This is a genomic window from Afipia felis ATCC 53690 (assembly GCF_000314735.2).
Lineage (GTDB): Bacteria > Pseudomonadota > Alphaproteobacteria > Rhizobiales > Xanthobacteraceae > Afipia > Afipia felis.
Genome location: NZ_KB375270.1, coordinates 2,769,308 through 2,825,505 on the forward strand (window position 1 = coordinate 2,769,308; position 56,198 = coordinate 2,825,505).

Genomic DNA, 56,198 nt, shown 5'->3' on the forward strand with positions numbered 1-56,198 from the left:
ACGGGCTTTGAACCAGCCAGCCACTTCTTTTTAGGCTCGAAAGCCCTGAGCTTTGCGGCTAGTCGCTTTCGACTTCGAAAATCGCCTCGACCTCGACAGCGGCGCCGAGCGGCAGCGAACTGCAACCCACCGCGGCGCGGGCGTGACGGCCCTTTTCGCCGAGGGCATGAACGATCAGCTCGGACGCGCCGTTGATGACGGCCGCCTGATCCTTGAACCCGGCTTCGCTCTGCACGAAACCGCCAAGACGGATGCAGCGCACGCGATCGAGCGAAGGCACGGCGGCCTTGAGCTGGCCGAGAATGTTGAGCGCACACAGGATGGCGGCCTTCTTGGCGGTCTCGACATCGAGATCTTGTCCGACGATGCCCTCATAAGCCAGCTTGCCGTCCTGCACCGGCAATTGGCCGGACACGAAAACAATATTGCCCGCGCGGTTCACCGGCACGTAGTCGGCGAGGCTCTTCGCCGCGGCAGGGACAGTGAGGCCACGCTCACCAAGTTTACGTTCGACTTCAGTCATCGTGTTCTCCTTGAAATCAGATCGAGCCGCCGCGCCCGTCGCGGCGCAGTTTATGAAAATGCGGGGGCCTAGCCGTGCCCGTAGCGCGTGTACGACAATCCCTCGACCGGAATATCGGTCCGGTGCCCGGTGATCTGGTCGGCGACGATTTTTCCAGCGCCGCACGCCATGGTCCATCCAAGCGTACCGTGTCCGGTGTTGAGAACGAGATTGTCAAGATGCGTCGCGCCGATCACCGGCGGGCCGTCCGGCGTCATCGGCCGCAATCCGCTCCAGAACAGCGCGCGGGATACGTCGCCGCCTTCAGGGAACAGATCGCCGAGCGAACGGTCGAGCGGCAGGCGTCGCTCCGGCCGCAGCGTCACCTGATAGCTGCCGACCTCGGCGGTGCCGCCGACACGGATGCGATCGCCGAGTCGCGTGATCGCAACCTTGTAGGTTTCGTCCATCACGGTCGATTCCGGCGCGGCGGCGGCGTCCACGATCGGCACGGTGAGCGAATATCCCTTCACCGGATAGACCGGAATGTCGATGCCGAGCGGTCGCAGCAGCAGAGGCGAGAAGCTGCCGAGCGCGACGACGTATCGGTCTGCCGTGAACACGCCCTTGTCGGTCGTGACCTGCGCAACGGAGCCGCCGGCGACCTCGATGGACTTAATCGTAGTGTCGTAGACGGTCTTGACGCCGAGACCGGCGGCGATCTTCGCAAGACCGTCGGTGAACATATAGCAATCGCCGGTCTCGTCCTCCGGCAGACGCAAGCCGCCGACGAAAGGCTCGCGCGCACGCGCGAGCCCCGGCTCGACGTTCACGCACCCCGCGCGATCGAGAACCTCGTAAGGCACGCCATACTGCCGCAACACTTCGATGTCGCCACCGATGGCATCGAGCTGCGCCTGCTTGCGGAAGAGCTGCAACGTGCCCTGGCTGCGTTCGTCATAAGCGAGCCCCTCGTCGCGCCGCAGGATACGTAGGCAGTCGCGGCTGTATTCGGCGATGCCGACCATGCGCGACTTGTTCACGGCGTAGCGCGCCGACGTGCAGTTGCGCAGCATCTGCAGCATCCAGCGCCACATCGCAGGATCCCATTGCGGGCGAACGACGAGCGGACCGTATTTGTCCATCATCCAGCGCACCGCCTTGACCGGCACGCCCGGTCCGGCCCACGGCGAGGCATACCCCGGCGAGATCTCGCCGGCATTGCCGAAGCTCGTCTCCAATCCCGGACCGGACTGACGATCCAGCATCGTCACGTCGCAACCAAGCTTCGCCAAATAATAGGACGTCGTCACCCCGATGACGCCGGCGCCCAGAACCAGAACTCTCATTGTAGGCTGTCCTCAAGCAGGGCGGACGGCACGTTCTCCTCCGCTCCCAGATAAATCCGCTGATAACGCGAGCCGAGCCCGGTCAGCACTTCATAACCAATAGTCCCCGCAGCTGCGGCGAGATCATCGACCGGCTGATAATCGCCGATCACCTCGACTTCCGAGTCCGGACCGATACGTCCCGGGGCGACGGCGCTCGCATCGATCACGATGCTGTCCATCGAGACGCGTCCCACCACCGGCAGGCGCAGACCTTCGAAGAACACCGCGCCATTCTTGCCCCACGCGCGATGAAAACCGTCGGCATAGCCGATCGAGAGCGTGGCGAGACGCATCGCACTCTCAGCGCGATAGTCCCAGCCATAGCCGCTGCAATCACCCGGCTGCACGTCGCGAAGTTGAATCACCCTCGCCGCGAGTTTCACCACGCCCTGCATCGGGTTGGCTCCCGCGGAATTCGGATTAACGCCGTAGAGTGCTGCACCGGGACGGGCGAGACTGAAATGATATTCGGGCCCAAGGAAAATCCCGGATGAATTCGCGAACGACCGCGGCACCTCGGGAAACAAAGCTGCGAGCCGCTTGAAGGCTGCCAGTTGCATCGCGTTGGCTTCATGCTCCGGCATATCGGCGCAGGCCAGATGACTCATAACGTAGCGCAGATCAAACGCGCCCGTCCGCGCGTGCGTATCGGCGAGGATTGCGGCATCCTTCGCTGGCAGGCCCAGCCGGTTCATGCCGGAATCGACCTGGATCACGGCAGGCAGCGACCGCTTGAGCTGATGCGCGCATGCGGCCCACGCCTCGGCCTGCTCCAGCGAATTGAGTACCGGAACGAGACCGCTTGCGGCGCAATCCCGCGCAGCCCCGCGCGGCAACCCGTTGAGAATGTAGATTGCGGCCGTGCGCGGCAGGTAGGGCCGCAGCGCCACGCCCTCGTCGAGATGCGCGACAAAGAAATGGCGGCATCCTTCCGCGAACAGCGCCCGCGCGACATAGGAGGCCCCGAGCCCATAGGCATTGGCCTTCACCACGCCCGAACACAGCGCAGGAACGCGAAGCCGGGAGCGCAGAAAGCGGTAGTTCGCCCGGACGGCCCGCAGATCGACTGTTAGCGTCGCTCCTCCGAACTGGCCGTGATGGGTCACTTGCGCCTCGCCTGCACATTTTCTGACATGTTTAGGCAGGGTATCAGCGCATTTCTGGCGGAACCCGGCTAATATTACTCGAAAATTCGCAATCTACGCAGGATAAATGCTGATACTATGGGTTTAGCGGCATAATCGAGCAAAATTTAAACGAGGAACGGCAAAATGGCCTTTGAACCAACCGACATGGACCTGAAAATCATGCGCGAACTGGTCAAGGACGCCCGGATCAGCCATGTCCTGCTCTCCGAGCGGGTCGGCCTGTCCCCGACCGCCTGCGCGCGCCGCCTCCAGCAGCTCGAGCAGTCCGGCGTGATCCGCGGCTACTCCGCAGACATCGACGCCGCCGGCCTCGGTTTCATGATGACCGTCCTGGTTCACATCACGCTCGACCGCCAGAGCGAGGACGCGCTGACGCGGTTCGAAAAGGAGATCGAGAGGTGCCCGGACGTGGTGTCGTGCCATCTGATGTCGGGCAGCGACGACTATCTCGTTCAGGTCCAGGCCCGCGACATGGCCGACTATGAGCGCATCCACAAACAACATCTGTCGCGGATGCCCGGCGTCTCGCGTCTGCACTCCAGTTTCGCGATGCGTGCCGTGGTCCAGCGCAACGTGTCGCCTGCGGTGTTGAACGGCTGACCCTTACCCTGGCCAGCCGATCAGCGCGTGGCCGCTGTGATACAGCACATAGGCCGCGACGATCAGCACGATCGCGGAGAACACGTAGCGCAGCAGATTCTTGCCGCGCGACAGATGGTTCGCCAGCAGCATGCCGAACAGGCCGCCGACAATGCCACCCGCAATGAAGTAGCCGGCCACCGACCAGTCGACATATCCGGACCATGCATAATTCAGCGCCGTGGCAAGGCCGAAACAGCCGACCGCGAACAACGACGACCCGACGGCGTGAATCATCGGAATGCCCGTGGCCAGCACGAGCCCCGGCACGATCAGAAATCCGCCGCCGATACCGAAAAAGCCGGAGGCCGCGCCAACAACAAAGGCAACCGCGATCACACCCGAGCACGTTTTCAGATCGGTCTCGCGCTCGCATGTGCCATCGGGCTGCGTCGGACGCAGCATGGCCAGCCCCACCGCCACCATAGCGAGGCCAAAGAAGAACAGCAGACGCTGTCCGTCGATGACCTTGCCGATGCTGGAGCCTGCGAAGGCGCCGAGCGTCCCGGCTGCTGCGAACATGCCCGCATAGAGCCACCGCACATTGCCCGCGCGCGCATGACCCGCGAGCGCAACGAAGGCGTTGACTGCAACCGCGAGCGCGCCTGTGCCGATCGCAACATGCGGCTGCGCCACGCCGACGACATAGAGCAGCAGCGGCGTCGCGAGAATCGAGCCGCCGCCTCCGATCAGCCCGAGCGAAAAGCCGACCGCGCCGCCTGACGCCAGCGCCGGTGCAAATGCTATGGCCGTCATGGCTTGCTCGCTTTGCTCAAGATGGCGACGCCGCCGATCAGCCCCATGACACCTCTCCGAACGCATCGAGAGGAATTTTCACGTAACGCTTGCCGTTGTTTTCGGGATCGGGCAGCCGGCCGCCGCGGACGTTGACCTGCAGCGCATGCAGAATGAGCTTCGGCATCGGCAGTGTCCGATCCCGCGCTTCGCGCAGCGCGACGTAGTTTTCCTCGGTCATCCCGGCGACATGCGGATTGAGCGCCTTCTGTTGCGCGACCGTGCTTTCCCACAACGGTTCGCGACCTCCGGGCTGATAGTCATGTCCCGTGAAGATCCGGGTTTCGTCGGGAAGCGCCAGAATGTCCTGGATCGAAGACCACAGCTTCACGGCGCTGCCGCCCGGAAAATCCGCGCGCGCCGTTCCGCTGTCCGGCATGAACAGCGTGTCGTGCACGAAGGCCGCGTCGCCGATCACGTAGGTGATCGAGGCCAGCGTATGCCCCGGCGAGAACAGCACATGCCCCTCAATGTCACCGACATTGAAGCGATCGCCGTGAGCGAACAGGCGATCCCATTGCGAGCCGTCGGTCGCAAGATTGGGGAGATTGTAGATGCCCTTCCACAGTCGCTGCACGTCGACGACGCGTTCGCCGATCGCCGTCGGCGCGCCGGTCTTCTTCTTCAGATACTGGGCGGCGGAAAAATGATCGGCGTGCGGATGGGTGTCGAGAATCGACGTCAGCTTCAGCCCGTGCTCGGCGACATAGGCCAGCATCGCATCGGCGTTACGGGTCGCGACCGAGCCCGACTTCTCGTCGTAATCGAGCACCGGATCGATAATCACGCATTCCTTGCTGCGCGGATCCGACACCACATACTGAACGCTCCATGTGCGCGGATCGAAGAACGCCTTGACATCGGGCTTTCCCGAATTGAGAGCCGTCATCTCTTCTCCATTCTCTATTTGCACGCGCGCGACATCGCCCGGCCTCACGGCCGGTTGCGCCTTCGTGCAGCACCCTTGGCGGGCGAATGCCCGATTAACTTGCTTCTGAGAAAACCTGTGTTTCTGCGTTGCGCGGAAAGAAGATCGCCCGGCTGACATCGACCGAGTAGCGATCCACGAAGGCGGTCGCATCGCTGGCCAGCTGGGCAACCGATTCGATGATGAAATTCACCTTGTCGTCCGGCAGCAAGACGCTGAAGTTGAGGCGGGTAAAGCCCGGCTTGCGGATCTCGTCGCCCTCAGCGATGACCTGACGCAACGCGCGCGATTCCGCATCGTCGATGTGCAGCAGGCGATGGACATAAGGCCCCGCACAGGCGCAGCCGCCACGCGTCTGAATGCCGAAGCGGTCGCTCAGCATGCGTGTCACTAGTTGCTGGTGGATATATCCGCCGTTGCCGTCCTTGATGCGGAAGGAGAAGATCGGAAGGCTTTCGGCCTGCGTGTTGCCGAGAAGCTCAAGACGTTCGAGACCGCTCCACGCCGCGAGAGCACGCGCGCGAACTTCGGCGTTGCGCTTCGCCGCCGTATCATTGCCGATGGCTTCCTTGACGAGGAAGGCGAGCGCCGCACGGATATCGCCCACCACATTCGGCGTTCCGCTTTCCTCACGCACTTCGAGGCTGTCGCTGTAATCGTGTTCGGTCGGCGTGACGAACTTCACCGTGCCGCCGCCCGGCCATGTCGGCTTCTTCACGTCGACCGCATCGCGTCGCACGATCAGAATGCCCGACGCCGCAGGACCGCCGATGAACTTGTGCGGCGACACCACCACCGCGTCGATCAGCGCGCCGGGAGCAGGCTCCATCGCGATCGGCAGATAGGGGCCCGCACCCGCATAATCCCAAACCATCTTGGCGCCGGTCGCCTTCACCCGCTTCGTCAGACCACCGACGTCGGCGATGATGCCGGTGACGTTCGAGGCCGCGGACAGCGCGCAAATGACAAGACGTCCGCTGGCGCCCGCGAGCGCGGCATCGAGCTCATCGAGATTCGGGCCGCCCGATGCGGCTTCCGCGATCTCGACGATTTCCGCGCCGCTTTCGCGCCAGGGAAGAATATTCGAATGATGTTCATAGGGCCCGATCACGATGCGGGGGCGTTCGCCCGCAGCCATGGCGGCGTTGACCCCGAGCAGATTCACGAGGCGGTTGAGACCGGAGGTTGCACCGGAGCCCGTGAAGATCACGGCATGATCGGCGTTCGCGCCACAGCAGGCCGCGACGGTCTCTCGCGCGGCGCGGCGGAAGCCGGTCATCGCACCGCCACAGAAGGACGCCTCGGTGTGGCTGTTGGCGTAGTACGGCAGCACATTCGACAGGATGAACTGCTCGACGCTCATCAGCGCGCGCCCCGACGCAACATAGTCGGCATAGACAAGCCGCTTCAGACCGAACGGACCGACGATATTGACGTCCTTGCCGATCAGATCGGACGCCATGCGCTGAAGGTGATCCGGCGTGGCGAGCCCCGTTTTGAAATCGTCCAGCAGCTTGCGTGCGTGCAGATAATGGGGGCTGACCATGGCCATTCGATAACTCCGAGAATTAAAGCGTTTGACTTGTGCCCGCCTTGGTGGGGCACTTTCGATGAAGGGAAACGGAAGCGAATTCGGTGTCACATCGGCGGCTACTGCCGCTCAGCTTCCGAACCTCCGACGGCCCGCCAGGGCCTCACCCGTCCTGCGCCGGTTTCCACGTCGGAAGCGAACTTTCCGACATCCCGCTCCGGCATCTTTTTTGGCTTCATTTTTCTCAGGGACTTCATTCATCATTCCACCTTGCGAACGGGCCAGGGCGTCACGCGTGTAACGTCCCGGCCCGCACGTACTCACGTCATCCGTTACCCGTCGTGGAGCTGCTGGCCGGCGCGACGGCCGGAGCGGCTTCAGGGGTTCCCTTGAAAAGGTTGCTGAGGGTCATCACCACGAGCGGCACCGCCAGCGCGACATAGGCGTTGTCGATCCCAAAGGGGTTGCCCATCATGAACCAGGCGATGGTTGCGATCAGCGACATGATGATGCTCAGGAACGCACCGCCCTTGCTGCCGAACGCCGGCATGTAGAACACGAACAGCACCAGCACCGAGAGCGAGGCACGCAGCGCCTTGCCGAGGAAGGTCATCGACAGGACGTTTGGCGTGTAGATCGCGAGAATGATCGGCAACAGGCCCATCACGATGGTCGCGGCGCGGATGAACATCAGCGAATTCTTCTCACTCGGATTCTTGACGATCATGCCGGCATAGAAGTCCTTGTAGAGAAGCGTCGCGGTCGCCACCGAGAACGCGGCGAGCGATCCGAACAGCGATGCCGCAAGGCCCGCCGCCACCACGCCGGCCATCACACCGTCCATCTTCGAGATCAGGACCGAGAAGGCCTTGATCGACGGGATGTTCGGATACAGCGCGAGCGAGCACATGCCGACCATCGCGGTGATGATGCCGAACGGCACCAGGAACGCCGCCGTCGAGAAGCTCGCAATCTTCGCGCTGCGGGCATCGTCGGTCGTGTTGATCGCCTGGATGACGTACTGCGTGGAGAACGTCGCACCCATACCGGCGATGAACCAGGCCAGGATCTGGCTCCAGCCGACATGCGTCCAGTTGAACATCTCCGGCGGAAGCTTGGCGTGAAGCGCTGACAGGCCGCCGACCTGAGTGAGGCCGAAATACAGCGCAACGCCGATGCCTACATACTTGGCGATGGAGTGGACGATGTTGGTGTAGACCACCGACTTCATGCCGCCCATGAAGACGTAGAGCACGGACACCACGCCGCAGATGACGATGGCCATGGTGCGGTCGATTGCGAGCAGCGCGCTGAGGATCGTTCCACCACCCGCGTAAATCGCAACGGCGACGATCTCGAGCGCGAAGATCATCACGAGCGAGGTCGCAAGCTTGGTGTTACGTCCGTAGACGTCGTTGAGAATCGCCGAGATCGTGTTGTGGCCCGAGCTCTTGTATTTTCCGGCGAGGAAGAAGCCGTAGAAAATGAAGCCCGCCGCGAGTGCCGTGATGTTCCACGACGCGGAGATACCGTGCTTGAAGGCTTCCTGCGCAGTACCCACGCTGGCCGACGTGCCGATGAATTCGGACATCAGCATCATGCCGACCAGAATGGCCGGGACGCCGGTTCGGCCGGTCGTGCCCGAAGTAAAAGTGTTCGCTGTTTTGACGGAACGCTGGATGATCGATGTGACGATTCCCAGTCCGACGATATAGACCGCAACAATTGCTAGCGCGACGTAATTGGCATGCATCTCAGTCCCCTCACTGTCAGATTCGGATGGATGGCCCCTGTGTCGCTTACCGCGACATCTTAAACATGTTTAAATGGAGTTGTCATGCACTCTAACGCGTTCATCGACATTTTTAAGCCCTGCCATTTCCATTTACGGTGCTATGGTAGGGGTAAAACGGTGGCGCGGTAGCCTGCAGCAGAATGATAGCGATTAAACCGACGTCATCGTCTCTCTCCTTCACTTCGGCAGGCACTGATCCATTCAGCGCCTGATCATGTTTTCATCGCCCAGCCGCATAAGCCTGCATGCCACGCGGATTGGCCGCGGCGCGAAGCCAGCCATCGTCTCCGCGGGAAGCCGCCGTCAGGCGACCTTCCGACCAGTCGTCGCCCACCTCGACAATATGTCCGCGCGCGCGCAGATCCTTGACCACCTCGGGCGCGACGCGCCCCTCGAGAACAAGAACGCCGGGCCGCGCCAAACGGGGCCAGAACGACGCCGGGAAATGTTCAGTGTGCCAGGCCGGCGCATCGATCGCCTGCTGCAGATTATAGCCGGCGTGGATATGGCGAAGCAGAAGCTGCGTCGCCCACTGATCCTGCTGATCGCCACCCGGCGTGCCCCAAGCGAGATACGGCTTGCCGTCACGCATCGCGAAAGTCGGCGACAGAGTCGAGCGCGGACGCTTGCCTGGCTGCAGCGAGGCCGGATGTTCCTCGTCCAACCAGAACATCTGCGCACGTGTACCGAGGCACAGGCCGAGTTCCGGAATGATCGGCGATGACTGCAACCAGCCGCCCGACGGCGTCACCGAGATCATGTTGCCGTCGCGGTCGATGATGTCGAAATGCACGGTGTCGCCGCGCTCGGCGCTGATCTTTCCAACCGTCGGCTCGCCGGTTCCGAAAGCGGACACCGCCTCGCGTGAGTTGCCTTCACGCATGCCGATGGCCTTGCCGAACCCTGGAATGGTGCCAGGCAGAAGCTCCATCGACGCCTTGTCGGTAATCTGCTTGCGCCGTTCGGCGTTGTAGGAATCCGACAGAAGCTGCGCGACCGGGATCTCGCTGAATTTCGGATCGCCGTAGAACACGTCGCGGTCGGCAAACGCGAGCTTGGCGCACTCGACCTGCAAATGGATGAACTCCGCACCGCACGGATCGAGCTTGTCGAGATCGTAACCCTTCAACAGCGCAAGCTGCTGCAACAACACCAGTCCCTGGGTCCAGGGACCGGCCTTGTAAACCGTGTAGTTGCGGTAGTCGTAGCTGATCGGCGCTTCGACCGACGCGCTCCAGCCCGCCATGTCCTGTCCGGTGAGCAGGCCGCGATGCGGCGTGCCGGAGGAATCCATCACGTCGTTGTTGCGGCAGAATGCGTCGATCGCCTCGGCGATGAAGCCCTGCGACCAGACCTTGCGGGCACGCTCGATCTGCGCATCGCGATTTCCGCCGGCGGATTTCGTCTCGCTGAGAACACGTGCATAGGTGTCGGCGAGCTTCTCGTTGCGGAAAATCTCGCCCGCCTTCGGAATTGAACCATTCGGCAGATAAAGCGCTGCCGAGGTGTGCCAGTGCTCGCGGAACAGATTCTCGACCGTCGCGATGGTCTCGCAGATGCGCGACACCAGTGGATAGCCGTTCCTCGCGTAGCTGATCGCGGGCGCGAGCACGTCCTCGACCGACATGGTGCCGTAATCGCGCAGCAGCAGCATGTAGGCGTCGAATGAACCCGGGATACAGGCCGCGAGCAGGCCGGAACCCGGCACGAGATCGAGGCCCATATCCCGGAAACGGTCGATGGTCGCGGCGGCCGGCGCCGGACCCTGACCGCAGATCACCTGCGGCTGCTTTTTGCGCACGTCGTAAATCAAGATCGGCACGTCGCCGCCGGGGCCATTCAAATGAGGCTCGACCACCTGCAGCACGAAGGCCACCGCAATGCCCGCATCGAACGCGTTGCCGCCACGCTCGAGAATCCCCATGCCGACCGCGGTCGCGATCCAGTGCGTCGTCGCAACGACGCCGAACGAACCCGTAATCTCGGGCCGCGTCGAGAAGCTGGTATCAAACGAGGTCGTCATGCGGTTTAGGCTCCCATCTCTTCTTATTGTGACGATGCCCCGCCGTCACCGGCGGGGCATCACATTCAGTTCTTTTCGGTATTCGACAACTCTCTCGCACGGTTCGCAAGCAAAGCCCGATCGATCTTGTTCGTTGAGGCGAGTGGAAACTCATCGATGAACCAGATCGAGCGCGGATGCTGATACGCGGCACCATTCTCCAGCGCGAAGGCCTTGAGGCCGCCGACATCAACCTTGGCGCCCGGCGCCAGACGGACGAATGCAACCGGCTTCTTGCCCTTGAGCTGATCGTCGATCGGCACAACGCAAGCCTGCATCACGTCCGGATGGGCTTCGAGCATCCGCTCCACTTCGCCGGGGAAGATATTCTCGCCGCCGCTGACGAACATGTCGTCGGCCCGGCCGATGAAGTAATAGAACCCATCGGCATCACGATGGAACACGTCGCCGGTGTTGTAATAACCGTCCTTGGTGAACGGCACCGGAATGTCCGGCCGGTTGTGGTAGCCGTTCATCATCGCAGGCGAGCGAATCTGGAGAACGCCCTCGTCCGTCTCCGCGCCTTTGGCGTCGACGATCCGAAGATCCACGCCGCGATGCTTGTAGCCGAGCGAAAGCAGCGGCGTCGGCTTGCCATCCGGATGGGGACCAAACACCACCGGGCTGCCTTCGGTCGTGCCGTAAGCATTCAGCACACGCGCGTGCGGCATGACGCGATGGATTTCGTCGAGCAAAGCCTCGCTGGCGGGCGCCGAGCCCATGCGCAGACTTTGCACAGACGACAGGTCGGCCGTCGCCATCGCCTTCTTGTCGTCGAGCATCATGGCGATCATCGGCGGCACCGATGTCAGCCAGGTGCATTTGAAGCGGCTGATCGCATCGACATAGGCCTGCACCTTGAACTGCGGCATCAGCACCATGCTGGAGTGACCGGCCAGCACGAGATGCGACAGAGCCAGCGCGTTCATGTGGTAGAGCGGCGCAGCGACCAGAGCGCGGTCGTTCTCGACGGCACGATCCGCAAGCCGCGTTTCGACCACCCAGCGCTGCGAGTCGTGGGACAGGATCACGCCCTTCGGACGCCCGGTCGACCCGGACGTATAAAGGAAGGTCGCGGGCTCGTCCTTCTCGGGAATCACAGCCTCGAACGGACCGGGATCGACGAAAGCGGGGAAGTCCGGCTTGTCGAAATTCACCACCTCGACATTGTCGGGAACAACCGAGCGACGCTCCTCGTCACAGAAGACGAGAGGGGCGCCTGAGTCTTTGATGATGTAGTCGACGATGTTGCGCGGCAGGCGATGATTGATCGGCACCGACACGAAGCCGGCCCGCATGATGCCGAAATGCGCGGCAAGACAATCCGAACTGTTCGCGGACAGGATCGCAACCCGATCTCCGCGCTTGTAGCCGCGCTTCGTCAGAGCACGGGCAATGCCATCGGCAAGCGCATCGAGCGCTGCGTAGGTGACTTCCCGGCTGTTAGTACCATCGAAATCGATGATCGCGATCTTGTCCATCGAACGCGAGCGATCGATCAATGCTCCAAGATTAGGTGAAAGTGTCATACCAAGCTCACATTCGTTGCAAGAAATTCGATCGCCACCCCAAAGCACTCCGATGCGGGGAGCAACGAACAGGACTTGTCAATGTCGACCAGTTTTTGCGCGAGGCTCGGCTGCATCGCAGCCTTCAGCGCGGAAATGGACGCCACGCCAATGCCCATCACGGCGACCTTCGTCTTGCCCGATCCCGGGTCGGCATGACCGTGATAAAGATTGTCGAGGCGCTTGCGCGAAACAAAATCCACCCGCGTGCCCCGGCTCCACACCCGCGCATCGGGATCGGGCCGCAGCCCCAACACCCGCGTCAAGGATTGAGCCTGCGCATCGAAATCGTCAGCGACGATGGCGAGGCGCTTCAGGCTATGCGCGGAATTGTGATGCGACATGAACGCACGATGCCAGACCAGATGAGGGGTCTGGTGCTCGCAGAAGTAAAGCCGCGAAGCCGAGAAATAGCCGGGATCGAGATGCACCGTCCGGAAGCGCGCCTCATCGGCCACGCCTTCGATCACCACTTCACGACTGAACGACTTCGGCTCGAGCACGGGCAGCTTTGCCGCACGCAGCCGGGCCGCAGTCACGTCGATATCGTCGCTTCCATAGACGAGGCCGTTGAGACCGACCGGCCAGTCCAGCAATTCCTTGCGCGGATTCGGATTCGAAGGATCGAGGCCGATCAGCTCAAGATAATTGGTGCCGAACACGATGAGGTTATTCATCGAGCCGAGCGTATGGTAGCTCCGCGGCGTGACATTGAACCCGAGCGCCCTGAACAGCTGTTCGCCGGCGTCGAGATCGTAGTGGAGATTGAGGACGGCGTGATCGAACACGCCCTCGCGCTGCAATGATGCGGCGGCCGAAACCGCCGCATCAGTCGCTTGGCCTTCATTGACGGGGACCGTCACGATGGCCTCCCGATCAGCCCTTGGGAGGAGCAGGGGGAGCAGTCAGGTAAACGCCGCGGCCACTGGCCAGCAGCTTTCCGTCCTTGTCGTAGACGCTCGCCTCGGCGACCGAGAACTGACCGCCCATCTTGACGATGCGGCCCTTGGCCGTGAGATCGCCCGGCATCGCAGCGCGATGATAGTCGACCCGCATGTCGATGGTCGGTACGCCGCGCCCGGTGTGGGACACGAGCGCCCAGTCCGCCGTGAGGTCGACGAGTGCAGCAAGGATGCCGCCGTGCGTGTAGCGACGCTCGGGGTTCACCACCCACTCTTCGCGCCACGTCGCGGTCAGCTCGATACCTTCTTCATCGACCTTCTGGACCTTGATACCCAGCCACTGATGGAAGGGACCTTTGGTGAGCATCGCCTCGACGGCGGCCGGCGTCAGTTTTTCTGCCATTTTCTTATCCTTTGCGTTTCCTTTAAGTGACCGGGATCAAGGCGTGATAACGACCTTGCCCAACACTTCGCGGTTCTCGATGAGCCGAAGGCCCTCAACCGCCTTGTCGAGCGGCAGCACCTTGTCGACGACCGGGCGCAGCTTCTTCTCCGCGATCAGCTTCATCAGATCGGCGAGGTTGTCGTCGTAGAAGCTGTTCGAACCGATGATCTGCAGCTCGAAGCTCCAGACGTAGCGCAGATCCTCCTTCGGATCGTGACCGGCGGTCGCGCCGCAGACCAGCAGCTTGCCGCCGCGCTTGAGGCAACGCAAGGACGGAACCCAAGTGTCGCCGCCGGTGAAGTTGATGACGACGTCGACGCCGCCCTCATAGTTGCGGCGCTGCGGCTTGCCGTACTTCTCGATCGCCCACTTGGAGAAATCGACATCCTTGTAGTTGATGACTTCGTCGGCGCCGAGATCGCGCAGGCGCTGCATCTTGTCCGCGCCGCCGGCGCAGGCGATGACTTCAGCGCCGAGATGCTTGGCGAGCAGAACGCAGCCCGTGCCGACGCCACCCGAAGCGCCCAGCACCAGAACCCGGTCACCCTTCTTGATGGTGTTGTGGGTGATGATCATGCGGTGCGCGGTGCCGTAGGCCACCGGCAGCGAGGCCGCTTCCTCATAGGTCACGCCGTCCGGCATGTGGATGAGCTGTTCGGCGTCGACCAGGCAGTATTCCGCCATGCCGCCGTCCATCATCTCGCCGAGAAGACCCTTCTTCTTGTTGAGCGGATTGACGAGAACGCGATCACCCTTCTTCCAGCCGCTAACGCCTTCGCCGATTTCGGTGATTTCGCCGGCCATGTCGAGGCCGATGACAACCGGAAGCGGGACCTTGATGCCCGGCATGCCGCGCACGGTGAAGACGTCATGATAGTTGAACGATGATGCCTTGACGCGGATGACGACGTGGCCGGCTACGGCCTTCGGCACGGGCTTGTCGTTGACAATCTTCAGATTGTCCAAGGTGCCGTGGGCGTCGAGGACCAGGGCGCGCATAGTTGCAGACATCAAATAACCTCCCATTGATATGTTCAAAACCGATTTTATAGATGTCTAAGCAAGGGCTGTCTAGCTGACAATGGCCTTTTGGTGCGACAAACGGTATCTGCGGGCCTTTCAGGCATCCTGATTAAATCTTGGGCGGTCTCCTGATCCATTTCTTGACATTTTCAAACCTTCCGAATCTATCTAGATTCAACCAGGAGGAATACATGGGACATGTAGTTTCGCTTCCGGAGTCGCCTGAGACAAAAACCAAGACCGGCGTGCGGCAAAGCGATATCGCCTTCGACACTATTCATAAGGCCATCGTGCGCTGCGAACTGATGCCCGGTTCAATCGTCACTGAGGTCGACCTCGCCAATCAATTCAACTTCGGGAGGGCCGCGGCCAGGGCTGCGGTGGATCGCCTGTCGTTGATCGGCCTGCTCCAGCCGGTGCGCCGCCAGGGCTATCGGGTCAAGCCGATCACGCTGCGCGACTTGAACGACCTGTTTCAGCTTCGTGAGATCGTCGAGGTCGCGTGCGTCAGGCTCGCCGCCGGACGCGTGGATTCCGCGGACCTGCATCGCCTGGACCGGCTGTGCCGCGCCGACTACCAGCCCGGCAACAAGGAAAGCGAAGCCAACTTTCTGCAGCGAAACAGCGATTTCCATCTGAGCATTGCGGCCGCGACCGGTAACGACCGGCTCGTCTCCGTTCTGAAGCAGACGCTGATGGAGCTTGAGCGGATGTTTCACTTCGGTCTGTCGTTGCGCGACCGTGGCAGCGAGATGCATTCCGAACATAAATCGATCATCGATGCGTTGGCCGAAGGCGATGCCGAAACCGCCGAGCGGGTGACTGTCGATCAGGTCCGGTCCTCCCGCGCGATGGTTCTGGATGCCTTGCTGTCGAGCACGTCGCTGCTCGATGTGAAGATCGGCGTCCCCCACGAAAGCCAGCTGGCCTGAAAACTGCCGGGCAGCCGGAAAGCCATCGAGGCTTCCGGCTGCACGCTCGCGATGCTCTGGCTGCGTTGTCAGAATTTCACGTGCGCCTTTGGATCGAGCACGGCATCGAGATTGATCTCCTGCTCACCGGGCACCCGGATGCGCTTGTACTTCATCTCCGGCGAATTGACCGGGATGGTGGCATCGAGACCCATCTTGGCGCCGACACCCTCGTTGGTCGACGGATCGAGCTTCGACCCCTGACTGTCCGGGATGACAACGAGGTCGCGATCCGCCTGAAAGCGCGTCGCAACTGCCCATTCCACTTCGCGCGGATTGTGGATGTCGACATCCATGTCGACGACAACCGCATGCTTGATGTCGTAGTGCGCAGCGAATGCCGCGAGCAGCACGTTCTTGCCCTGACCTTCCTGCGTCTTGTCGAGCTTGACGTAGAGGTGATAGCGGCCGACGCCGCCGAGCGCGAGATGCACATCCTTGACGTCGGGAAAGCTCGCCCGCATCGCCGCCAGGATGGTGGCCTCACGCGGAATCGCGCCGAGCAGCAGATGCTCCAGCCCGCCACCGACGATGGTGTGAAACAGCGGATCGCGGCGATGCGTGATCGCATCAATCTCGATGACATGCCGCTCCGCGCGCTCGCCGTAATATTGCGGAAACTCGCCGAATGGCCCTTCCAGTTCGCGCGTCTTCGGCAGAATCCGCCCTTCCAGAACGATCTCGGCATCGGCCGGCACGCGAACGTTGTTGGTCACGCATTTGACGACATCAAGCGGCGCACCCTTCAGGGCACCGGCAATTTCCAGTTCGTCATGATCGATCGGCACGATCGCCTGGCTCGCGAGCAGGCAGGCCGGCTCGACGCCGACCACAATCGCGATCTCGAGCGGCTTTCCGGCCTTCTCCGCCTTGCGATAGTAATGATGGGTATGGCGCGGCAGCAGCAGCACGCCGATGCGATTGGGTCCGCTGATCTGGCAACGGTGAATCGTGACATTCTGCACGCCGCTTTCGGGATCGCGGCTGATCAGAATGCCGGCAGTGATATAGGCGCCGCTGTCGTGCTCGTTGTGAATCGGCACCGGCAACTGCTTCAGGATGTCGACGTCGCGATGGACGACCTCCTGACAGGGAGCCTTTTTCAGTTCCTTCCATGCGAGCGGCTCGGCCGACGCCTTGCCGAAGCGGGACACCAGTTCGCCCGGCGCGATCCCGAGTGCCTCGGCCATCCAGTTCCGGTCGGAAACGATGCCGGAAACGACGGTGCCGTCCTGGCCGCCGGCCTTGGGGAACAGCGTCGCCTTGCGGCCGTCCATCCGGTTGGCGACACCGGCGATCTCGTGGCGCAGCGATAGGCCGGGCTTCGCGACCGCAAGGCGGTCCGTCCGCTGCAGGTGATCGAGCCACTCGCGCAGCGAAAGCGCATGATTAGGATAGTCCATCGGTGGCTCTCCCCCGTTTTTGTTGAAGTATTTGGCGCACTCTACGCACGGGTGATATAAAAAGAAGTAAGAAATCATGATGCCCATTATCAGCAGTCATGATCGTATGGGTGTGCGTAAATGGATTTCCGCCAAATCAGCTACTTTGTCGCCTTGTACGAGGAAGGCAGCGTGACCCGGGCGGCGCAGCGCCTCAACGTGGTCCAGCCGGCGGTGTCGATGCAGATCGCCAAGCTGGAGCGCGATCTCAACCAGAAATTATTCGAACGTCTCTCCAAGGCGATGGTCCCGACGGTCGCGGGCCGCACTCTCTACCGGCTGGTCGTGCCGGTGCTGCGCGGGCTGACGCTGGCACGCGGACACATGGCGAAACTGTCGGGAGTGACATCAGGCCGCATCACGATCGGCATGCTGGCCTCGCTCGCCGTCAGCTTCGTGCCCGACATGCTGATCGCCTTCGCGAAAGATTATCCCGAGGTCGAAGTCGCCGTGGTCGACGGCTACAGTTCGACCTTCATCGATCTCGTCAACCAGGGCGCGCTCGACTTTGCGGTCATCAACAAGCCGCCGCGACGGCTGGGACTGAGCGTCGATCCGCTGGTCGAGGAGCGAATGGTTTACGTGACCGCAGCGGCCCGCAAGCAGACCGACGCCCCGATCGAGTTCGCCGAACTGCAACAGGCCCGGCTGATCCTGCCCTCGCAGCGCCACGGCCTGCGGACCGAACTCGACCGTCATTTCGGGGCGCGCGACGTGTCGCTCGACCTGCAACTGGAAATGGATTCGATCCAGGGCATCTGCGAAATCGTGGCGCGCAGCGACTGGTCGACGATCCTCCCGAGCCTCGGCGTCAGCCGGGGCATCGCCGACGGCCACCTCGCCGCCCGGGCCATCACCCCGCCGATGACCCGGCAACTCGCGATCATCCACCATCCGCGCCATCCGTTGACGCCCGCGGCCGACGCGTTCATCGAACGCCTCCGCGAGCACGTGGGGAAAGCGATCGACCGCGGTGATCACGGCGGATGATATGGCTGATAACGTGACCTTATTCGACGCCGCTGGGGAATGGCTCTAGCGTACAGACCAAAGGCAGGTCAGGAACGGCCCGCCAGGGACGAAACGGCAACCAGCAAGGGCATGGCATGACCGGACTTCCATTGATCGTCGGCATCTCCGGCGCCTCGGGCGTGATCTACGGCATCCGCATGCTGGAAGTGCTGCGCGATCTCGGCATCGAGACGCATCTCGTGATGTCACGCTCGGGCGAAGTGACCATCGCCCACGAGACCGACCGCAAGATCGCCGACATCAAGGCACTGGCGAGCCACGTGCATGCCCAGAGCGACATCGGCGCGGCGATCTCGTCGGGATCTTTCCGCACGCGCGGCATGATCGTGGCGCCATGCTCGATGAAATCGATGGCTGAAATCGCAACCGGGACCACCTCCGGCCTGCTGGCGCGCGCCGCCGACGTGGTGCTGAAGGAACGCCGCCGTCTGGTGCTGATGACGCGCGAGACGCCGCTGCACACCGGTCACCTGCGTTCGATGACGCAACTCTCCGAAATGGGCGCAATCATCGCCCCGCCGGTGCCCGCTTTCTATCCGCGCCCCGCGACCTTGGACGACATGATCGATCACACCGTCGGCCGCGTGCTCGACCTGTTCGACATCGACGCCAAACTGGTCCGCCGCTGGAAGGCGGACGAAGCTGCTGATATTACGCCGGGCGAACCGGCAGCTGAATCAGCGTCGAAAACCGCATCACCTCGCGGCCGTCCTGATTTGCGACGCTTGTCCTGACACGCACGGTGCCCCGGTCGGGCTTGCTGCGCGAACGCGTCAGTTCGACGATCTCGCGGCGCGCGCGCAGCACATCGCCGGGCCGCACCGGATGCAGCCAGCGCAGTTCGTCCACGCCGATGCCGAGCGCCGGTGTGCCGCCCCAGGGGTTCGTCTCGATATAGTCGCGCATCACCAAGGCGGCGACATACCAGCCGGTTGCGATCAGCCCACCGAACCGGCCCTGTGCCGCAGCGACGGGATCGATGTGCATCGGCTGCGGATCGTATTGCCGCGCGAAGGCGATGGCAGCGTCCTGCTCGATCGGAATCGGATGCCCCTCCCAATGGTCACCAACAGCAAGATCGTCGAGGTAGCGATCAGGATTCATCGCGATGTCCTGCTCAAGCCGATGCCGGCGCATCGGTTGCAACGGGCATGCGCTGCAACGTTTCAGGAATGATCGTCGCGCCGATCAGCAGCACAGCAGAGACCGTGCCGATGAAGACGGCCAGCGTTCCTGGCAATTCAGCCGGGCTGCCCGCGACCAGCGACACAACGGTCGGCATCATGCCGCCGATGGCGAAACCGATATTCCACGACAGCCCCGTGCCGCTGGCGCGAATGGCGGTGGGAAAGCGCTCATTCAAAAAGATCAGGATCGGGGCCAGCCCCATGCAGCCGAGCGCGCTCAACAGCACGGTATAGGTGCCGATGGCGAGCGGGGTACTGGCCGCGCCGAGTTGCATGTAAAGCCAGGGCGCGGCCACGATCTGCACCGCACCGACCAGCAGGAATGTGCGCTTGCGGCCGATCAGCGTGCTGAGATGTCCGGCTGTGGTGGATGCGATGATCACAGCCGTGCTGCCGAGCATCAGAATCGCGCCCGCCGTGCTGTTCGGCAATTGCGAGACGACCTTCAGGATGGTGGGAAGATAACCGGACGTGAGATAGTAGCTGCTGCCCCCGCCGATGGTGATCAGCAGATTGATGAGTAGCACGCGGCGATGCGGAGGCGAGAACAGCGTACGCAGAGGCGACGCCGCCGGCGCTTCCGAAACCACATGCCCCGCTTCGGCTGCACGCGCTTTCTGCGCGGCCAGTTGCTGCCACAACGGCGACTCCTCGAGCCGGGTGAAGATCACGAGACCGAGGATCGAGCTGACGATGCCGGTGAAGAACATGCAGCGCCAGCCCCATTCATTGAAGCTGTCGCCGGGAAACAACGTGGACATCGCGAAATAAGTAATAGACGCCAGCAGCGCGCCGATACCCGCGCCGCCGCCGCCGATCAGGCCGGACACCGCGCCCCGGTAGTAGGCTGGAACGGATTCGGTGCCGATGGTGTGCGTCGAGGCCACGACGCCGCCGACAAACACGCCCTGCACCAATCGCAGCAGCAGAAACAGGATCGGCGCAATCACTCCGGCCTGCGCGACGGTCGGCAGCAAGCCAAACGCGGCCGTCGCAATGCCGACGCCGGTCACCGCGATGACCATTGCGCCCTTGCGCCCGTTGCGATCCGCATACGAGCCAAACAACGCCGAGCCGAGCGGCCGCATCAGCAGCGTGACCGCAAAGGAGGCGTACACCGCAGCCAGCGAGAGCAAGGGATGATGGGATGGAAAGAACAGCTTACCCACGATCGGAGCGACATAGAGCAGCATGAACAGATCGAACAGATCCAGCGCCCAGCCGAAACAGGACGCGGTCACCGCGGTCAGAACCTGACGGTTGGAGGGCGCGGGCACCGTGGCAGAGACCTCTGTGACTCCCGACATGTTCAATTTCCCTTTGTCGTTCCGCTCATCGATGAAAGTGTCCGCGATCCTGCATGGATCGCGGACACTTTGAATCAGCGTCCCTTGAAGTCGGGCTCGCGCTTCTCGTGGAACGCCTTGACGCCCTCGGCGAAATCTTCCGACGAGCGAAGACGGCTGTAGCAATGACCCTCGAGTTCAATCGCGATGGCCAGCGTCGAGTCCTCGGTGTCGTTGAGCAGCTTCTTCGCGGTGCGCTGCGCGAGCGGCGAGAAGGTGACAAGCTCCTTCACCAGCGCGTCGGTCGCGGCTTCCAGTTCGCCGTCGGCGACGATCTCGGTCGCGATGCCCCAGTCGTAGGCCTGCTGGCCCTTGATGCGGCGCGAGCGCATGACGATGTCCTTGGTCCGCGTGATGCCGACGATCTTCTGCAGCCGCGCCGAACCACCCGAGCCCGGAATCTGGCCGAGCTTCTGCTCGGGCAATGCATATTGCGTGGTCTCGGTGACGAGGCGGAAATCGCAGGCCAGCGACAATTCAAATCCTACGCCGAAGCAATAACCGCGATTGGCGGCGATCACCGGCTTCGAGCAGCGCGCGGGCGCGGCAATATTCCAGGCGAGCTTGGAGACGTGCTCCGGCGAGGCTTCCAGGAAGCCCATGATGTATCCACCGGACGAGAAGTGCTTGCCGACCGCGCGTACCACGATCACGCGCACGCGGTCATCAGCATCGAGCGCCTCGAACACCGCCTTGAGCTGGTCGCGCTGCGCCATGCTGATGGTGTTGTACTCGCCGCGATCGAGAATGATGTCGCCGCGCTTCTGCTCAGCATCGATTTTGACGGTGAAGCCGTCGAGGTTGGAATAAGGATCGGTCATGCTTCGGTACCTTTGAACTCAGAGGGTGGCGGTTTCATATTCGCCGGACACAAGCTTGCGACGCAGCAGCTTGCCGACGGGCGATTTCGGGATTTCGCGAACGAAGATGAATTTCCTCGGCCGCTTGAAGTTGGCGAGCGACGATGTCGCGCAATAGGCATCGAGGTCTTCTGCAGTTACCGGCGTCTTCGCCGCGATGAAGGCGGTGACGATCTTGCCCCAGCGCTCGTCAGGAAGACCGACAACCGCGACCTCCGACACCGCCGGATGCAGCGACAGCATGCTTTCGATCTCCACCGGCGAGACGTTTTCGCCGCCGGAGATGATCATGTCGTCGAGCCGGCCGGTCACGAACAGGTCGCCGTCCTTGTCGAAATAGCCGGTGTCCGAGCTGAAGAACCAGCCGTCGCGCAGCGATTTCTCGTCGGCTTCTGGCCGTCGCCAGTAGCCCTCGAACGCCTCGTCGCCCGCGAGCAATGCGATGATCTGACCTTCCTGGCCGGGCGGTACGATATCGTTCGGCCCCTTGGCGTCGAGCGCGACGACGCGGATCATCTGGTTGATGCCCGACTTGCCGGCGCTGCCGGGCTTGCGCCGGGCGTTCTGATCGATGGTGCAGGTGTAGATTTCCGACGACCCGTAATGATTGACGAGAAGGTCGGGCTTGAACAACCGGTCGAGCTGCTGCAGCAGGTGGTCGGTCATCGGCGCGCCAGCGAAGCCGAGCTTGCGCGCAGTCTTCACGCGCTCCGGCGCGAAGTCCGGGTGGCGGACGATGTCGTGATACAGTGTCGGCACCAGATAGAGATTGTCGATTTTCTCACGCTCGATAATGGCAATCGCCTCGCCGGCATCGAACTTCGGCATGCACACGAACGTGCCATTGGTCAGCACAGACGCCAGCAGCGAGCGCACACCCATCGTATGATACAGCGGCATTACGCCGAGGGTCCGCTCGCCATAGCCGTAGAGATTCTGCGCGATATGCGCGATCGCCGCGGCGCGCTCGGCACGCTGGCGGCGCGGCACGCCTTTCGGCCGCGACGTGGTGCCGGACGTATAGAGCATGATCGACCATGCCTCGGCGTCGGCGCGCGGCTTCGCGCCGGGCGCGTCGCTGCTGACGAGATCGGCAAAGCTCATTTCGCCGTCACGGCATTCGTCGAGCGTGATGCGCGGCAGGCTCGCATCGAGTTCGGCGCCACGCACGCCTTCCGCCGAGACGTCTTCGAACACAATCGCGCGGGCTTCGGAATCCGTCACCGCGTAGTTCACTTCATCGGCCTTGGAGCGCCAGTTGACCGGCGTCAGGATCACGCCGGAAAACTGACAGGCCCAATGCAGCACGGCGGCCTGCCACCGGTTGCGCAACGCGCTGACCAGATGATCACCCGGCTTCAGTCCAAGGCGGTCGAACGATGCGACCAGACCCGAAATGCGCTTGTAATAATCGGCATAGGTCAGCCGCACGTCGCCATCGACAATCGCTTCGCGATTCGGCTCGCGTTCGACCGCCGCAAGGAACGTGGTGCCAAGATCAAGCATGCGCCTTCCCCCGTGTATTTTCTTGAACGTTTGATTTGGAATCGCCGAGCAGCCGCTGCTGAGCGGCAAGCGCGGCCTTCATGATCGGTGCGTAGCCGGTGCAGCGGCACAGATGACCCGACAGCACTTCGCGAATCTCGTCCGCGCTTGCCTCCGGCTGCTCGCGGAACAACGCGTCGAGCGTCATTAGAAAACCCGGCGTGCAGAAGCCGCATTGCAGCCCGTGATGGTTGCGGAATTCATCCTGCAAAATCGAAAGCGTCGTCCCGTTATCGGGCGACAGGCCCTCCACCGTGCGCACATCGCAGCCATCGGTCTGCACCGCGAGCGCGAGGCAGGACCGCGCCAGTCCGCCGTCGATCTGAACCGTGCAGGCGCCGCAGACACCATGTTCGCAGCCGACATGCGTGCCGGTCGCGCCGATCTCGTGACGCAGGAAATCACTGAGCGTCATGCGCGGCTCGGCCATGCCGGAGACGAGCTTGCCGTTCAGCGTGAACGAAACGCGATGCGGCTGGTCGGCCTTCAGGCGCGGCATCGGGCGGCCTCCTCGATCGTTCGGCGGCCCAGCTGGCGGATCAGATCGCGCCGATAGCGGCCGGTGGCGTGGAGATCATCGCGCGCGTCGAGATCCCAGGCATATTGATTGAGCGCATCGGTGAAATCGGGCGCATCCGGCAGCGGCAATGCGCGCACCGTCGGCACGTCGGCCACGCCGCCGATGCCGAGCGTGGCCTTGTCGCTATCGACCACCGCCGCGCAGGCGACGATGGCAAAGTCGCCATGACGGCGTCCCACCTCCGTGAAGGCATAGCCCGTTCCCGCAACGGCCGTCGGGAACGACACCGCCTCGATCATCTCGTCGTCGGCCTTCGCCGTCGCCATCATGCCGGTGAAGAATTCGCTTGCGGCAAGTGTCCGACGCTTCTTGCGCGTGCGCAGATGAACGCTGCCACCGAGCGTCATCAACGACAGCGGCAGTTCGGCCGAGGGATCGGCGTGCGCGATCGATCCGCAGATCGTGCCGCGCGCGCGGGTCTGTGCGTGACCAACCCAGGCGAGCGCACCGGCGAGCAGCGGCTGACGCCGCGCGAGTTCGGGATGCCGCTCCAGTTTCGCCTGTCGCACGGCAGCACCGATACGCAAGGTTTTGCCGTCATCGTCGATGCGGCGCAGCGCATCGACATGCATGATGTCGACGAGCAGGTTCGGACGCGCGAGCCGCATCGCCAGCATCGGCATCAGCGACTGGCCGCCCGCGATGATCCGCGCATCGCCGCCTTCCTCGCGCAACGCGTCCAGTGCTTCATCGATCTCGCCGACGCGCAGATAATCGAACGGCGCGGGCTTCATCGTCCCACTCCCATCAGCGCGAGCAGCCGCCGGATGGCGCTCATCAACGGCGAGCCCCGCTTGCCGCTCGCCTTATTGGCGAGCGCCTCGAAAAACTGGCCGATGACGACCTTGGCCGCGCCGTCGAGCAGACGTCCGCCGATCGAGGCGACCTTGCCGCCGACCGCCGCCTCGTAAGTGTACGCAACGGTTGTCTTGCCGTCGGCTTCGGTGAGCGTGATGAAGCCGGTGCCGCGACCCGAGCCGAGCGCACCTTCGGTGCCGCCCGACAGCGTCACCGATTCAGGCTCGTTCATGTCCGAGAGCTTGATCTTCGCCTTGTAGCGGCCCTTCACCGGGCCGATGCCAAGCGTGACGTCGGCGTGGAATTCGCTCTCACCGACTTTCTCGACATTGTGCGCGCCCGGAATGACCGACATCAACGTGGCGGGATCGAGCAGCATGTTCCAGATCTGCTGCCGTGACGCTGCGACCACAGCCTTGCCCGATCCGGTCAGCGCGCGCTCGCCAGCCTTGGCGGCGCTTGCCTTCTGAACAACTGGCGGGTTTTTCGGTTCGGGCTCCGCACCGTGAACATGAGGCGCAAGCTTCGCCGGGGTCACCGGCAAGGTGATATCCTCGACGCCCAACGCATCGGCGATCGCATTGGCGATGCAGACCGGCGTCGACATGCAATTGCCCTCACCCACGCCTTTGGCGCCGAGCGGCGTGAACGGCGACGGACTCTCATGATGAAGGATGCGCAGTTCGGGCACTTCCATCATGGTCGGGATCAGATAATCCGCCAGCGTGCCGGACGACAGGCCGCCATCCGGCGCGTAGCTCGATTCCTCGTAGAGCGCCGCGCCGAGCGCATGCGCGAAGCTGCCCGTCACCTGCCCCGCCACCATGCCCGGATGGAGAATGCGCCCACAGTCATGCATCGTGACGTAACGGTCGATCTTCACCTCGCAGGTCGCACGGTCGATCTCGACCGCGCAGATGTCGAAGATGAAGCCGTGGCACAGCGAGGAATTGACGCGGTCGTCCTCGGTCGGCGCGGTGAGTTGCGGCGGCGACCAGAACACCGTCTCGCGGATGGTCTGATCGATGCCCTGCGGCAGTTCGGCGGGTGCCCAATGGCTCGACGACGCAACACGTGCGAACGGCAGCGATTTGGCCGGATCGCCCGCATGGATGCGGCCATTCTCAAACACGATGGCGTCGAGATCGGCGTCGAGAAGCCGGGCGGCCACGGCGGCAAGCTTGCCGCGCAGTCGCGTCGCGGCGATCTGCGTTGCGCCAGCAACGGCGGCGGCAAAACGGCTGGAATAATTGCCGGATGCGATCGACCAGGAATCGCGCGCGGTATCGAGTTCGGTGATGACGCGGATGTCGCTCGGCTTCAGCCCGAATTCGTCGGCAACGACTTGAGAGAGTACGGTGCGATGGCCCTGCCCCTGCGGCGTGGACGCGACGTGAACCGCGACCGAGCCGACGGCATCGATGCCGATGGTGGAGGTCGCCTGCGCGCCGTTCTTGGGGCCTGCCTTGGCCCGCTGCTCCGGCGTCAGCACCGCCGTGATGTAACCCATGTTCGAGACGCTGGGCTCGACCACCGCCGCATAGCCGATACCGTAAAGCCGCCCCTCGCGGCGCGCGGTTTCCTGGCGCGCCTTGAGTTCGGCCAGCCCTCCCTCGTCGATCGCGGTCGCCACCGCGGTCGGGTAGTCGCCGCTGTCGTAGAGCGCGCCGGACGCGGTGCGGTAAGGAAAGGCCTTCGCGGGAATGAGATTGCGCCGAAGCACGTCAAGCGGATCGAGCTTCAGCGCCAGCGCGATCTTCTGCACCAGCCGTTCGAGCGCGAAATAAACCTGCGGCCCGCCGAACCCGCGGTTGAGGCCGGTCGGCATCTTGTTGGTCAGCACGATACGGTTGCGGATGCGCAGATGTTCGATCGCATACGCGCCCGTCATGTTGCCGTGCATGCGATAGAGCGTCGCCGGCTCGGGCGCACGCAGATGCGCGCCGGTGTCTTCAAGCTGATCCCAGTCGAGCGCGAGGATGCGGCCGTCCTGCGCGACCGCCGCCGTCAATGTCGTCTCGCGGTTGGTTGCGACCGCGGACGCCATCAGATGTTCGAGGCGATCCTCGATCCATTTAACCGGCCGTCCCGCAACGCGCGCGGCGATTGCGGTGAGCACCACATAGGGAAAGACCGCCTGCTTGACGCCGAAGCTGCCGCCGCTGTCGCCGGGCGTCCGCAGCCGTAGGCGGTTCCCGGGCACATTGAGCGCGCGTGCCATCACCGCATGAAGCGAGAATGGCCCCTGAAAATTCGCGATGACATCATAGCTGTCGGTGCCCGGTTCGTAGTCGGCGATCACGCCGTAGGTCTCGATCGGGGTGCAGGCGTTGCGCGGATAGGTAATGTCGATGCCGACGCGGTGCGCCGCCTTGGCGAAAGCGTCGTCGGGATCGCCATAAACGTAAGAGCGTTCGTTGGCGAGATTCGAACCAAGCTTCTCGTGCAGCACCGGCGCGTCAGCAGCGAGCGCCTCTTGCGGATCGATCACCGCCGGCAGGGGTTCGTAATTCACCTCGATCAGGTCGAGTGCGTCTTCGGCGATATAGCGGGTGTCAGCGACAACCATCGCGACCGGTTCGCCGTAATAGCGCACCTTGTCGACCGCGAGCGGCCAGCATTCGACCGGAATCTTCAATCCTGCGACGAGGGGCGAGCCGAAGCGCTGAAGCTCTTTCGCCGTCACGACGGCATGGACACCGGGCAGCGCCAGCGCCTTGCTGGTGTCGATGCCGAGCAGCCGGGCGTGTCCATGCGGCGAGCGGAGGATCGCGCCCTCGGCCGTGCGGGTGCTGACGCCGAGATCGTCGATATAGCAGCCCCGGCCGGTCAGCAGTTGCCGGTCTTCGTCACGCGGCAGCGACTGGCCCGTCCAGCGCGCAACTGGCCGTTGACCAACATTCACGTCAGCAACAGCGGTGGAATTGCCAGTCACGAACATCCTCTTAGCCGCGTCACCTTCAGGACCTCCGATGGCACGCGCGCGGGAAAATGCCCGGCACGCCCTATCAGAGCAAATAATCGATACTTATCCCTATAATCAGCAATTATGATGCAATGTTCCTCCGCATGCGGCGATTGATGGCTGCCGCCCCGCTGCTGCTCGCACCATTCAGGATGGACGATAGGACGATATCCGGGAAATTTCAGCCCGCGATCTGCACATGCGTCCGCGCGGCGCGTGCCTTGCCAGGCATCCCGCTTCAGCGAAGCACGTTGTGCGATCTGCGATTGAGCGGCGCTTTCCTCGCACAGGCTTAAGACTGTGCCCATGACCTCCAGGCCGGAGAGCTTGCGCCTTCTGATTTTGCGGGAGCGTCCGTGGACCAGACGTTCAGAAAGAATGGATGGTGCCCAGGAAAGGACTCGAACCTTCACGCCTTGCAGCACAGGTACCTGAAACCTGCGTGTCTACCAATTCCACCACCTGGGCGTGAGGCGGTTAGTAAGGACCGACCGCGCGCTTGTCAAATTCCCAAGAAAATTCCCCGACCGGTGGCACCATGGCCCCTGTACAGCCCAGAACCGATGGCGTATCGCAAAATCCGCAAATACCCGCTCGGGTTACCCTTATCGAGGCAGGAATTCGACCATGACAGCCCCCATCGACACCCTCGTCACCGTATTCGGCGGATCGGGTTTCCTCGGCCGTCATGTTGTCCGGGCGCTGGCGCAGCGGGATTACCGGTTGCGCGTCGGCGTGCGCCGGCCGGAATTGGCCGGCCACCTGCAGCCGCTCGGCAAGGTCGGGCAGATCAATCCGGTGCAGGCCAATGTCCGCTATCCGGCCTCGCTCGATGCGGCGATGCGCGGCTCGCGCGTCGTGGTCAATCTGGTCGGGATTCTCTCGGAAGGCGGCGCCCAGCGTTTCAACGCGGTACAGGCGGAAGGCGCTCGCGCCATCGCGGAAGCTGCTGCGCGAATCGGCGCCCGCGTGGTGCACGTCTCGGCGATCGGCGCGAATGCTAATTCGGCCTCCCGCTACGCCACCTCCAAGGCGCTCGGCGAGCAGGCCGTGCTGGAAGCCACGCCGGATGCGACCATCATCCGTCCTTCCATCGTGTTCGGGCCGGAAGACCATTTCACCAACCGCTTCGCCGCATTGGCACGCCTGTTCCCGGCGTTGCCGCTGATCGGGGCCGACACGAAACTGCAGCCGGTCTATGTCGGCGACGTCGCCTCGGCGATCGCCGATGCGGTCGACGGCAAGACCAAGGCGGGCGCCACCTATGAGCTCGGCGGACCGGAAGTCATGACGATGCGCGAGGCCATCGAACTGATCCTGCGGGTTGCCGAGCGCGATCCGATGCTGGTGCCGCTGCCGTTCGGGCTCGCGAAGCTCCAGGCGGCGTTCCTGCAATTCGCGCCGGGCGACCTCAAGCTGACGCCGGATCAGGTCGAGATGCTCAAGACCGACAATGTGGTGTCGGATGCGGCGAAGAGTGCGGGCCTGACGCTGGAAGGTCTCGGCATTGCGCCGGAATCGATGGCGGCGGTGCTGCCGTCCTATCTCTGGCGCTTCCGCAAGACCGGCCAGTTCGCCCACAAGAGCGCCTGAGTATTGCCGCCCCGCGCAGGCGGGGGCGACAATCTATTGTTCCGTGTTAGGCCCCCAGCGCGAGCGCGATCAGGCCGAGCGTGCCGACGATCACGCGCCACCACGCGAAGAACGTGAAGCCGTTGCGGGTGACGAAATCGAGGAACGACCTCACCACGATAATCGCGGTGATGAACGACACCACGAAGCCGACCACGATGATCAGGGAGTGATCCATCGTCATGTCGCCGCGGCCCTTGTAAAAATCATAGACGAACGCGCCGATCATGGTCGGAATCGCGAGGAAGAACGAAAACTCCGCCGCAGAGCGTTTGTCGGCGCCGAACAGCATCGCCGCCACGATCGAGGCGCCTGAGCGGGACACGCCCGGAATCATCGCCGCACACTGCGCGATGCCGATGCCGAGATACATCGGCAGCGGGAACGTCATGGCATTGTGATGACGTGGATTGAGGTCCTGCTGATCGACCCACAGCAGCACCGCGCCACCTGCGATCAGCGAGAAGCACACCACCCAAGGATTGAACAGCACGCTCTTGATGAAGTGGCCGAAGATCAGGCCGAGTATGACGGCAGGTAAAAACGCGACCAGCACGCCGATCACGAAACGCCGCGCGGCGGGATCGGTGAACATATGGGTCGCGACATGCCAGAGGCGCTGGAAGTAGATCACCAGAATGGCGAGAATCGCGCCGAGCTGAATCAGCACCGCGAATGTCTTCCAGAAATTATCCTGGTCGAGATTGAAGATTCGCTCTGCAAGCAGCAGATGGCCGGTGGAGGAAACCGGCAGGAACTCGGTGACGCCCTCCACGATACCGAGGAACAGCGCCTTCAGAAGATCAGCCAACATCAGGAGAATCCATGGTGCCGGGGTGGCCCGCGTTTGTGACTTATTCGCTGCCCCCCCGCAATGCGGAAAACATGCAAAGATACCTTGCCCCCGGCTCACGCTCGGTTAGGTTCGGCACCTTGCTCGCGGGCCGCCACCAAGCGAGAGCAGAAAGCCTTTTTTAAGGCTCTCTTTAAGAATCTTCCGGCTAACACGGTGCCTATGATTACCCTTTTCCATCACGCCTTCTGTCCCCATTCACGTTTCGTGCGTCTTGCGCTCGGCGAATACGGACTGGAATCCGAACTCGTTGAGGAGCGGATTTGGGATCGGGACGAAGCGTTTCTGGCGATGAATCCGGCCGGCACCACGCCCGTGATGATGCTCGACGGCGAGCCGCCGATTCCGGGCGCCGCGATCATCGCCGAATATCTGGACGAGACCTACGGCGCGCAGCTCCGCGATCGTCGCATGATGCCATCGAACTCGCCCGATCGCGTCGAGGTCCGGCGGCTGATGTCGTGGTTCAACGACAAATTTTACGATGAGGTCAGCGGCCCGCTCGTCACCGAGCGCGTCTACAAGCGCTTCATGAGCGCCGAACAGGGTGGTGGTGCACCTTCGACGGACGTGATGCGCGCAGCGCGGTCCAACCTGCGCTACCATCTCGCCTATATCGGCTGGCTCGCGCGCACGCGAAATTTTCTCGCCGGCGACCGCCCGACCTATGCCGATCTCGCGGCTGCCGCGCATCTGTCGGCAATCGACTATCTCGGCGACGTGCCGTGGAGCGAGGATGACGCCGCGAAGGCCTGGTATGTGCGGATCAAATCGCGCCCCTCATTCCGTCCGCTCCTGAACGAATGGCTCGCGGGCCTGCCCGCACCCGCGCACTACATCGATCTGGATTTCTGATCTCACGTTTGCGCATCGTCCGGAATGATGCAACCGGACGTCAGCCTTCCGCCAATTCCGTCACTGCCGCCAGAATGCGCGCGATGTCCTGCGGTCGCGACAGACGGTGATCGCCGTCCTGCACCAGTGTCAGCACCACATCGTCGCTTGGCAGGCAGTGCGTCAACTTGAAGGCGTGCTGCCAGGGCACGTCCTCATCCTGCACGCCCTGCAGAATGCGGACCGGACAACCGACATCGAGCATGCCGTTAAGCAGGAGATGGTTGCGACCCTCCTCGATGAATCGTTTGGTGATCGGATATGGCTCGCCGTAGTCGGACGGGCGATACCACACGCCGTTGCGCTCCATCTCTTCCCGGATCTCCGGCGTGAACCGCTCCCACATCAGATCTTCGGTGAAGTCAGGCGCGGGGGCGATCAGCACGAGGCCCTTGAGCGTCGCGCGCGATCTGGCTTTCTGCGCTGCCATCGCGCGCGCAACCAAAAGCGCCATCCAGCCGCCCATCGAAGAGCCGATCATGATCTGCCCGCCTTCGCAGCAGGCCTCGACGACAGCGAGGCTTTCCTCAAGCCACGCGCCAATGGTGCCATCCTTGAAGTCACCGCTGGATTCGCCGTGGCCTGAGTAATCGAAGCGGACGCAGGCGCGACCATGTTGTTGCGCGTAAGCGTCGAGCTCGCGCGCCTTGGTGCCCAGCATGTCCGACTTGAACCCGCCGAGCCAGACGAGACCGGGGCCGCCTCCTTCACGACGGCGCACCGCGATGCGGCGTTCGCCATGCGACGTTCTGACATCTATGAAATCAGGCGGAGCGTCAGCGGGAAGGGTCATCGGAGAGCCGTCATGATGATTTTGCGGATCGCTTGTATCGTGCGATGATGATCGACCGTGTTATTGATGGTGCGATCATGTTCGTCAACGCCCCGGTCACATTCCCTTTGCATTCCAGCAATCTGCTGTGCGCCCGCCTCGCGCCGATCGCATTCGCCTGAACGAGACACGCACCCGATGCCGGATCCTTCCGCGGCAACACACCGTCTATCCGAGACCGATCCGCAATCCGGGCACGGCGGCCATGGCGCAGATCGGAACGGCACGGCGCCGCACCCCTCACAGAACACGCAGACCCGCGCGCTCACCGTTCTGATCGCCGTGCCGACGCTGGAATCCGGCGCGTCCGATCTCAATGCGCTGGCGCTCACGCAATATCTCGCGGCGCACGGTCACCATCCTGTCGTGGTGTCGCAAGGCGGCCGCCTCGTGCCGGAGATCGTCGCGGCAGGTGGCGAATTCATCGAGATGAATGTCGCGAGCCGCAATCCTTATCGGATGCTACGTTGCATGCGGCAGTTGTCGCTGCTGATCGCGAACCGCCATTGTGATGTCGTCCACGCACTCGGCCGCGCACCGGGCTGGAGCGCCTATCTCGCGGCGCGCGCGCAGCGACGGCCGTTCGTCACCACATGGTTCAAGGGTTTTCGCGAGCAGAACCGGCTCAAGCGGTTCTATAACAGCGTGATGGTGCGCGGCGACCGCATCATCGCCGCGAGCGACGATCTCGCCGATCTGATCCGCGACCGCTACCCGGCCGTGCGCGAGCGGATCATGACGCTGCCGCTCGGCTTCGATGCAACCGCTTTCGATCCCGACCGCGTCACGCCGGAGCGCATCGCGCGCATTCGCCATGCGTTCGGTGCCGGGACGGACACCCGCATCATCCTCGCGCCGGGCCGCATGGTCCGCCGCAAGGGCCACCATCACATCGTGCAGGCAGCGGCGTGGATGAAAGCCGCTGGCGTCCGGGATTTCCTGATCGCCTTCACCGGCGAGGATCAGGGCCGCACCCATTTCACCGGGCAATTGTGGGATCTCGTGCTCTCGACCGGTACCACCGACGTGGTCCGCTTCGCCGGACTGAGCGACGATCTGCCGGCGGCGCTCGCGGTCTCGGCGGCGGCGGTGTTCGCCTCGACCCAGCCGGAAGGCGCGCTGCGCACCATCCTTGCGGCGCAGGCGATGGGCGTTCCGGTCATCGCCTCCGATCTCGCAGCCGGTTCCGGCATCATGCTGGCCCCGCCCGCCATCAGCGAGGACCGGATGACCGGCCTCCGTTTCCCGGCTGGCGATATCGAAGCGCTGGCGACGGCGCTGACACGCCTTCTGAATCTGTCCGATTCAGTACGGCGGGCTATCGGCGCGCGCGGCCAGGCGTGGGTTTCCGACCTGCAGGAGCCCGCGGCTGTTGCCGAACGGACTCTTCGTCTCTACATGGAACTGACAGCGGCACGGACACCGTGACCGGAATGCGGCTCTCCGGCTTTTTCGCACGGGCCGCGCTCGGTTGCCTTGCTCACGTCACCGAATTCCTTCAAAATCATCGCTTCTTTCAATAATCGTGGAGACCCTCCCATTCGCCGTCCTAACAGAGCCCCGCCCACAGTCGCCAAAGATGGGCCCCGCACCAATGATGAGATTCGGAATCTCGAAGTCCAACTGATCGATCAGCACGGCGTCAATGTCGGCGTGACCGAAACGTCGGTCGCCGTGAAGATGGCGATGGAAGCCGGCATGGATCTCGTGGAGATTTCGCCGAACAACTCCCCGCCGGTCTGCAAGATCATGGACTACGGGAAGTACAAGTTTCAGGCGCAGAAAAAGGCCGCCGAAGCGCGCAAGAAGCAGAAGATCGTCGAAATCAAGGAGATCAAGCTCCGCCCGATGATCGACGACCACGATTACGACGTGAAGATGCGCGCGATGCTCCGCTTCTTCGAGGAAGGCGACAAGGTCAAGATCACGCTGCGCTACCGCGGCCGCGAAATGGCTCACCAGGAGATCGGCACCAAGCTGCTCGACAAGGTGAAGGCCGCCGTCGCCGATATCGCCAAGGTGGAGCAGGACGCGAAGTTCGAAGGCCGCCAGGTGGTGATGGTGCTCGCACCGCGCTGAGCACCGTGGATCGGACCTTCAAGCGACCAAGACAACGAAAAGGCGCCCGTAGGGGCGCCTTTTTCAGTTTAGAAACCAGAAGCTCCAGCAGCCTAAAAACCGGCCTGCTTAAAATCCCCGCGCGATCAGGGCGCCGATCACCAGCGCGCCCGCACCGAGCCATACGGCCAGACGGCCGGCATCGGCTTGAATCGCGGCAACCTTGACCTTGGCACGGCTCTTCGTTTTCGGCATTTCAAATCCTTCCGTCTCGGTGATCCCAAGAATATGGGGGCTTTGGACGATTCTCCAATGCGACATAGCATGCGCAGGCCTCATGGCAGGATGGCGGCAGACGCCGTTTGGCGTTGCAAATTGGGCCTTGCTCTGCCATAAGCCCCATCTCATCGCCCGGCTGATCAAGGGCTGCCGTGGCGATGTTTTTTGCTGGCTTTGCCATACGGGCAAATTACCCAAGCAATTCAACGCTCTAGCGAGCATTCAGTCACTCCGGCGAGCCGTTTCGGCGCGCGGATGGTGGCGTTAAGGAGAGCCAAATGCCCAAGCTGAAGACCAAGTCGGGCGCCAAAAAGCGCTTCAAAGTGACCGGAACTGGCAAGGTGGTATCCGCCCATGCAGGCAAGCGCCACGGCATGATCAAGCGGACCAAGAAGCAGATCCGCCAGTTGCGCGGCACGCGCGTTCTGTTCAAGACCGACGGCGACAACATCAAGCAGTACTTCCTGCCAAACGCCTGATCCACTTACGCCGCGTCCGCGCGGCGGTCTGTCACCATTCACATTCAGATTTAGGAGATCAGTCATGGCACGCGTCAAACGCGGTGTGACGGCTCACGCCAAGCACAAGAAAGTCTACAAGGCCGCCGAAGGTTTTCGTGGCCGTCGCAAGAACACCATCCGCGCCGCCAAGGCCGCCGTCGACAAGGCCGGCCAGTACGCCTATGTCGGCCGCAAGCTGAAGAAGCGCAACTTCCGCGCGCTCTGGATTCAGCGCATCAACGCCGCCGTTCGTCCGTTCGGCATGACCTACAGCCGATTTATCAACGGCCTCGCCAAGTCGGGCGTCGTTGTCGATCGCAAGGTGCTGTCGGATCTCGCCATCCACGAGCCGGCCGCGTTCCAGGCGATTGCCGAGAAGGCCAAAGCCGCTCTCGCGGCGTAAGCCTGCCGATGGCCGCGCGCGGCCAGGCATGCCCCTCTTGCACGAGGCCGACATGACCGGGACGCCCTGAGGCGTCCCGCTTCGTTCGGCTGGGCCGATTGCACCCCGCCGGGCGGTTTCAAATGAACCGTTCTGCTGGGGCTGTATATGTCCGATCTCGTCAAACTCGAATCCGAAATCCTGAACCAGATCGCCGCCGCTTCCGATGAAGCTGCGCTCGAGGCCGTGCGCGTCGGCGCGCTCGGCAAAAAGGGATCGATCTCCGCGCTCTTGTCCACGCTCGGCAAGATGTCGCCGGAGCAGCGCAAGACCGAAGGCGCGGCGATCAACGCCGCCAAGGACAAGGTCACGGCCGCTCTCACAGCCCGCCGCGACGTGCTCAAGAACGCAGCCCTCGATGCGCGACTTGCGTCGGAAGTGATCGACGTCACGCTGCCGACGCGCGAGACGCCCGCCGAGCAGGGCCGCATCCACCCCATCTCGCAGGTGATGGACGAACTCACCGCGATCTTCGCCGACATGGGCTTCTCGATCGCCGAAGGGCCGGACATCGAGACCGACGATTACAACTTCACCAAGCTGAATTTCCCCGAAGGCCATCCGGCGCGGGAGATGCACGACACCTTCTTCTTCAATCGCAAGGAGGACGGGTCGCGCCCGCTGCTGCGCACCCATACCTCACCGGTGCAGGTGCGCACCATGCTGTCGCAGAAACCGCCGATCCGCGTGATCTGTCCGGGCCGCACCTATCGTTGCGACAGCGATCAGACCCACACGCCGATGTTCCATCAGGTCGAGGGCCTCGTCATCGACAAGGGCTCGCATCTTGGGCACCTGAAATGGATTCTCGCGGAATTCTGCAAGGCCTTCTTCGAGGTCGATAACGTCAACATGCGCTTCCGCCCGTCCTTCTTCCCCTTCACCGAGCCGTCGATGGAGGTCGACATCCAGTGCCGTCGCGGCAAGAACGAAATCCGTTTCGGCGAAGGCGAAGACTGGCTGGAGATTCTCGGCTGCGGCATGGTGCATCCGAACGTGCTGCGTAACTGCGGCATCGATCCGGATGAATATCAAGGCTTTGCCTGGGGCATGGGCATCGATCGCATCGCGATGCTGAAATACGGCATCAGCGACCTGCGCCAGATGTTCGAAGGCGACGTGCGCTGGCTCAATCATTACGGCTTCAAGCCGCTCGATGTGCCCACGCTCGCGGGAGGGCTGTCGTCATGAAATTCACCCTCTCCTGGCTGAAAGAACATCTCGACACCGACGAGCCGATCGAGAAGCTCGCCGAGACGCTGACCATGATCGGCCTCGAGGTCGAGCACCTTGAAGACAAGGCGAAGGCGCTGGCGCCTTACGTCATCGCCAAGATCATCACCGCCGAGCAGCACCCGAACGCGGATCGTCTGCGCGTGTGCATGGTCGACACCGGCGAAGGCGCGCCGATTCAGGTCGTCTGCGGTGCGCCGAACGCGCGCGGGGGACTCGTGAGCGTGTTCGCACCGCCCGGCACCTACATTCCGGGCAAGGACATCACGCTTGGCATCGGCAATATTCGCGGCGTCGAGAGCCGGGGCATGCTGTGCTCGGCCGCTGAACTCGAACTCTCCGAAGATCACGACGGCATCATCGAACTGCCGGCCGACGCACCTGTCGGCAAGCCGTATGCGGAATGGGCCGGCCTCGGCGACCCCGTGATCGAGATTAATCTCACGCCGAACCGCGCCGACGCCACCGGCGTGCACGGCATCGCGCGCGATCTCGGCGCGGCCGACATGGGCAAATTCAAGAACGATGCTCCGAAGCCGATCAAGGGCGCGTTCGCGGCGCCCGTTGCGGTGACGATTGAAGACCCGACCTTGTGCCCCGGTTTCGCGCTGCGTCTGGTGCGCGGTGTGAAGAACGGCCCGTCGCCGGAATGGCTGCAGCGGCGCCTCACCTCGATCGGACTGCGTCCGATCAACGCGCTGGTCGACATCACCAATTTCATGACCTTTGACCGCGGCCGTCCGCTGCACGTGTTCGACGCCGCGAAGGTGAAGGGCAACCTCGTCGTGCGCCGCGCGAAAGCGGGCGAAAGCCTTGTTGCGCTCGATGGCAAGACCTACACGCTCGATGACACCATGTGCGTGATCGCGGATGATAGCGGCGTCGAGTCGCTCGCGGGCATCATGGGCGGCGAATCGACCGGCTGCGACGAGACCACCACCGACGTGCTGATCGAATCGGCGCTGTGGAACGAGATCAACATCGCCCAGACCGGCCGCAAGCTCGGCATCAATTCCGACGCGCGCTATCGCTTCGAGCGCGGCGTCGATCCGGCCTTCATGGTGCCGGGCCTCGAGCTCGCCACCAAGCTCGTGCTCGACATCTGCGGCGGCTCGCCGTCGGAGATCGCGCTTTCGGGCAAGGCCTATGGCGACGACCGGATGATCGAATTCCCCATCGACGAGGTGAAGCGTCTCGCCGGCATCGACGTGCCGCTGGCCGACATCAAACGCCACCTCACCCATCTCGGCTTCATGGTCGCGGGTCAGGGGCCAGTGGTGAAGATCGCGGTGCCGTCATGGCGCGCCGACGTGCACGGCAAGGCCGACATCGTGGAAGAGATCGTGCGCATCGTCGGTGTCGACCGCGTGCCGCTGACGCCGTTTCCGCGTGGCGAGGACGCGCGCAAGCCTGTTCTGACAGCGCTGCAGTTGCGCACCCGCCGCGCCAAGCGCGCGCTTGCCACGCGCGGCATGGTGGAAGCTGTAACGTGGTCGTTCCTCTCCAAGACGCAAGCCGAATTGTTCGGCGGCGGCAAGCCGGAGCTCGCGCTCGCCAATCCGATCGCATCGGATCTCTCTGACATGCGGCCCTCGCTGGTGCCGGGCCTGATCGCAGCCGCGCAGGCCAATGCGGATCGAGGCTTCGGCGACGTCGCGCTGTTCGAGGTCGGACAGATTTTCCTGGGTGATCAGCCCGAGCAGCAGCTCACCGCCGCGACCGGCGTGCGCCGCGCGATGGCTTCATCGAAGGGCTTTAGCCGTGCGTGGTCCGGCTCATGGAGCGTCGATGCGTTCGACGCCAAGGCCGACGCGCTTGCCGTGCTCGCCGCGTGCGGCGCGCCGATGCAGGCGCTGCAGATCGTGCCCTGCCGTGAGGCGAAGAATGCGCCGGCGTGGCTGCATCCGGGCCGCTCTGCCACGATCCAGATCGGACCGCAGAATGTGCTTGGCACTTTCGGCGAACTGCATCCGCGCGTGCTGGATGCGCTGAAGGCCGACGGACCGCTGGTCGCGTTCGAAGTGCTGCTCGATCGCCTGCCGGGCCCGAAGGCGCGCGCAACGCGCGCCAAGCCGCCGCTCGAACTCGCGGCGTTCCAGCCGGTGTCGCGCGACTTCGCCTTCCTCGCCGACCGCGACGTGAAGGCCGCCGACATCATCCGCGCGGCACAGGGCGCGGACAAGAAGCTCATCACGGACGTGACGCTGTTCGACGTCTATGACGGCAAGGGCATTCCCGAGGGCAAGAAGTCTGTCGCCATTGCGGTGACGTTGCAGCCGCGCGAGAAGACACTCACCGATCAGGACATCGAGGCGGTAGCAACGAAGATCGTCGCGGACGTGAAGAAGAAAACCGGCAGCACGCTGCGGGAGTAATTCTCGTCTGTTCGACGTAGAATCCCCAATCATCAGTCGCAGATTGTGCTTCAAAAACGTAGATGGCCGGGTCAAGCCCGGCCATGACGCAAAGACGACTGGTCAACTCCAATCGCATCCTAACCGCTCAGCGGCGCTCCATGAGGGCTTCGGCCGCCGGCGGCGCCATGTCCTCGTCTTCATGTCCCGCGCCGGGGACCTCGCGAAGATGCCATCCAAATTTTGCGCCCATGCGCTTGGCGTCAGCAGCCGCACGGTTGAAATAGAAGTGGCCGCGCTCGAAGCGGGTCTTGCCCTGCGCACTGGTCTCCCTGTTGTTGCGCATGACGCCGCCGGTCTGCACGTCGGCCTGGCCGAGCAGCAGCACGAAATCCGTCGCGAAGGCACCGCGCAGCGTGGCCGGCGAGATCGGCGTACCCTTGATGCCATAGGGATAGCTGAATTCGTCATCCGGCAGCATGTACCAGCCGGGGTTCGCGGCCACCGCTCGCTCGATGTAACGGCCGCCGCTGTGGAGCACATAACGCTGCACCCACTGTGCGCCGCCGCCATGTCCGAAAATAGAGAAGCGCTGGCGATGGCTGCCGGTCATCGCGACCGCGCGCTTGAACGCCATCTCGACGACTGCAAAGCCTGAGTCTTCCCACGGCACCGGCTTCAGCGACTTCGTCATGACGTTGCCGAACTGAAACTGCCACGAGGTCGGCCATGACTGTTCGACGAATTCCGGTACCAAGAGCAGCGCGCCTGCTTTTTCGGCCAGCGGCGCCCAGACATCGTAATAGTCGAACGCGCTGTGCTCGGCGACATTGCGCTTCTGGCCGTGGATCACGACCCAGATCGGACTGTTCGCCGTGAAAGATTTCGGACGGTAGGTGAAGACGTTCACCGGCCCGCGCTTGACGACAAGCCGAAACTCACCTTCGCCGACCGGAATCGTTTTGTCCTGCTGCGCAAAGGCATCGTTCGTCTGCGCGGCTGCGCTGTGAACCTGTGCTGTCCCAGTGATGCATGCGGCGAACAATGCGACGCAAGCGGCGGAAACCAACTTCTTTGTCTCGATCATGTGCCTGCCCTGACTCAAACGGTGCCGCTGCTGGACATTGTCCGGTTAGAATTTGATCCGTATGCCCGAGAATACAAGGTTGATGTCCTTGATCGGCGCAGGCGATGCGATGGCGCCGCCCGGCTGGCTATTGCTGTCGCGCAGACCCGTGATGTCGAAGGAATAGTGGCGATAGCCGAGATAGATCTGCGTGTTGTAGGCATCGATATCCTGCATCACGCCAGCGCCGACCATGTTCAGCTCACTTGAGGTGACGACCTTCGGTCCGCCTTCGCGCAATCCGGTCAGGCCGTTCTTGGCGATGGCCGTTTCCGCATAGAACTTGGTATCACCAAGCGCATTGAACTGCCGGCGCAGACCGGTCTTCAGGTAGCCGTAACGCAGGTCCGGACGAACAGTACCAGGAATGACGTTGCCAAGAACATCGACCATGTTCTCGCCGAACACCGCCTGGTTCGATGAATCGTAGCCACCGAACTGGCGATTGACGAAAGCCGTGGTGAGGAACAGGCCGGTCGGGTTGTGAATGACGCTGGCGCTGCCCTTCCATTCGCGGCGGTCCTTGGTGAACCCAAGCGCCGCGCGATCGCCCGCATCGGTATCGCGCAGATAGCCAACTCCGGCACGGAAACGCCAGTTCGGCAGATCGACCCGATAGCTCAGCGACGCGTCCCAGAATCTCTCACGACCGGCGACGTCGAACTGGAAGCCCTTGATGACCGGCGTCTCGTAATGCACCACGTTGCGGCGAAGCGTGTCGATGGTCGCGCCGCCGACGAAATCGCTGATCGAGGTGCGGGTGATGAGGCTGCCCGAACCAGTATCAAGCGCATCAGCAGCACGTAGCATCAGATCGCCGCCGATCATGGCGATGTTTGCCGAAGCCGCCGCGTTGGTCTCGCTGAAGTCGTTCAGGACGACACCGTCAGTCGCGGTCGAGGTATGACCGACAGTGAGCGTACCGTAGCGGTTGCTGCGAATGAACCAGTCAAGGTAACGAAGATCGGGCTGCCAGCCGGTTTCGCCGCCGGGTAGATCCTGACTGACCGAGATGGAGCGGGCCTGAAGGAAGCCCATTTCGGCATGGAAGCCGGTGGTCCAGCCGCGCGCGATTTCGACAGCACCACGGGCACCGAAGATTGATGGCGCCGAATAGTTGTCGACGACGCGTGTGGCTCTCTGCACGCCATCGTCCCATGACAGGGCCATGCGGTTGATTTCACCGTAGACCATGAAGGGAAACGGCGTCGCGCCCTGATTTTCAAGAATTTTCGCTTCCAGATAGCGCTTGCTCATCGGCGGCGGCGAGTACTTCGCAAGCGTATCGAGATCGACGCTCACGCCGGCCTGCACGCCGTAATAGAAAACGCGATCCTTCGCGCGGACGTTGCGATCCTGCAGATCAGTCACCGTCGCGTATTGAGAGAACGGAGTGCTGACATTGTTTAGCCAGAGGAAGGTGCCGCCCGCGGTGAGCTTCACGCCGGGCATCACCGGCACTTCGATGCGCGGATTGAGCTCGTAACCCTGGGCGAACGCGGTATCGTTGAGATAATTCTGCTGCGCGCGCGCCTGGGTCTGGTTGCGCGACACGAAGGAGCGCTCGCGTTCGACGAGATTGGCGAAGAGGCCGGCCTTGGCGCTGCCGCCAATCTTGATACCGCCGCCGATATCGAACATGCCTTCGAAGCCGATCTGCGGACCGAGCAGGAAATTGCGGGTCTGCACGGTGACGGCGTCGACCGCCGTCGTCGAGTTCAGCTTCTGCGTGACGGTGTTGAGATCTTCGCCGAAATAGATCGACCGCACGCCGAGCATCAGGCCGGGAATGCCGAACACCGACTTCGCATTCGCCTCAGCGCCGAACAGCTGGCTGCTGTGGTTGACGTACATCTGATCGATGTTCTGCGAGTTGGTGTAGTTGGAAATATCGCCGCCCGGATCGTTGGCGTAGGTCGCGTTGGAACGGATCGACGACGTGGTCGTGCCTGTCGAAAGCCCGTTTCGCTGCAGCACGCTATTGGTCGGCGCAGTGTAGAATGCGGAGAATTCGAACGGCGTGTCGAACAGTTCGGCATCGACCGTCGCCCGGAACCCACTCGCCATCTTCGAGCCGATGTTGAGATCGGACGACGTCAGGGGCGTGAAGCGCGTGGTGCCGTTGGGCGCGGTGAACGCCGTCTCCTTCGGGCCGCTACGGTGAAGCATCAGATATTCAACGCGCAGACGGGTCGAGAGATCGTCGGACCAGAGAGACTTTGGCGCTTTATAGAGTCCCGCCTCGGCTCCCGGCGGGGGCGCGGCATTGAAATTCAGGACAGGAAGCGTGAACCAGGACGGCGGCAGGATGGTGCCGTCTGCCGCTTTCGCGGAGCCCGCCGTGTTCAGCAGGCCGAGCGCGGCCACCAGACTGCCGACCGCAACACCACACCGATAATTCGCACAAGTTCTGGCGAACTTTGCCTTGGTACGCATGCCCCTAATCCCCGCCTTGGATGCCTGTTAAAACGGCAGCCGCTTCCCCCGAAGCGTTCTTTTATGGGGATCATCTTCCGTGAGGGGTTTTCAAAAGAAAATTTGAAATAAGGCAAGACTTCCTGCAAAAAGCGGAATAGTTGGAATAATATTAAATAGAATCAAATACTTGTTCGCTGCAACAAATATTGCCGAAGTGTAAACGGGCTCTCGTTCGAGGGCGCGTCCGCCGTTTGTACCGGCACTGGGCCTTATCAATCGAGCGGCACGATGGATTCCGCATATTCGGGACCCCGCGTGCGCAGCTGCGCCACGATCCGCTTCAGGCAATCGAGAAAATGCAGCGCATGGGGCGACAGAGTCGCGCCGCGCTGGTGAATGCAACCGAACGAAATCCAGCGTGCGGGCTCGATCGGCCGGAGCGTCAGGCCCTTGAGATCGATCGCCTGCGCGCAGACACGGTCGAGCACCGCAATGCCCGCACCGTCACGCACCATCTGGCACGCCATCAGCGACGAGCGCGTCTCTACCGTGTAGCTCGGCACCGCGCCGCCGGAACGAAAGAAATCATCGACCTGCTGCCGCCAGATCTGGCTCGGCCACAGTCCGAGCATCGGATAGGGCGCGAGATCGGAGGCAGTGAGCTGCTCTTTCTCGGCCAGCGGGTGATCCTCCGGCAGCAACGCTTCCGCACGCACGCGCATCAAAGGCTTGTTGTCGATCTCGACCAGCGAATGCGAGACCGGAAGTGACACGATGCCGAGATCGTAGCGCCGCGTGCCAATACGGTTTTCAAGATCAAACCGCGACTGAATATCGACAATGCAGCGTACGCCCGGCGTTTCCTTCTGCATCAAGGCGAGCGCGGGCGACACGAGCCCCTGCCCGATGCGTGGCGCGGTGACGAGCCGGAAATTGCCGCCGGTCTTGGCCTTGATGTCCTCGATGATGCGCGGAATTTCATCGAAGCCCGCGAGCAGATGTTCGGCCTGCCGGTAGAACGCCTCGCCTTCCGGCGTCAGCGTCAGACGTCGCCGCGTGCGATAAAACAGTTGCAGCTTCGCTTCATGCTCAAGCAGCGAGATCAGGCGGCTGACCGCAGGCTGACTGAGATGCATGGATTGCGCGGCGGTCGCCAGCGAGCCATTGATCACGATCAGCCGGAAAGCCTTCAGCGCCTTGATGTTCATGCCGCCTCGCGCCAGTCAGTTAAGATGCTGATATCAATCGACAAGTTTCCGAATCATCATAAACACGAAAACGTTCATTCGTTATTTCACATTTTGTTTCTGGTCCGGCCCGCTAACATGAGCCAAGCCCGACAACAAGAGCGGTTATGATGCGGAGAGGCGAAACCAGGAGGCGCGTGCGCGCAGCGATTGTTGCCGCGTGCCTGACGATCATCGGCGTGCAACCCGCGTTTGCGGGCCGCGCGAACGATACGCTTGTCGTCGCCATCGAAGGTGAAATCCCGACCCTCGATCATCTCTACACGACCGCGCGCGACACCATCGTCGTCTCCGAACTCACCGACGACGGCCTGTTCTATGTCGATCCCGATACGCTGGCCTATGTGCCGCTCGTCGCCGAATCCTACGTGCAGGTCGACGACAAGACCATCGACGTGACCATCCGTCCCGGCGTGCGTTTTCACGACGGCTCGCCGCTCACCGCGGACGATGTGGTCTACACGTACAATTGGGTGATCGATCCCGCGACCAACACCAACCGCGGACGCCTGATCGCGAACTGGCTCGGCAGCGTCGAACGCACCGGCCCGATGACCGTGCGCTTCCGTCTGAAGCATCCGTATCCGCTGGCGATCCGCGACATGGCCTTCAGCGTCCAGTTGCGCAAGGCGGGCAGCTATCAGGGCGCCGACGGCAAGCCGAACCCGAATGCGGAGTCGCTGTCGCTCAACGGCGCCGGCCCTTACAAGGTGGTCGATTTCCAGCCCGGCAAGAGCGTCACGCTCGAGCGGTTCGATGATTACTACGCCGGAAGCCCGAAGGGCCGCCCCGCAATCAAGACCATGATCTTCCGCACCATCCCGGACCTCTCCACGCAGCAGGCGGAGCTCGTCAGCGGCACGGTGGACTGGATGTACAACGTGCCCGCGGATGTTGCGGCCAATATCGGCGCGACCGGCTATGCGGTTCATCTCACCGGACCAACGCTGCGCGTGAATTTCATTCCGCTCGATGCGGCGGGTCTGACGGGTGCCGACAATCCGCTGACCAAGCTCGACGTGCGCCGCGCCATGATCCACGCGATCAACCGGCAGGCCATCGTCAAATATCTGGTGCAGGGCGACGCGGAAGTGATCGATTCCGCCTGCCATCCGCTGCAGTTCGGCTGCGAGCAGGACGTGCATAAATATCCTTACGATCCGGCTGAAGCACGCCGCCTGCTCGCCAAGGCCGGCTATCCCGACGGTTTCGAGTTCGAGTTGTGGTCCTATCGCGAGCGGCAGGTGGCGGAAGCCATCGCCGCCGATCTCGCCAAGGTTGGCATTCGCGCGAAGCTGCGCTTCGTGACGCTGACAACGCTCAACCAGGCACGCAAGAAGCACCGCGTGCCGGCCTTCTTCGCAAGCTGGGAATCCGGCAGCACCGCCGACACCGCGACCATTGCCGAGACGCACTGGTCGCTGAAGTCGGACCGCAACCTGTCGAACGACGCCTTCGTCGCGCGCAACATGGAAGCGGCCGCCAAGACCATCGATCCCGAGGAGCGCAAGCGCCTCTACAGCGAGGCGCTGCGCCGCATCGCCGATCAGGCCTACTGGATTCCGCTCTACACCTATTCGCAGAACTATCTCGTCTCGAAAGATCTCGCTTACCCGGTGCCGAAGGACGGCCTGCCGCGGCTGTTCCGTGCGCACTGGCGCACGGCTCCAGCCAAGTCATCACCGGCCAAGGGCTCCTAAGGGACCGGAAGGAACATCGATGCTTCGCTACGCTTCCAAGCGCGTCGTTCTCGCCATTCTTGTGGCGCTCGCGGTCTCCTTCGCGGCGTTCCTGCTGCTCAGCGTCGCGACCGATCCGGCCTCGGCCATCGCGGGCGAAGGCGCGGAGCCGGAGGTGATCGAGCAGATCCGCGAACAGCTCGGGCTGAACCGTCCGCTGCTCGTGCAATATGGAAGCTGGCTTCTGCACGTCTTCCACGGCGATTTCGGCACCAGCTATTACTGGCACCAGCCGGTCGGCACGCTGATCCTGGAGCATCTGCCGGTGACGCTGACGCTGGCGCTGTCGGCGATCTTCGTGACGCTGATCGTCGCGATCCCGCTCGGCACCATTGCGGCGCTTTATCCCAATTCGCTGATCGATCGTCTCTCGCTCGCCATTGCCGTGTCGGCGCAGGCAATGCCGTCGTTCTGGCTGGCGCTGGTGCTCATCATCGTGTTCGGCGTGATGATTCCGATCTTCCCGATCTCCGGCGATGCCCATGCCTGGAATTACGTGTTGCCCGCAATCGTGCTCGGCGCACATTCCGTGCCCGCCGTGATGCGCCTGACCCGCGTCGGCGTGATGGACGTGATGGCATCGGACTACATCCGCACAGCGCGTGCAAAAGGCTTTTACGGCTACCGGCTTCTGTCGCGGCAGGTGATGCGTAACGCGCTGCTGCCGGTCGTCAGCGTTCTGTCGGTGCAACTCGGCTACAAGCTCGGCGGCTCGGTCGTAACCGAAACCGTGTTCGCGATGAACGGCCTCGGCCGCTTTGCGCTGCAATCCATCGTCGGCGGCGACATCCCGACCGTTCAGATGCTCGTCGTGCTGTTCGCGATGACCTTCATCGGGCTGACGCTGCTCGCGGACCTTCTCAATGCGTGGCTCGACCCACGCATCCGGCTGGCGTGAGGCTGCGATGACCGAGATGGACCTTCAGTTCAAGGCAGCAGTCGGCGCGGAGCCGGGCAACGAACTGCTCGACACCACGCCCGTCAAGAAAGCGCTCTGGCGAAACATTCTACATCATCCCAGCCTCGTGATCGGGCTGGCGATTCTCGTAGGCCTGATCGTGCTCGCTGTGTTTGCGCCGTGGGTGTCGCCCTACAGCCCCTACGACCAGAACCTGCCGCAACGCCTGATGCCGCCGTTCTGGGTCGAGGGCGGAAGCTATTCGCACCTTCTCGGCACCGACCATCTCGGCCGCGACTACTTGAGCCGCCTGCTCTATGGCGCGCGCATTTCGCTGCTGATCGGTTTCGGCGCGGCCAGCATCGGCTGCGTGATCGGCGTGACGCTCGGCATGTGCGCCGGTTTCTTCGGCGGCATCATCGACCGGATCGTATCCTTCATCCTGACCTGTCAGCTCGCGCTGCCCGGCCTGCTGCTGGCGATGGCGCTGGTGTTCCTGATCGGCCCGTCGGTCGGCGTGGTGATCTGCGTGATCGGCTTCCTGCACTGGAGCTACTATCTGGTGGTGACGCGCGCGGCGACACAGAAGATTCGCGATCTCGAATACATCACCGCCGCCCGCGCCATCGGCTCCAGCCGGTTGCAGATCATGGTCACGGAAATCCTGCCGAACCTGTTCAGCGAGATCATCGTGATCTTCTCGCTCGAGGTCGGCGTGGCGGTGCTGGCGGAAGCAGCACTCTCGTTTCTCGGTGTCGGCATCCAGCCGCCGACGTCCTCGTGGGGCCTGATGATCGCCGAAGGCAAGATCTCTGTGTTCCTGCGACCGTGGCTCGTCATCCTGCCCGGCATTTTCATTTTCCTGCTGGTGCTCGCCGCCAATCTCGTCGGCGACGGGCTGCGCGACCTGATGAGCGCCGAGAGCCGGAGATAGATGATGACCTCAGATCGACCGCTGCTCGAAGTCCGCAACCTCTCCGTCACGCTGCCGGTCGGCGAGCGCAAGCTCCACGTCGTACGCGATGTGAGTTTCACGCTGGAGCGCGGCGAGGCGTTGGGCGTCGTCGGCGAATCCGGCTCAGGCAAGTCGATGACCTCGCTCGCGCTGATGAATCTGCTGCCGCGCAACGCAATCCGCGAAGCGGCCACGCTGCGGCTCGGCGAACACGATCTGCTCGCGATGGACAGGCAGGACTTCTCCCGCTCGCTCGCCGGCAAGCGCATGGCGATGATCTTCCAGGAGCCGATGACCTCGCTCAATCCGGTTTACACGATCGGCCAGCAGATCATGGAAATGACGACGCCGAGTTCCGCGAAAAGCGCGAAGGACATTCGCGACCGCGCGGTTTACCTGCTTGAGCGGATCGGCATTCCCGATGCAGCGGGCCGCCTCAAGCAATATCCGCATGAATTGTCCGGCGGCCTGCGCCAGCGCGTGATGATCGCGATGATGCTGATGAACGAGCCGGATCTGCTGATCGCCGACGAGCCGACCACCGCGCTCGACGTCACAGTGCAGGCGAGCATCCTCAAGCTCTTGATGGAGCTGCGCAAGGAGCTCGGCATGGCGCTCATTCTGGTGAGCCACGACCTCGGCGTGGTGTCGCAGAGCATGGACAAGATCGCGGTGATGTATGCCGGCGAACTGGTCGAGACCGGAGCCGTCGCCGACGTGCTCGGCGCACCACAGCACCCCTACACGCAGGGGCTTCTCGCCTCGATCCCGGCGGCCCGCGACGGCGGCGAGCGGCTGCCGAGCATCCCCGGCACTGTGCCCGCGCTGTTCGCGCAGCCTAAAGGCTGCGTGTTCGCTCCGCGTTGCATTCACGTGCAGCCTGAATGCCGGGCGTCACACCCGCCCGAACAGTCGGCGGATGACGACCATCTCTATCGTTGCGTGATGACGCCGGACTCCGGCCGCGTCGCGCTCGACAGACCGCCTGCCGCACGGGCGACTGTATCGACAGCCGCGTCGAATGCCCTGCTCTCCGCGCGCAATGTCGGCTGCACCTTCACGATCAGGACAGGGTTGCTCGCCAAGAGCAAAACGCTCACCGCCGTCGACAATGTGTCGCTCGATCTCGCCGAAGGCGAGATCGTCGCGCTGGTCGGCGAGTCGGGCAGCGGCAAGAGCACGCTCGCGCGAATTCTGCTCGGCCTGCAGGCGCCCGACAAGGGAGAAGTATTGATCGCGGGCACGCCGGTGCAGTCGGTGCCGCCGTTCGAACGCGCGAAGCTCGTGCAGCCGGTGTTTCAGGATCCCTATTCGTCGCTCAATCCGCGCAAGACCATCGGCCAAAGCATCGGCCGCCCGCTCGAACTGCACGGGCAGCAGTCTGCGGCCGAGCGCAAAAAAATCGTCGAGCAGACCATGGAGCTTGTCGGCCTGCCGAAGCGGCTGCTCAACAATTATCCGTCGCAACTCTCCGGCGGCCAGCGCCAGCGCGTCGCCATTGCGCGCGCGATCATTCTCAAGCCGAAACTTCTGATCTGCGACGAGCCGACCTCGGCGCTCGACGTGTCGGTGCAGGCGCAGATTCTCAACCTGCTGCTCGACCTGCGCGACGAACTCGGGCTGTCATACCTGCTCATCACGCACGATCTCGCGGTGGTGGATTGCGTCGCGACGCGGATCGCGGTGATGCATCGCGGCCGGATCGTCGAACTCGGCAGCAAGGACGACGTGCTGTCGGCGCCGGGACACCCCTATACGCGGACGCTGCTCGGCTCCGTTCTGAAAATCGATATGCCTGCTTTGAAGGACCGCGCCGACCGGGCGCCTGGTCAACAGGACCACACAAGTTTGTTGCGTTAATTTCGAGGGAAGACATGAATCAGGTCACGATGAGCGGCGTTCGCGAGCAGCCGCTTCCGGAGCGGAAGGTAGTCCAGACGCCAGGCGGTATCATCAGCTATCGCGAAGCGGGACAAGGGCCCGCGTTGTTTCTGCTGCACGGGATGAACGGCAATTCGCGCAGCTGGGCACCGCAGCTCAACGCGTTCTCGAATAGCTACCGCGTCATCGCGTGGGATGCGCCGGGTTACGGTGAGTCCGATCCGGTCGCGCCCGACGCCGATGCCTACGCGGCGCAGGCGGCGCATCTTTTCGATCATCTCAAGGTCGGGCAGGCCCATGTCGTCGGCCATTCCATGGGCGGCGTGATCGCCGAGCGGTTCTGCGCGCGCCATCTCGATCGCGCGATGTCCCTCGTGCTGTCCGGCACGCACTGGGGCAACGCCGCACCCGAAGGCGCGCCGCTCGCCGCCAAATATGCGCGGCGACTGCAGGAACTCGAGGAGATGCCGGCGGAAGAATACGGCAAGGTGCGCGCCGAGAAGATGCTCCCGGCCGAGCCGCAAACCGACGTGTTCGATCTGGTGGCGGATGTCGCCTCCGAAATGCGCCGCGAAGGTCTCCTCAACGGCGGACAGATGGTCGAGAGAACCGACAATCGTCCGTTCCTTCCCACCCTCAAGCTGCCGGTGCTGATCGTCACCGGCGACAGCGATCCCGTGGTGAAGCCGCAGCGTTCCGAAGCGATGATGGAGTTTCTGCCATCCGCGCGCGCCGTCAGCCTGCCCGGCGTCGGCCATGCCGCCTATCTGGAGGCACCTGAAATCTTCAATCAGGCGGTTCGGGAGTTCCTCAACTCGCTCGCGCGCTAGCGACCAAAGCCCGGCCAGCGCAAACCATTGCCGCGCGCAGGAGGTTGCGCCGGCGCGGGATGGTGTGCCGGGCGCGAAGAGCGCTTCGCGGGCTTCTTCGCGGGCGCCGGCCGTTCCGCTTTGCCGCTCGCGACCTTTCGCAACGCGGCTTCCGCCGCGCGCTCGCCGGAAATCCAGGCGCCGCCGACCGTGCCGCCGAGTTGCTCGTGCAAGGCTTCGCCTGCGAAGAAGAGAGGCCCCAACGGCTCGGCCAGAATCTTTCGCGCCGGCAATCCGCCGGGTGACGCCACCGACATCGCGCCCAGCACATACGGCTCTGCGTTCCAGCGCGTCACGCTCGTGCGCGTCACCGCCTTCGGGATGTCGCCGCCGAACAGATCACGCAACCATGTTTGCGCGAAATCGACCATGGCCGCTTCGCCCTGCGCCGACAACTCGCGGCCAAACGAGCCGCCGACATCGACCTGGCACAGCGACGAACCACCGGCATTAGCAAGCAGAAGCCCGGTGCGTGGGCCGCTGCTCTGTTCGATGAACACTTCATCGCGACCAAGTCCGAGCGGATTGCCGGGCAGATCGAGCGTGATGCGGTCGCAACTGCCGAGCGTGAGATGCGACAGCGCGTCCGCCTGTCGCTTCGGCAGATCGGGGGTGAACTTGATCGTGCCAGCATTGAGCACATTCACCGACGCGGTGACGATCACCGCGCGCGCGCTCAAGATGCCGGCACGCGTCTCGAGTTCGACGTCGCGGCCGTTCCAGCGCACGTTCGTCACCGGCGTCTCAAGCGCGACCGGTAATTTTCCCGCAAGACGCTTGATGAACGTGCCGAGGCCCTCGCGACAGAACATCGACGGATCGCGCGGCGCGAAGTTCAACAGATCCGCGGTCGACACGCGGTCAAGGTCGCCGCCATTGGTCAGAGGACCGAGCTGGAATTCCACGGTACCGCGCCACTCGCGCAGATCCTGCGGCAGCGCCTGCGCGACGGCGAGATCCCCGCGACTGCGTACAGCCTCGCTCATCGCACGGTTGACGCGCACCATCAGCGCCAGAAAATCCTCCAGTTCGCCCGCGCGCGCATTACGCCGCCCGACACGAATGCGTTGTCCGCGCGCGGCCGGCGCCAATTCGACACGCTCAAGACGCGCAAGACCCGCGAGCGGATTGGAGGCGCTCGCATAAAGCCAGCGCGCACCGCGATCGAATGGCACGCCAAAAGTCGTCGCGTCGGTCACGCACCGCCCGCCGAGCCGCGCCGAGGCTTCCAACATCAAAACCGAGCGGCCCGCGGCCGCGACCTTGCGCGCGGCGGCGATTCCGGCTGCCCCCGCGCCGACGATTGCGACGTCGACCTCGCGCGGCAGGGTGGCGGCGAACGCATTCCGGCGCGGCGCAGCGGTTACCAGCAAGGCAGCGGCAGCGATCAGCTCGCGGCGCGTCAATTTCATTGTCATGGTTTCCGAAACTTCAATCGCGCGGGGGGGTTCGGCGTCAACTTGCCGCAATGACACGACTTTCGCAACGGTCATGGTGAATTGTCCGTGAACCTCATGCCGTCACTTATCAACGAAGTTGCAATCGCTTTCCGCAACACTTACGACCGGAAACTGGCTGGCATGAACGCATCATGCCCGGGAGACCAGAATGGGCTTCGTGCTCGACACCTTTGGCAAGCTGCTTGCGCGCTACCTGCAGAAGGAAGCGCCGGGCATCGAGCCATTTACATCGAGCGATCCGGAGCGCCTGCGCAATCTTCTGCAGGAAGGCGATGTGTTGCTGATCGAGGGCAACAACCGCATCGCCGGTATCATCAAGTACCTGACACAATCGACGTGGTCGCACTCGGCGCTGTATGTTGGACCGATCAAGGGTGCGACCGAGCCGAACGGCGAGCCGCACGTGCTGATCGAGGCCTATGTCGGCGAAGGCGTCATCAGCTCGCCACTGTCGAAATATGACACCTATCACACCCGCGTCTGCCGTCCGGTCGGGCTGTCCTTCGAGGATCGCAACACAGTGTGCCGCTATGCGATCAACCGCATCGGCTTCGGCTACGACACCAAGAACATCATCGATCTACTGCGCTATCTCTTTCCGTTGCCGGTGCCGCAGCGCTGGCGACGGCGGATGCTGGCACTTGGCTCCGGCGACCCGACAAAGATCATCTGTTCGGCACTGATCGCACAGGCGTTCGGCGCGGTCCGCTATCCGATCCTGCCGCGCATCACGCGTGCGGGCAGCCGTCAGGCGCGTCTGGAGATTCTCTACATCCGCGACTCTTCGCTCTACACCCCGCGCGATTTCGACATTTCGCCCTATTTTGAAATCGTCAAGCCGACCATCGAATACGGGTTCGACTACACCAAGCTGCACTGGGCCGATAAACCGAAACCGCCCCAGGAGGTGGCGGCTGAAGATGATCCCTTTCCAGAGGGAGTCTTCGAAGGCGCCGAAACCGCGCCGGCCCTACGGCTTGCCGTAGACGGCAGCCTCGCAACGCTGGTGCCCGCACCCGAAAACCGATCCACGCCTGTCTCCGAGGCGGCCGAGTAGCCGCTCGCCTCAGCAGAATCCATCGCGCACGACATCGCAGGCCCGTCTCAAGGCTTGCCGTTGCACGCGCGCATCTCCATCTTTCCCCATGAGGAGAGGGAGATCCGTCATGCTTGATGCCGCCGTCCGCGCGCTTGCCGAAATTTTCTCGAAGCCGATGCGCGCGATCCTGTGGAAGTCCGTCGGGCTTGCCCTGATCCTGATCGTCGTCGGCGCCATCGCCCTGCAGCGCGTGCTGAACTGGCTCGCCGGGGCAGGCGCTGCCTGGGCGGAACAAGCGCTGAATGGCGGATATCACTCGCTGCTGGAAACACTGGCATGGATCGTCTCGATCGCCGCAGGGTTTGGTGTGGTATTCGGCGCGATCTTCCTGATGCCCGCGGTGACATCACTCGTTGCAGGTATGTTCGTCGATGAGATCGGCGAGCATGTCGAGCGCAAGGACTATCCGGCCGAGCGCGTCGGCACCGCCGTGCCGCTCATGCGCGCGCTGATCGAAAGCATTAAGATCGCGGCTTTGACGATCGTCGTTTATCTCGCGGTGCTGCCGTTTGTATTCTTTGCCGGCGCAGGCTTCATCGCGTTTTTCCTTGCGACCGCCTGGCTGCTCGGGCGTCAATACTTTGAGTTCGCCGCCATGCGCTTCCGCACCCTCGAAGAGGCAAAGGCGATGCGGCGGCGGCATGCAATGGCAATCTTCATTGCAGGGCTTTTCATTGCGGCGTTCGTCTCGATCCCGATCGTGAACCTCGCAACGCCTGTATTCGGCATGGCCTTCATGGTGCACATCCACAAGCGACTGTCCGGACCGCGACCCGAACTGCTGGAGCCGGAACGCAAGGCCCGCCTGCAAACCTTCCCTGAATAGGGCCTAGGCGTTGTCCGCCGCTTCCATGAACGTGGTCTTTTCCGGCCAGCGGCACAGATCGTTGATGATGCACACCTCACAACGCGGTTTGCGTGCGATGCAGGTATAGCGGCCGTGCAGGATCAGCCAGTGATGGGCGTGACGCATGAACTCGTCCGGCACCACGCGCAGCAGTTCAAGCTCGACTTCCAGCGGCGTCGCGCCCGGCGCGAGATAAGTGCGGTTGCCGACACGAAACAGATGCGTGTCCACCGCGATGGTCTTCTCGCCGAAGGCGATGTTGAGCACGACATTGGCGGTCTTGCGGCCGACGCCGGGCAGCGCCTCCAACTCCTCGCGCGTGCGCGGCACTTCGCCGCCATGCTGCGCGATCAATTGCTCCGACAGCGCGATGACGTTCTTCGCCTTGGCGCGGTAAAGCCCGATGGTCTTGATATGCTCGCGAAGGCCCGCCTCGCCGAGTCCCAACATCTTTTCAGGCGTATCGGCGATCGGAAACAGGTTGCGCGTCGCCTTGTTGACGCCGGCGTCGGTCGCCTGTGCGGACAGCACCACCGCGACCAGCAGCGTGAAGTGATTGAGGTGCTCAAGCTCGCCCTTGGGGTCGGGATTGGCGGCACGGAATCTTTCAAAAGCGGTGTGAACCTCCGCTTCGCTCCAGCGTTTCAGCCTCGAAGAAGATTTTTTCGCAACCCCGGGTTTCGATCCGGCCTTCGACTTGGCCTTTGATCCGACCTTGGTTGCGGCCTTCGCCGTGGTCCCATGTTTACGCGGTTGTGAGGCTCGCGCCGCTTTTTTTGCCATGAACAGGGATATACTGAACAGCGATGAGCAGCGGCAACGATTTTCCCGACATTTTCGAACAGCCTATCTTCACGGCCGAGTTGACGCCCCACCGTTCGCTCAGCCGCAGGGGCTTTATTATCCTGATGACGTTTCTGTGTGTCGTGAGCTTCACGGCCGGCATCGTATTCCTGCGGATGGGCGCATGGCCGGTGTTCGGCTTCTTCGGCCTCGACGTGCTGCTGATCTATTGGGCGTTCCGCGTGAATTATGCCCGTGCCCGCGCGTCCGAACATCTGGTGCTGACGCCGCATGAGTTGCGGCTGCGCCGCGTCAGCCATCGCGGCCACGTCATGGAATGGACCTTCAATCCGCACTGGGTGCGGCTTGATCAGGAGGAACACGAGGAGTTCGGCATCGAGCGGCTGTACCTCACCTCGCACGGCCGCAGCGTCGCCGTCGGAAGCTTTCTCGGGCCCGACGAAAAAGCAAGCTTTGCCAAGGCTTTGCGCTTGGCGCTGCAGGACGCCAAACGCGGGCCAACCTATAATCCACTCTGATAGATCGAAGCACGTTTTCCAGAAAACGGGTGGATGGGGCGCTATGGCGCGCCTAGCTTTGCCCGATGATGATACAAAGCCCCATGACTTCATTCGAGCCGGCCTCGCCCAAATCGCTGCGCGCGCAGATCGCGCAGACGCCGGCAGCAGGCGATGCGCTGCGCGATTACGAGACCGTGCATCGCGCCATCGCCTTCATCTCCGAGCACTGGCGCGGCCAGCCGACCATCGAAGAGATGGCGGAAGCCGTGAGCGTGACGCCGGACGAGTTGCATCATCTGTTTCGCCGCTGGGCCGGCCTGACGCCGAAGGCGTTCATGCAGGCGGTGACGCTCGACAATGCCAAGCGACTGTTGCGCGAGTCGGGCAACATTCTCGATGTCGCCTACGATTCCGGACTATCAGGTCCGAGTCGGCTTCATGATCTGTTCGTGACGCATGAGGCGATGTCGCCGGGCGAATGGAAGAAAGGCGCGGCGGGCCTCACGTTGCGCTACGGCTTCCATCCCTCGCCGTTCGGCACCGCTGTGATCATCGCCACCGAGCGCGGACTCGCTGGACTTGCCTTCGCAGACCCCGGCGAGGAAATCGCGGCGTTGCACGACATGCAGGAGCGCTGGAAGCTTGCGACTTATATCGAGGATCAAGCAGGCACCGCCGCACTCGCCAGGCGCATTTTCGAATCGTCGGAGTGGCAGGCCGACAGGCCGCTGCGCGTGGTGCTGATCGGCACCGACTTTGAAATTCGCGTCTGGGAAACCCTGCTGCGCATTCCGATGGGCAAGGCCACCACATATTCCGACGTCGCTCGCACCATCAATGCGCCGAAAGCCTCACGCGCGGTCGGTGCCGCTGTCGGTAAAAATCCGATCTCGTTCGTGGTGCCGTGCCACCGCGTGCTCGGCAAGAGCGGCGCCATTACCGGCTATCACTGGGGCCTGACGCGCAAGCGCGCGATGCTCGGCTGGGAGACGGCGCGCACCAACGGCTGCGATTAATTCGCGAGGTCGGCCTTCGATTCCACCGTGGAATCGGCATTGAGCCGATAGATGATCGGCGCACCGGTCGCGAGCTCGCGCTTCAGAATCGCTTCCGGCGACAGTTTCTCCAGCACCATGATGAGCGCGCGCAGCGAATTGCCGTGCGCGGCCACCAGCGTGCGTTCGCCGCGCAGCACACCCGGCAGGATTTCCTGCACGTAATAAGGCAGCGTGCGCGCCAGCGTATCCTTCAGGCTTTCGCCGCCGGGCGGTGCGATGTCGTAGGAACGGCGCCAGACATGCACCTGTTCCTCGCCCCATTTCTTGCGCGCATCGTCCTTGTTGAGACCGGAGAGATCGCCGTAATCGCGCTCGTTGAGCGCGAGGTTCTTCGTCACCGGAATGTTTGTCTGACCAAGTTGCTCCAGCATCAGCGACAGCGTGCGCTGGGCGCGAGTCAGTTCGGACGTGAAGGCGATATCGAAAGTGAAGCCTTTCTCCTTCAGGAGCTTGCCCGCGCGTTTCGCCTCGTCGACGCCCTGCGCGGTGATGTCAGGATCTTTCCAGCCGGTGAAAAGATTCTTCAGATTCCATTCGCTCTGGCCGTGACGCACGAGCACGAGAAGACGGTCACTCATTCCTTACACTCTCATCTCGAAATTGAATCAGCCGCCGATGCCAAGCACGTCGGCCATCGAATAATGTCCCGGCTTGCGGCCACGCGCCCAGCACGCAGCCTTGATCGCGCCGCGCGCGAAAATCATTCGATCCTCCGCGCGATGGGTCAGCTCGATGCGCTCGTAAGGCCCCGAAAAGATCACGCTG

50 protein-coding genes, 1 tRNA gene and 1 pseudogene (1 of these 52 cut by a window edge) are annotated in these 56,198 nt (G+C 62.9%); 21 read left to right on the forward strand and 31 right to left on the reverse strand.

The genetic code is table 11. The features are described 5' to 3' along the window. Positions 1-58: 58 nt before the first annotated feature. From HMPREF9697_RS13110 to alr, 3 genes are all read right to left on the reverse strand, one after another. On the reverse strand, positions 59-523 hold the full coding sequence (locus HMPREF9697_RS13110) for a RidA family protein (protein WP_002717712.1): 465 nt from the start codon (positions 521-523) through the stop codon (positions 59-61). Between the two features lie 68 nt (positions 524-591). Continuing rightward, positions 592-1,851 (reverse strand): D-amino acid dehydrogenase, encoded by a 1,260-nt coding sequence (locus HMPREF9697_RS13115; RefSeq protein ID WP_002717713.1) that lies wholly within the window; start codon positions 1,849-1,851, stop codon positions 592-594. Next, complete coding sequence (gene alr, locus HMPREF9697_RS13120; protein WP_002717714.1) at positions 1,848-2,999, reverse strand: alanine racemase; 1,152 nt, start codon at positions 2,997-2,999, stop codon at positions 1,848-1,850. Before alr ends, HMPREF9697_RS13115 begins: the two co-directional genes overlap by 4 nt. Positions 3,000-3,164: 165 nt before the next feature. Between alr and HMPREF9697_RS13125 the strand changes: the two genes are divergently transcribed. Next, positions 3,165-3,641: an Lrp/AsnC family transcriptional regulator gene (locus HMPREF9697_RS13125; RefSeq protein WP_002717715.1), complete on the forward strand. Its 477-nt coding sequence runs from the start codon at positions 3,165-3,167 to the stop codon at positions 3,639-3,641. A gap of 3 nt (positions 3,642-3,644) precedes the next feature. Here HMPREF9697_RS13125 and HMPREF9697_RS13130 read toward each other — a convergent pair whose 3' ends face one another. The 9 genes and pseudogenes from HMPREF9697_RS13130 to HMPREF9697_RS13170 all read right to left on the reverse strand — a co-directional run bounded on the left by HMPREF9697_RS13130 (position 3,645) and on the right by HMPREF9697_RS13170 (position 14,705). Next, the gene (locus tag HMPREF9697_RS13130; protein WP_002717716.1) at positions 3,645-4,436 is read right to left on the reverse strand and encodes a sulfite exporter TauE/SafE family protein; all 792 of its coding nucleotides are present in this window, start codon (positions 4,434-4,436) and stop codon (positions 3,645-3,647) included. Between the two features lie 37 nt (positions 4,437-4,473). Next, a pseudogene (locus tag HMPREF9697_RS13135) lies at positions 4,474-5,343 on the reverse strand (MBL fold metallo-hydrolase); the annotation flags it as partial. 115 nt (positions 5,344-5,458) lie between these two features. After that, the gene (locus HMPREF9697_RS13140; protein WP_002717718.1) at positions 5,459-6,955 is read right to left on the reverse strand and encodes an aminotransferase class V-fold PLP-dependent enzyme; all 1,497 of its coding nucleotides are present in this window, start codon (positions 6,953-6,955) and stop codon (positions 5,459-5,461) included. A gap of 304 nt (positions 6,956-7,259) precedes the next feature. Next, positions 7,260-8,687 (reverse strand): sodium:solute symporter family protein, encoded by a 1,428-nt coding sequence (locus HMPREF9697_RS13145; protein ID WP_002717719.1) that lies wholly within the window; start codon positions 8,685-8,687, stop codon positions 7,260-7,262. A gap of 262 nt (positions 8,688-8,949) precedes the next feature. Further along, positions 8,950-10,752, reverse strand: coding sequence for a gamma-glutamyltransferase family protein (locus tag HMPREF9697_RS13150; RefSeq protein WP_002717720.1), 1,803 nt, complete (start codon positions 10,750-10,752; stop codon positions 8,950-8,952). Positions 10,753-10,817: 65 nt separating this feature from the next. Beyond that, positions 10,818-12,320: a class I adenylate-forming enzyme family protein gene (locus HMPREF9697_RS13155; protein WP_002717721.1), complete on the reverse strand. Its 1,503-nt coding sequence runs from the start codon at positions 12,318-12,320 to the stop codon at positions 10,818-10,820. Further along, a complete protein-coding gene (locus HMPREF9697_RS13160) occupies positions 12,317-13,222 on the reverse strand; it encodes a VOC family protein (RefSeq protein WP_002717722.1) in 906 nt (301 codons plus the stop codon). Before HMPREF9697_RS13160 ends, HMPREF9697_RS13155 begins: the two co-directional genes overlap by 4 nt. 13 nt (positions 13,223-13,235) lie before the next feature. Further along, positions 13,236-13,664 (reverse strand): PaaI family thioesterase, encoded by a 429-nt coding sequence (locus HMPREF9697_RS13165; protein ID WP_002717723.1) that lies wholly within the window; start codon positions 13,662-13,664, stop codon positions 13,236-13,238. A 36-nt stretch (positions 13,665-13,700) separates the two neighbouring features. Next, the gene (locus HMPREF9697_RS13170; RefSeq protein WP_488225859.1) at positions 13,701-14,705 is read right to left on the reverse strand and encodes a zinc-binding dehydrogenase; all 1,005 of its coding nucleotides are present in this window, start codon (positions 14,703-14,705) and stop codon (positions 13,701-13,703) included. Between the two features lie 215 nt (positions 14,706-14,920). On the opposite strand from HMPREF9697_RS13170, the gene HMPREF9697_RS13175 reads away from it, so the two are divergent. Beyond that, positions 14,921-15,661, forward strand: coding sequence for a GntR family transcriptional regulator (locus HMPREF9697_RS13175; protein WP_002717725.1), 741 nt, complete (start codon positions 14,921-14,923; stop codon positions 15,659-15,661). Positions 15,662-15,729: 68 nt separating this feature from the next. Here the strand turns inward: HMPREF9697_RS13175 and HMPREF9697_RS13180 are convergent, their stop codons facing one another. Continuing rightward, entirely contained in the window at positions 15,730-17,103 is a 1,374-nt protein-coding gene (locus HMPREF9697_RS13180) for a UbiD family decarboxylase (protein ID WP_002717726.1), read from the reverse strand. A 120-nt stretch (positions 17,104-17,223) separates the two neighbouring features. On the opposite strand from HMPREF9697_RS13180, the gene HMPREF9697_RS13185 reads away from it, so the two are divergent. Together HMPREF9697_RS13185 and HMPREF9697_RS13190 are read left to right on the forward strand one after the other, a co-directional pair. Continuing rightward, positions 17,224-18,132 carry a LysR family transcriptional regulator gene (locus HMPREF9697_RS13185; RefSeq protein ID WP_002717727.1) on the forward strand — a complete coding sequence of 303 codons (909 nt, stop codon included), beginning with the start codon at positions 17,224-17,226 and terminating at the stop codon, positions 18,130-18,132. A 116-nt stretch (positions 18,133-18,248) separates the two neighbouring features. Then, positions 18,249-18,908 carry a UbiX family flavin prenyltransferase gene (locus HMPREF9697_RS13190; RefSeq protein ID WP_002717728.1) on the forward strand — a complete coding sequence of 220 codons (660 nt, stop codon included), beginning with the start codon at positions 18,249-18,251 and terminating at the stop codon, positions 18,906-18,908. Here HMPREF9697_RS13190 and HMPREF9697_RS13195 read toward each other — a convergent pair. The 8 genes from HMPREF9697_RS13195 to HMPREF9697_RS13235 all read right to left on the reverse strand — a co-directional run bounded on the left by HMPREF9697_RS13195 (position 18,826) and on the right by HMPREF9697_RS13235 (position 27,923). Next, positions 18,826-19,278, reverse strand: coding sequence for a MaoC family dehydratase (locus HMPREF9697_RS13195; protein ID WP_002717729.1), 453 nt, complete (start codon positions 19,276-19,278; stop codon positions 18,826-18,828). The genes HMPREF9697_RS13190 and HMPREF9697_RS13195 overlap by 83 nt on opposite strands. A gap of 13 nt (positions 19,279-19,291) precedes the next feature. Further along, positions 19,292-20,668 (reverse strand): MFS transporter, encoded by a 1,377-nt coding sequence (locus HMPREF9697_RS13200; RefSeq protein ID WP_002717730.1) that lies wholly within the window; start codon positions 20,666-20,668, stop codon positions 19,292-19,294. A 74-nt stretch (positions 20,669-20,742) separates the two neighbouring features. Next, positions 20,743-21,528: an enoyl-CoA hydratase/isomerase family protein gene (locus HMPREF9697_RS13205; RefSeq protein ID WP_002717731.1), complete on the reverse strand. Its 786-nt coding sequence runs from the start codon at positions 21,526-21,528 to the stop codon at positions 20,743-20,745. An 18-nt stretch (positions 21,529-21,546) separates the two neighbouring features. After that, positions 21,547-23,073, reverse strand: a complete 1,527-nt coding sequence (locus tag HMPREF9697_RS13210) for an AMP-binding protein (protein WP_002717732.1) — start codon at positions 23,071-23,073, stop codon at positions 21,547-21,549. Beyond that, entirely contained in the window at positions 23,066-23,611 is a 546-nt protein-coding gene (locus HMPREF9697_RS13215; RefSeq protein ID WP_002717733.1) for a (2Fe-2S)-binding protein, read from the reverse strand. Before HMPREF9697_RS13215 ends, HMPREF9697_RS13210 begins: the two co-directional genes overlap by 8 nt. Beyond that, the gene (locus HMPREF9697_RS13220) at positions 23,599-24,426 is read right to left on the reverse strand and encodes an FAD binding domain-containing protein (RefSeq protein WP_002717734.1); all 828 of its coding nucleotides are present in this window, start codon (positions 24,424-24,426) and stop codon (positions 23,599-23,601) included. The genes HMPREF9697_RS13215 and HMPREF9697_RS13220 overlap by 13 nt, the downstream gene beginning before the upstream one ends. Then, complete coding sequence (locus HMPREF9697_RS13225; RefSeq protein WP_002717735.1) at positions 24,423-27,425, reverse strand: xanthine dehydrogenase family protein molybdopterin-binding subunit; 3,003 nt, start codon at positions 27,423-27,425, stop codon at positions 24,423-24,425. Before HMPREF9697_RS13225 ends, HMPREF9697_RS13220 begins: the two co-directional genes overlap by 4 nt. Positions 27,426-27,838: 413 nt before the next feature. Beyond that, positions 27,839-27,923, reverse strand: a tRNA-Leu gene (locus tag HMPREF9697_RS13235). A 159-nt stretch (positions 27,924-28,082) separates the two neighbouring features. On the opposite strand from HMPREF9697_RS13235, the gene HMPREF9697_RS13240 reads away from it, so the two are divergent. After that, positions 28,083-29,048: a complex I NDUFA9 subunit family protein gene (locus HMPREF9697_RS13240; protein WP_002717736.1), complete on the forward strand. Its 966-nt coding sequence runs from the start codon at positions 28,083-28,085 to the stop codon at positions 29,046-29,048. A gap of 46 nt (positions 29,049-29,094) precedes the next feature. Here HMPREF9697_RS13240 and HMPREF9697_RS13245 read toward each other — a convergent pair whose 3' ends face one another. After that, the gene (locus HMPREF9697_RS13245) at positions 29,095-29,901 is read right to left on the reverse strand and encodes an undecaprenyl-diphosphate phosphatase (RefSeq protein ID WP_002717737.1); all 807 of its coding nucleotides are present in this window, start codon (positions 29,899-29,901) and stop codon (positions 29,095-29,097) included. Between the two features lie 201 nt (positions 29,902-30,102). Between HMPREF9697_RS13245 and HMPREF9697_RS13250 the strand changes: the two genes are divergently transcribed. After that, entirely contained in the window at positions 30,103-30,795 is a 693-nt protein-coding gene (locus HMPREF9697_RS13250; RefSeq protein WP_002717739.1) for a glutathione S-transferase family protein, read from the forward strand. A 40-nt stretch (positions 30,796-30,835) separates the two neighbouring features. Here HMPREF9697_RS13250 and HMPREF9697_RS13255 read toward each other — a convergent pair whose 3' ends face one another. Continuing rightward, the gene (locus HMPREF9697_RS13255) at positions 30,836-31,627 is read right to left on the reverse strand and encodes an alpha/beta hydrolase (protein ID WP_002717740.1); all 792 of its coding nucleotides are present in this window, start codon (positions 31,625-31,627) and stop codon (positions 30,836-30,838) included. A gap of 177 nt (positions 31,628-31,804) precedes the next feature. Here HMPREF9697_RS13255 and HMPREF9697_RS13260 point away from each other — a divergent pair, with 177 nt between their 5' ends. Both HMPREF9697_RS13260 and infC read left to right on the forward strand, forming a co-directional pair. Then, the gene (locus HMPREF9697_RS13260; protein WP_002717741.1) at positions 31,805-33,094 is read left to right on the forward strand and encodes a glycosyltransferase; all 1,290 of its coding nucleotides are present in this window, start codon (positions 31,805-31,807) and stop codon (positions 33,092-33,094) included. Positions 33,095-33,205: 111 nt separating this feature from the next. Beyond that, positions 33,206-33,745, forward strand: coding sequence for a translation initiation factor IF-3 (gene infC, locus HMPREF9697_RS13265; RefSeq protein WP_085947216.1), 540 nt, complete (start codon positions 33,206-33,208; stop codon positions 33,743-33,745). Positions 33,746-33,853: 108 nt separating this feature from the next. Here the strand turns inward: infC and HMPREF9697_RS21655 are convergent, their stop codons facing one another. Next, a complete protein-coding gene (locus HMPREF9697_RS21655) occupies positions 33,854-33,979 on the reverse strand; it encodes a hypothetical protein (RefSeq protein WP_002717743.1) in 126 nt (41 codons plus the stop codon). 302 nt (positions 33,980-34,281) lie between these two features. Between HMPREF9697_RS21655 and rpmI the strand changes: the two genes are divergently transcribed. From rpmI to pheT, 4 genes are all read left to right on the forward strand, one after another. Continuing rightward, entirely contained in the window at positions 34,282-34,482 is a 201-nt protein-coding gene (rpmI, locus tag HMPREF9697_RS13270) for a 50S ribosomal protein L35 (RefSeq protein ID WP_002717744.1), read from the forward strand. A gap of 64 nt (positions 34,483-34,546) precedes the next feature. After that, positions 34,547-34,906, forward strand: a complete 360-nt coding sequence (gene rplT, locus HMPREF9697_RS13275; RefSeq protein ID WP_002717745.1) for a 50S ribosomal protein L20 — start codon at positions 34,547-34,549, stop codon at positions 34,904-34,906. Between the two features lie 147 nt (positions 34,907-35,053). After that, positions 35,054-36,136 (forward strand): phenylalanine--tRNA ligase subunit alpha, encoded by a 1,083-nt coding sequence (gene pheS / locus HMPREF9697_RS13280; protein ID WP_002717746.1) that lies wholly within the window; start codon positions 35,054-35,056, stop codon positions 36,134-36,136. Next, positions 36,133-38,553 carry a phenylalanine--tRNA ligase subunit beta gene (gene pheT / locus HMPREF9697_RS13285; RefSeq protein ID WP_002717747.1) on the forward strand — a complete coding sequence of 807 codons (2,421 nt, stop codon included), beginning with the start codon at positions 36,133-36,135 and terminating at the stop codon, positions 38,551-38,553. Before pheS ends, pheT begins: the two co-directional genes overlap by 4 nt. A gap of 127 nt (positions 38,554-38,680) precedes the next feature. On the opposite strand, the gene HMPREF9697_RS13290 is transcribed toward pheT, so the two are convergent. From HMPREF9697_RS13290 to HMPREF9697_RS13300, 3 genes are all read right to left on the reverse strand, one after another. Beyond that, positions 38,681-39,619 carry a hypothetical protein gene (locus tag HMPREF9697_RS13290; protein WP_002717748.1) on the reverse strand — a complete coding sequence of 313 codons (939 nt, stop codon included), beginning with the start codon at positions 39,617-39,619 and terminating at the stop codon, positions 38,681-38,683. Between the two features lie 45 nt (positions 39,620-39,664). Further along, positions 39,665-42,094 carry a porin gene (locus tag HMPREF9697_RS13295; RefSeq protein ID WP_002717749.1) on the reverse strand — a complete coding sequence of 810 codons (2,430 nt, stop codon included), beginning with the start codon at positions 42,092-42,094 and terminating at the stop codon, positions 39,665-39,667. 254 nt (positions 42,095-42,348) lie between these two features. Next, positions 42,349-43,284, reverse strand: a complete 936-nt coding sequence (locus tag HMPREF9697_RS13300) for a LysR family transcriptional regulator (protein ID WP_002717750.1) — start codon at positions 43,282-43,284, stop codon at positions 42,349-42,351. 176 nt (positions 43,285-43,460) lie between these two features. Between HMPREF9697_RS13300 and HMPREF9697_RS13305 the strand changes: the two genes are divergently transcribed. From HMPREF9697_RS13305 to HMPREF9697_RS13325, 5 genes are read left to right on the forward strand one after another with little or no spacing between them, the layout of a single operon-like run. Beyond that, positions 43,461-45,023 (forward strand): ABC transporter substrate-binding protein, encoded by a 1,563-nt coding sequence (locus HMPREF9697_RS13305; protein WP_244597740.1) that lies wholly within the window; start codon positions 43,461-43,463, stop codon positions 45,021-45,023. Between the two features lie 19 nt (positions 45,024-45,042). Next, positions 45,043-45,960, forward strand: a complete 918-nt coding sequence (locus tag HMPREF9697_RS13310; protein WP_002717752.1) for an ABC transporter permease — start codon at positions 45,043-45,045, stop codon at positions 45,958-45,960. Between the two features lie 7 nt (positions 45,961-45,967). After that, positions 45,968-46,894 carry an ABC transporter permease gene (locus HMPREF9697_RS13315; protein WP_002717753.1) on the forward strand — a complete coding sequence of 309 codons (927 nt, stop codon included), beginning with the start codon at positions 45,968-45,970 and terminating at the stop codon, positions 46,892-46,894. 3 nt (positions 46,895-46,897) lie between these two features. After that, positions 46,898-48,775: a dipeptide ABC transporter ATP-binding protein gene (locus HMPREF9697_RS13320; protein WP_002717754.1), complete on the forward strand. Its 1,878-nt coding sequence runs from the start codon at positions 46,898-46,900 to the stop codon at positions 48,773-48,775. A 14-nt stretch (positions 48,776-48,789) separates the two neighbouring features. Beyond that, positions 48,790-49,626: an alpha/beta fold hydrolase gene (locus tag HMPREF9697_RS13325; RefSeq protein ID WP_002717755.1), complete on the forward strand. Its 837-nt coding sequence runs from the start codon at positions 48,790-48,792 to the stop codon at positions 49,624-49,626. Here the strand turns inward: HMPREF9697_RS13325 and HMPREF9697_RS13330 are convergent. Next, positions 49,623-51,077: a flavin monoamine oxidase family protein gene (locus HMPREF9697_RS13330; protein ID WP_040308274.1), complete on the reverse strand. Its 1,455-nt coding sequence runs from the start codon at positions 51,075-51,077 to the stop codon at positions 49,623-49,625. The two genes, HMPREF9697_RS13325 and HMPREF9697_RS13330, sit on opposite strands and share 4 nt — an antisense overlap. A 196-nt stretch (positions 51,078-51,273) precedes the next feature. Between HMPREF9697_RS13330 and HMPREF9697_RS13335 the strand changes: the two genes are divergently transcribed. Both HMPREF9697_RS13335 and HMPREF9697_RS13340 read left to right on the forward strand, forming a co-directional pair. Continuing rightward, positions 51,274-52,182 carry a C40 family peptidase gene (locus HMPREF9697_RS13335; protein ID WP_002717757.1) on the forward strand — a complete coding sequence of 303 codons (909 nt, stop codon included), beginning with the start codon at positions 51,274-51,276 and terminating at the stop codon, positions 52,180-52,182. Positions 52,183-52,291: 109 nt separating this feature from the next. Continuing rightward, a complete protein-coding gene (locus HMPREF9697_RS13340; RefSeq protein WP_002717758.1) occupies positions 52,292-53,050 on the forward strand; it encodes a sulfate transporter family protein in 759 nt (252 codons plus the stop codon). 3 nt (positions 53,051-53,053) lie between these two features. Here the strand turns inward: HMPREF9697_RS13340 and nth are convergent, their stop codons facing one another. Next, a complete protein-coding gene (gene nth / locus HMPREF9697_RS13345) occupies positions 53,054-53,854 on the reverse strand; it encodes an endonuclease III (RefSeq protein WP_002717759.1) in 801 nt (266 codons plus the stop codon). A 23-nt stretch (positions 53,855-53,877) separates the two neighbouring features. Between nth and HMPREF9697_RS13350 the strand changes: the two genes are divergently transcribed. Further along, positions 53,878-54,393: a DUF2244 domain-containing protein gene (locus HMPREF9697_RS13350; protein WP_002717760.1), complete on the forward strand. Its 516-nt coding sequence runs from the start codon at positions 53,878-53,880 to the stop codon at positions 54,391-54,393. An 83-nt stretch (positions 54,394-54,476) separates the two neighbouring features. After that, positions 54,477-55,391 carry a methylated-DNA--[protein]-cysteine S-methyltransferase gene (locus HMPREF9697_RS13355; RefSeq protein ID WP_002717761.1) on the forward strand — a complete coding sequence of 305 codons (915 nt, stop codon included), beginning with the start codon at positions 54,477-54,479 and terminating at the stop codon, positions 55,389-55,391. On the opposite strand, the gene HMPREF9697_RS13360 is transcribed toward HMPREF9697_RS13355, so the two are convergent. Together HMPREF9697_RS13360 and dapB are read right to left on the reverse strand one after the other, a co-directional pair. Then, a complete protein-coding gene (locus tag HMPREF9697_RS13360; protein ID WP_002717762.1) occupies positions 55,388-56,011 on the reverse strand; it encodes a 2,3-bisphosphoglycerate-dependent phosphoglycerate mutase in 624 nt (207 codons plus the stop codon). The two genes, HMPREF9697_RS13355 and HMPREF9697_RS13360, sit on opposite strands and share 4 nt — an antisense overlap. Before the next feature lie 27 nt (positions 56,012-56,038). Further along, positions 56,039-56,198, reverse strand: the final stretch of a protein-coding gene (dapB, locus tag HMPREF9697_RS13365; RefSeq protein WP_002717763.1) for a 4-hydroxy-tetrahydrodipicolinate reductase. The gene runs 653 nt beyond the window's last position; the window shows 160 of its 813 coding nt (coding positions 654-813); its start codon lies off the right edge, out of view — the gene reads right to left on this strand; its stop codon occupies positions 56,039-56,041.

What these genes read in the sequence shown, in the direction of transcription:
- HMPREF9697_RS13355 (WP_002717761.1), top strand. Translation starts at nt 54,477, where the DNA reads ATGACTTCATTCGAGCCGGCCTCGCCCAAATCGCTGCGCGCGCAGATC.
- HMPREF9697_RS13290 (WP_002717748.1), bottom strand. Translation starts at nt 39,619, where the DNA reads ATGATCGAGACAAAGAAGTTGGTTTCCGCCGCTTGCGTCGCATTGTTC.
- nth (WP_002717759.1), bottom strand. Translation starts at nt 53,854, where the DNA reads ATGGCAAAAAAAGCGGCGCGAGCCTCACAACCGCGTAAACATGGGACC.
- HMPREF9697_RS13325 (WP_002717755.1), top strand. Translation starts at nt 48,790, where the DNA reads ATGAATCAGGTCACGATGAGCGGCGTTCGCGAGCAGCCGCTTCCGGAG.
- HMPREF9697_RS13220 (WP_002717734.1), bottom strand. Translation starts at nt 24,426, where the DNA reads ATGAAGCCCGCGCCGTTCGATTATCTGCGCGTCGGCGAGATCGATGAA.
- HMPREF9697_RS13180 (WP_002717726.1), bottom strand. Translation starts at nt 17,103, where the DNA reads ATGGACTATCCTAATCATGCGCTTTCGCTGCGCGAGTGGCTCGATCAC.
- HMPREF9697_RS13315 (WP_002717753.1), top strand. Translation starts at nt 45,968, where the DNA reads ATGACCGAGATGGACCTTCAGTTCAAGGCAGCAGTCGGCGCGGAGCCG.
- HMPREF9697_RS13195 (WP_002717729.1), bottom strand. Translation starts at nt 19,278, where the DNA reads ATGAATCCTGATCGCTACCTCGACGATCTTGCTGTTGGTGACCATTGG.
- rplT (WP_002717745.1), top strand. Translation starts at nt 34,547, where the DNA reads ATGGCACGCGTCAAACGCGGTGTGACGGCTCACGCCAAGCACAAGAAA.
- HMPREF9697_RS13295 (WP_002717749.1), bottom strand. Translation starts at nt 42,094, where the DNA reads ATGCGTACCAAGGCAAAGTTCGCCAGAACTTGTGCGAATTATCGGTGT.
- HMPREF9697_RS13300 (WP_002717750.1), bottom strand. Translation starts at nt 43,284, where the DNA reads ATGAACATCAAGGCGCTGAAGGCTTTCCGGCTGATCGTGATCAATGGC.
- HMPREF9697_RS13335 (WP_002717757.1), top strand. Translation starts at nt 51,274, where the DNA reads ATGGGCTTCGTGCTCGACACCTTTGGCAAGCTGCTTGCGCGCTACCTG.
- HMPREF9697_RS13140 (WP_002717718.1), bottom strand. Translation starts at nt 6,955, where the DNA reads ATGGCCATGGTCAGCCCCCATTATCTGCACGCACGCAAGCTGCTGGAC.
- HMPREF9697_RS13155 (WP_002717721.1), bottom strand. Translation starts at nt 12,320, where the DNA reads ATGACACTTTCACCTAATCTTGGAGCATTGATCGATCGCTCGCGTTCG.
- HMPREF9697_RS13240 (WP_002717736.1), top strand. Translation starts at nt 28,083, where the DNA reads ATGACAGCCCCCATCGACACCCTCGTCACCGTATTCGGCGGATCGGGT.
- HMPREF9697_RS13200 (WP_002717730.1), bottom strand. Translation starts at nt 20,668, where the DNA reads ATGTCGGGAGTCACAGAGGTCTCTGCCACGGTGCCCGCGCCCTCCAAC.
- HMPREF9697_RS13340 (WP_002717758.1), top strand. Translation starts at nt 52,292, where the DNA reads ATGCTTGATGCCGCCGTCCGCGCGCTTGCCGAAATTTTCTCGAAGCCG.
- HMPREF9697_RS13110 (WP_002717712.1), bottom strand. Translation starts at nt 523, where the DNA reads ATGACTGAAGTCGAACGTAAACTTGGTGAGCGTGGCCTCACTGTCCCT.
- HMPREF9697_RS13190 (WP_002717728.1), top strand. Translation starts at nt 18,249, where the DNA reads ATGACCGGACTTCCATTGATCGTCGGCATCTCCGGCGCCTCGGGCGTG.
- HMPREF9697_RS13175 (WP_002717725.1), top strand. Translation starts at nt 14,921, where the DNA reads ATGGGACATGTAGTTTCGCTTCCGGAGTCGCCTGAGACAAAAACCAAG.
- HMPREF9697_RS21655 (WP_002717743.1), bottom strand. Translation starts at nt 33,979, where the DNA reads ATGCCGAAAACGAAGAGCCGTGCCAAGGTCAAGGTTGCCGCGATTCAA.
- HMPREF9697_RS13360 (WP_002717762.1), bottom strand. Translation starts at nt 56,011, where the DNA reads ATGAGTGACCGTCTTCTCGTGCTCGTGCGTCACGGCCAGAGCGAATGG.
- HMPREF9697_RS13215 (WP_002717733.1), bottom strand. Translation starts at nt 23,611, where the DNA reads ATGCCGCGCCTGAAGGCCGACCAGCCGCATCGCGTTTCGTTCACGCTG.
- HMPREF9697_RS13125 (WP_002717715.1), top strand. Translation starts at nt 3,165, where the DNA reads ATGGCCTTTGAACCAACCGACATGGACCTGAAAATCATGCGCGAACTG.
- HMPREF9697_RS13165 (WP_002717723.1), bottom strand. Translation starts at nt 13,664, where the DNA reads ATGGCAGAAAAACTGACGCCGGCCGCCGTCGAGGCGATGCTCACCAAA.
- HMPREF9697_RS13115 (WP_002717713.1), bottom strand. Translation starts at nt 1,851, where the DNA reads ATGAGAGTTCTGGTTCTGGGCGCCGGCGTCATCGGGGTGACGACGTCC.
- HMPREF9697_RS13150 (WP_002717720.1), bottom strand. Translation starts at nt 10,752, where the DNA reads ATGACGACCTCGTTTGATACCAGCTTCTCGACGCGGCCCGAGATTACG.
- HMPREF9697_RS13245 (WP_002717737.1), bottom strand. Translation starts at nt 29,901, where the DNA reads ATGTTGGCTGATCTTCTGAAGGCGCTGTTCCTCGGTATCGTGGAGGGC.
- HMPREF9697_RS13130 (WP_002717716.1), bottom strand. Translation starts at nt 4,436, where the DNA reads ATGACGGCCATAGCATTTGCACCGGCGCTGGCGTCAGGCGGCGCGGTC.
- HMPREF9697_RS13210 (WP_002717732.1), bottom strand. Translation starts at nt 23,073, where the DNA reads ATGCTTGATCTTGGCACCACGTTCCTTGCGGCGGTCGAACGCGAGCCG.
- HMPREF9697_RS13145 (WP_002717719.1), bottom strand. Translation starts at nt 8,687, where the DNA reads ATGCATGCCAATTACGTCGCGCTAGCAATTGTTGCGGTCTATATCGTC.
- HMPREF9697_RS13260 (WP_002717741.1), top strand. Translation starts at nt 31,805, where the DNA reads ATGCCGGATCCTTCCGCGGCAACACACCGTCTATCCGAGACCGATCCG.
- pheT (WP_002717747.1), top strand. Translation starts at nt 36,133, where the DNA reads ATGAAATTCACCCTCTCCTGGCTGAAAGAACATCTCGACACCGACGAG.
- HMPREF9697_RS13310 (WP_002717752.1), top strand. Translation starts at nt 45,043, where the DNA reads ATGCTTCGCTACGCTTCCAAGCGCGTCGTTCTCGCCATTCTTGTGGCG.
- HMPREF9697_RS13350 (WP_002717760.1), top strand. Translation starts at nt 53,878, where the DNA reads ATGAGCAGCGGCAACGATTTTCCCGACATTTTCGAACAGCCTATCTTC.
- HMPREF9697_RS13250 (WP_002717739.1), top strand. Translation starts at nt 30,103, where the DNA reads ATGATTACCCTTTTCCATCACGCCTTCTGTCCCCATTCACGTTTCGTG.
- HMPREF9697_RS13255 (WP_002717740.1), bottom strand. Translation starts at nt 31,627, where the DNA reads ATGACCCTTCCCGCTGACGCTCCGCCTGATTTCATAGATGTCAGAACG.
- HMPREF9697_RS13330 (WP_040308274.1), bottom strand. Translation starts at nt 51,077, where the DNA reads ATGAAATTGACGCGCCGCGAGCTGATCGCTGCCGCTGCCTTGCTGGTA.
- HMPREF9697_RS13170 (WP_488225859.1), bottom strand. Translation starts at nt 14,705, where the DNA reads ATGCGCGCCCTGGTCCTCGACGCCCACGGCACCTTGGACAATCTGAAG.
- HMPREF9697_RS13205 (WP_002717731.1), bottom strand. Translation starts at nt 21,528, where the DNA reads ATGACCGATCCTTATTCCAACCTCGACGGCTTCACCGTCAAAATCGAT.
- pheS (WP_002717746.1), top strand. Translation starts at nt 35,054, where the DNA reads ATGTCCGATCTCGTCAAACTCGAATCCGAAATCCTGAACCAGATCGCC.
- HMPREF9697_RS13320 (WP_002717754.1), top strand. Translation starts at nt 46,898, where the DNA reads ATGACCTCAGATCGACCGCTGCTCGAAGTCCGCAACCTCTCCGTCACG.
- HMPREF9697_RS13185 (WP_002717727.1), top strand. Translation starts at nt 17,224, where the DNA reads ATGGATTTCCGCCAAATCAGCTACTTTGTCGCCTTGTACGAGGAAGGC.
- rpmI (WP_002717744.1), top strand. Translation starts at nt 34,282, where the DNA reads ATGCCCAAGCTGAAGACCAAGTCGGGCGCCAAAAAGCGCTTCAAAGTG.